Genomic DNA, 47,831 nt, shown 5'->3' with positions numbered 1-47,831 from the left:
TATTGCATTCTTCTACCACACTACCGATTTCTAAATTTGCAGAAAGAATCTCATTAATAGCATTAACAAGACTATCTCCAACCACATCTGGCACTGTAGTGCAAATTCCCGATGATACGACAAAATCAATATTAGAAAATAAAGGTATATTTATATTTATAGGAGTTTGATCTGCTATTACTCCTGCGTGATAAGTCCAATCGCACCTTTCCGTACTGGATAAAAAGTAACCCCAACTTTCGAGGGTATTTTTAACTGTGTTGTAATTTAGCCCTCTTAAATCTCCTAAGTACGAATAAAAATTATTTTGCAGGAATGGATAAGTGATACCTTCATTTAGCATCCATGTTGATGAAAAGTTCCATCCTGAGAATGTTGTTTCTGCCATCATTTCTGAAGTTGTTTTCCCTTCACCACCTTCAGATGTCTCTACTCCACTATATTCTTTATCCCAATAACTTGAATCAATAGTCCCTCCGTCGTTGGTGGAACAGAATCCGCCTGAAATCCCTTTATCTACTATTATCTTTGCTACAGCATAGGAATTTTGAACATATCCGCGGTTATAACCTACAAATCCGCCTACATTACCAAATCCAGAAACTTCTCCCCAGAAATAATTATCATGGTTGGTGTCCATAAATAATGTTGAACTAACTGACCCTATAAGTCCGCCGACAACATATGTTCCGATAACCTGTGCTACTCCGAACGATTCAAAGATAACACCGCTATTATCACCGACAAGGCCACCTGTAAAACTATCATTTCCTATGACTTTTCCATTGACACCACAATTGTGTATTTGTCCAAGGTTAACACCCGCTAAAATTCCAACCGCACCCCTTCCTGTCACATTAGCTCGTGATATATTCACATTATAAATTCTGCCTGTATTCTCAACAAAACCGAAGAAACCAACATAGTCTTCAGACGGTCGGTTAATGTATAAGTCAGAGATGATATAACCTCCACCTGCAAATATACCTTCAAAGTCCTGTATGGGTTCAAAACCGGCACCACTATTCCAATTTTTAGTATCTGATGCGTCAATGTTATTTGTCAAAACATAATATCCATCTCTTGGGAATGAAGGGTCCTTGCCAATTTGGGCAATTTGATTTATTGTGCTTATTAAAACCGGGGGGCAAAGTCCGTCTGATACATATAATATTACCGGATCAGTTGAAAATACTTTAACCCATTCTTGTGGATAGACTGATTGGGATACAATATAGCCTGGAGTGATAACATTATCACACACAGTTTGGAGATCACTCGATATTCCATAGAATGATAGCCAATCTATTGCGTTTACATAGTAGAAGTTTCGAAAATAGATGATTATCATTAAATCCTGTCGTAATAAAGGATAACTGTGGTCTTCTTCTATGCCCCAATAATTAGAAAAGTCCCAACCTGTATATGTTGCCATTTTTTTCATATTTTCTGTTGTTTCGGGGGTTCCACCGCTAAAGGAAATGGAAACACCAGATATAGATTCATCCCAGAAAGAATTATTTACTGTAACAGGTCCAGAACCATTCCCAATAAGCCCACCTGCAGAAGAAGGTGTTGAAAAAACAGATGCAGAATATGAATTATCGAGTTCTGTATTTACATCAGCAAAACCGATGAGCCCCCCAATATTTTGGCTTGATGGATTTGAATTTTGTATGGAGGCTTGAGCATAACAATTCAAAATAACCGGACTACTACCAATTGCTGAATCCATAGTAGTATATCCTGCAATACCTCCAAAATTTTTTCCCGTTTCTGAACGAACAGCACCGATAAATGATATTCTTATCAAATCGCAACCTAAAGCACGACCACAAACACCTCCAAAATAACCATAACTTATTTTGGGTGATAATTCTCTTGCATTTACATTGGCTCGGATAGAACAGTCATATACTGTTATTCCACCGTAAATAGCACCTGCCAAGCCACCTACAGAATTTATACCAAAGACCTCTCCACTTGTTGCTATATTTTGTAAAGTAGGGATGATTTCCGGAACGGAGGCCGTCTCTATTTCTCCAGCTAAAACTCCAACATATCCTATACCATAGATTTCAGCATTTTCTATGATTAAGTTTTGAACTCTTCCGAACTCTCCATTAGGTTTTTTTATGCTACGGAATAAACCGGTTGGGTAGCCTGAATCATCTAATATGTATAATCCCGATATTTTATACCCATTACCGTCAAGAACCCCTGAAAATGTTTCAATAGGAATAAAACCTGCTCCACCATTCCACTCCCTCGTAACGGAAGCATTAATGTCATTGGCCAATATATACATATTATCAGCAGGATAATTTGGGTCATTGCCAATAAGTTGCAATTGTTCTATTGTAGATATATAAATCGGAGGGAACGGCCCTTGAGAAGATTTAATTGTTACTTCGCCAGTGTAAGGGAAGTAGCAATGTTGTTCGGGATCAGTCTCAACCACATGTCCTATAGGAATAGTATTGTGATATACGGACACCACACCACCAAGCTCGAAACCATTTTCTAATAATTGTTTGGTAGCATCTGGGAGATTCAATCCGATTACATTCGGGATTAAATTGGATAAATCACAAAGGAAGGGATAGGTATATTCTTTATATTGAGACCATTGAGTGGAACAATTCGAACAAGGCTCAGTAGATATATCCCAACCCATATCTAAATATACTTCGGGGCTTTTCATTTCTCTGGTATTAAGGCCTTTTCCTCCTGAAGATTCTGTTTGTTTACTGGTTTCAACATCCCATACACTGGATTGCACATAATCAGGATTATCTGCAAATCCAATAAGCCCTCCTATATTAGATGTCCCCTCAGGAACTTCCCCGGTAGAATAACATTGTTCTATATATACTTTATTGGCTAATCTTCCTACCAAACCACCGACATAACTCATATCACTTATCGAAGTATAAATATTCATGTTGGAGAAAGATTTTGTTATACTTACAGAGTCGGAGAGACCATCAATAATTCCAACTAACCCTCCAAAATTATACTTTGCTGTAGGGTCAAAATCACGCCATATAAGTGCACCTCTTGTATAACACATGTCTACTCCCATGTCACCTGATAAAGGCTGGATGATACCTGCTATTCCCCCGCAATTTGAAGATGCCTGTATACGACCAGATACTATACAATTAAAAATCTTTCCACCTAATATCATCCCAGCTACGCCTCCGACTATGGATTTACCACTTATAGCCGCATAGTATAGTTTTAGGTTAGTTATTGAACCTTTTTCCACAAAACTAAACAAACCAACATAACTTTCCCCAGGCCTATCTATATAAAGTTCAGATATGACATGCCCATTTCCATCGAAAGAGCCCCTAAATCTCCCAAGAGGAGTGGAATCACCGATAGGGTCAAAGCCACCAGGCCAGGTTTCGGTATCAGATGCATCAATGTCATTGACTAAAATATAATCAGCATCTAACGGAGTTAATATCCCTATATTTTTTAAATCATTCAATGTCGAAATGGGAATAATAGGAGCAGAATGAGCAAGTAGCGGTGATAAGATGATTAACAATGCACAAACAAATGTGCAGTAAGAAAAAACATTATCATTTTTATTCATTTTGTTTTTCATTTCCCAACCCTTTCATGTTTAGTTGAATTGAACCACACACTATATTTTTTCCTTTTTATAAAGGTAACATATACTGATAAAATTTGGCTTATACAATTATTATACTACAAAACAATGGAAATTATGCTTTTTAACAAAAAATTTTTTTTATTTTTACTTCAGCGTTTTGATTAATTTATATATCTGTACATACACCTATCTATTTGATAAATTCTATTGGCAATGGTGTTAACATTACCCATGGGCTGTTGTATTATCAGGCACATTTTTTTGTTTGTTCTATGTTGTTAGTGATTAATGATGTCAATGAGATTTAATATCCTTTGTTCAGAGGTTCTATTTTTCTTTTGTAAAATGGTCTGAGCAAATTAAATTGTTATTAGTAAAGAAATAGGTTTGTCTTTTTCCATATTTGTGGTAAGAGAGAGAAATCCTTCGTAGTTGGTGTTGAATTGGGAAAAGTCTATTCCATTTAGATGTACTTTAAGTTGTTCTAATGAGGAATAAATAGATTGGTTTAGTTTAATACATAGAGTTATATGTTCAGAACATATGGGTAAATATTGTAACTTGATTTTTTCGGGTTGGTATGCATAAGAAATAAGAGATGTCTTCAGTTTGAATTCATTGAATGGTACTTTGGGATCAATAATTAGGGTGCCTTTTTTTGGAGAAAGTCCGAACATTTTTAATACCGCAAACAGGATACCAGCATGACAATTCATATTCATGATGGGGAACTGGGTCATAGGTGTAAAGTTTAGGCAGAAGGTTTCACCTGCTCGTGGATGTTCTGCCGAGTTATAAGCGTCTGGTCCGGACCAGATACCATACCAGATGTTAGGGTACGTTTCTGCATGGGTAAAAAGAGTATTTTTCAACAAGAAGTTCCATGCCTCTTGAGGATTGCATTCGGACCACGCCCATGCTAACCATGCATTGATGGCATACCATATACCGCCGTTTGTATCGGAACCTGGTTCTAAAAATCTACCTTTCATTGGTGGAACAAGGCAAGTAGCACCGAAGGGTTGTGTATCGACACAGTTCTCTTTTATGGTTTTGATTAATTTTTCTTTTTCCTTGTTGTCTAATAGGTCTGCGAGAATTGCGAAAGGTTGGACATCTAAAAACAAATTGTCATCCCCTAATTTTTTATCTCCTATGCCAGTATATCCTTTAGGGAACCACCTCCCATTCCATAAAGACCTGAGGTGTTGCCGTTGTGTTTGTGCAAAATCATTCATAGTTTTTGACAGGGCAGGATTATAAGGTTGTATCCATTGGGCTATTTCTGGCAAAACAAGCACAGACATGGCGGAATTGAAAACAGACTCACCTTTCATCATGGTAATTAAAGGACATGGAGAAAAGGCAAGAAACACATCATTCCAATCACCTGTTCCGCTTCGAATTAATCCATGTTTGCCCGTGGATACGCTATGAATTAGGTGATAAAATGCTTTTTCGATATGTGTTAATAACGTTGCTTCTTGTGAAGGACTTGTGTTTCTGAAGGGAACTTTTTCATGGAGGATTGTTGTATCAAAAGTTGCTCCCAGATATTCTGAAATAGCCCAAAGAAAGAATAAATCTAAATCTGAACTCCATGAATGTATACCAGCCCCTGTGGTTTTTCCATTTCCGACAAGTGCATAAGGCAGTTTCCCTGTCTTTTCATCCTGTAATTGACCCAATAAAAGTAGCATTTCACGTGCAAGGTCAGGACGCAGGTAAATAAGAGGAACAATAAAAAATGCCCAATCCCGTGGAGCACCAGATGCACCATGAATAAACCCATACGCAGAGCCCTGGTCAACAAAATAACGATTAAAATACTCTGTATACACACATCCTGCTTGGAGGTAATACGAATGCCATCTTAGTTCTCTGTCAAGAGGGACTTTTATTTTGGGTATATGAACAGCAATGGAGCGTTTATCTTTTGTTATGACTTTTGATACAGAATATTTTGATTTATACTCTTCAATTTTCTCAGTAGTTCCATAGCCGACTAAATATTTTACGTTGATTTCAGTTTCCGCACTTAATGTTCGTTCTTCCACAAAACTTAAAAGGTTGCAACAATTATCTGATGTTTTTCTTTTTTGAGAAAAACCTTTTTCTTCGCAAAGTGAACGGATAAATGTATCCAAGTGATTTTTATTTGTGAACAAGTGGTTTGGGTTTTGAGTATTTAATGAAGATATAAAGAAGGCATCAACAGGTAAGACTTTCCATGAACTTTTTCTTTTCCTTTGTTCTTTGTCAATGAATTGGAAAATAATTGTATCTTTATCTGTTATATATCTTGCGGAGTTTTGGATTTTTCTTCCTTTTCTTTTACGAAGCATATTCCAGAATGTATTATATGGAGGTGTCATAATAAGCCCTGGATTGATTGGGAACCAATTTGGTTCCCATATTGGAATCACAAGTAGGTCTTGAGTTTCTTTTGTAAGATTTTGTATTTTCACCTCGTGAATAAGTACGGAGTCTTTCCCCTGTGGAGCAGAGAGTGTTTCCTCAACACATAGGACAGAGTTTTTGACTATTTTTTGAACATATCCGCACCCCCATATTATTCTGAAGTCCGTATCGTGGTTGTTATCACTACGATAAGTACATAGTTTTGTATTTTTTGACAAAATCCAACAATACCCTCCTCCTTTCATATCGTATTCTGGGTCGTAATAATTAAGAATTTGTGGACCTCTATCCCATGCGTATATTTGAACGTAACCTTTTGCATGTGCGGTTGCTGTGATGTGGTCATTTCCGACCAGATGCCAAATATCCGTATCCATCATCTTTTCAATATTTATGTGATAGCAGGGCTCCCCGTGTTTATCTTTACCCCAATACCCGAAATGACCTGCTCCAATATTTGGAAATACTTCATACAAATCTTCAAAGGTTTCTGAATCTGGGGAAAAGTGCATGGTATTTTTTATTTCGATTCTTTCTCTTTTTTTGTGGCATCCACTAAAGATTTTACATATTTAACAAAATCATCTTTCCATTGAGAATTGTCTGTATGCTCTTTCAAATATCGGACAAAAGCGGAACCAACAATTACACCATCAGATACAGAAGCAACAAAGGAAGCATGTTGCGGTTTAGATATGCCAAATCCCACCAATACAGGCAAATCGGTGTATTTCTTTATTCGTTCTACAGAAGTAGAAAGGTCATTGGCAATGTTATCTTTTTCTCCAGTAACACCTAATCGCGATACGTAGTATACGAAGCCTGAACATTTTTGAACGATATGTTGTATTCGTTCTTCGGGGCTATTTGGAGCCACCAAAAAAACTGTTGATAGACGGTTCTTTTCTGCCTCTGTTTTATAGGTATCAGATTCTTCTATAGGTAAATCTACACAAAGTATTCCATCTACTCCAACTTGTGCCGACTTTTTCAAGAATGGAGGGATTCCCTGGACAAGAATTGGGTTGAAATAGGTAAAAAGTAGAATAGGGATTTCTGTTTTCTCCCGCACATTGGCAATCCATTCTAATACCTTTGTAGGAGTGGTTCCTTTTAATAAGGCATGATAAGACGCATCCTGGATGACTGGACCATCTCCGACTGGGTCTGAGAAAGGAACTCCTACTTCTACGATATCCACACCAGCTTCATCTAATGCAAGCATAATTGTTTCAAAATAATCTGGTGAAGGGTAACCTGCAGTTATATAGGCTACGAATGTTTTTTCCTTATTTTGTTTTAATGTTTTTAGTCTTTCTTCTATTCTGTTTCTGTTCATATCTCTACGTATCCAGTTTAATAAATTTTGATGCATGTTCAACGTCTTTATCACCCCGACCGGAGAGGTTTACGAGGATAATCTGGTTCTTAGGTCTACGTGGTGCTTCTTTTAACACGTACGCAATTGCATGGGAACTTTCCAATGCTGGAATTATTCCTTCTAATCGGGCACATAGCTGGAACGCCTCCAATGCTTCATTGTCCATTGCGTAGGTATATTTAACTCTACCAGACGAATAAAGCCACGCATGTTCAGGCCCGACACTGGCATAATCCAGACCTGCGGATATGCTATGGGTGCTACCAATTTGACCGAACTCATCCTGTAAAACATAGCTTTGAGCACCATGTAGCATTCCTCTGCTTCCACCTGCAAAACGTGCCGCATGCAACCCTGGGGTAATGGCTTTGCCACCTGCTTCGACACCGACCATTTCAATATCTTTATCATTTAAAAACTCGTAAAACAAACCAATGGCATTGCTACCACCACCTACGCATGCAACCAGCATATCGGGTAATTTACCTGCGTGCTCAAGGATTTGTTGTCGGGCTTCTATCCCAATAATCTTTTGAAATTCACGACATATCCATGGGAAAGGATGGGGTCCATGAACGGTACCTAAAACATAATGGGTATGCTTTACATTCAATGACCAATCTCTCAGGGCTTCATTGATAGCGTCCTTTAATGTTTTACTACCAGCATCGACGCCTATAACCTGAGCCCCTAATAGTCGCATGCGAAACACATTTAGTCGTTGTCGTTCCATATCTTCAGTGCCCATATAGATACAGCAGTCCAACCCTAACAAGGCAGATGCGGTAGCAGTTGCGACACCATGTTGTCCAGCCCCTGTTTCCGCAATCACACGAGTTTTCCCCATTCGTTTTGTCAATAAACACTGACCTAATGCATTGTTAATTTTATGGGCACCTGTATGTGCTAAATCTTCCCGTTTAAAATATATTTGAGCCCCTCCTAAATGTTCTGATAATCGTCGGGCAAAATATAGAGGAGTTGGTCTGCCGATATAATCACGGGCATAATTCTGGAATGTTTTTTGGAACTCTTTGTCTTCGCGAGCGGAACGGAACACCTGTTCCAGTTCTTCTAATGCAGTAAATAATGTTTCGGGGACAAACCGTCCTCCAAACTCTCCATATCTGCCTTTATGGTCAGGATAGGGCGTTTTTGGCTCTGTAAATAAATTCTCTGACAAGATATTCATCCTTCTTTCCTGGATATTCTTCGACCCCAGTGGATACATCAACCGCATAGGGACGAACTTCTTGAATGGCATTAACAACGTTATCTATGTTTAATCCGCCTGCAAGAATAATAGGTTTACCAGTTTCTACTGCTTCTCGTGCTTTCTCCCAATTGCAGGTTTTACCTGTGCCACCGTGGGCTTCACCTATCTTTGCGTCAAGTAAATAACCTCGAACTTTGTAAGATAGCATATTCGTTATTGTAAATTGTTCATCTACTGCGAAAGATTTGATAATAGATTGCCCGACTGGTATTTCTTCGGGTTTTTCTTCTCCACACATTTGTATGAGGTCAAAATAAGTTAAGTATTGAACCCATCTTTCCATAGGTTCGTTCACAATGACACCCACCGTAGTCACAAAAGGGGGGATTACTTCTAATATTTCAATGGCTTCTTCGAAAGGTACATAGCGGTGCCTTGCCTTTGCCTCTGGAGCCATGACAATTCCAATGGCATCTGCACCTGCATCGCATACCATTAATGCGTCATCTTTATTAGTTATGCCACAAATTTTAACCTTCATATTTGCCTTTTCCTAAAAGCCAGGGAATAAACTGTTCTGGTTTCTTACTCTGTAAAATGGATTCGCCAATAAGAAAGGCTTGTATTCCTAATTCAAAAAATTGCCGAATGGTTTCGGGGTGACTTATTCCGCTTTCGCTTACAACAATATAATCATTTGGAATTATTTTTTTCAAACGAGTGGTTGTCTCTATGTTCATTGTTAGCAAATCTAAATCACGATTATTTATCCCGATTATTTTGGCACCAGCACGGATTGCCTTTTCTACTTCACGTTCATTATGCACTTCTACTAATGGTTCCATTCCCAGTTGTCTGGATAGGGATAAAAAATCTTTTATTTGTTCATCGGATAGTATACGGACAATTAATAGGACTGTATCTGCATTAAAAACCCTTGTCTCATAGAGTTGATATTCGTCGATGACAAATTCCTTTCTAAGACACGGGATTGATACTGCATGATGTGCTAAATTTAAGTCTTCTAAGCTTCCGTGGAAAAAACGGTTATCAGTAAGAACAGAAATAGCGGAGACGCCTACCTTCTCATAGCATTTAGCTAATTCGGATGGCTCTAAATCTTCCCATATAGGTCCGCGTGAAGGTGAATACCGTTTAATTTCGGCAATTATTGATGGTTCAGGTTTGAGCAGAGCCTCAGCGAATGGTCGTGGCGGTTCTACCTGCTTTAATAAGTCAAGTAGTAAAGAAAGGGGTCTTTCTTTTTTTAGTTGTTCTATCTCTTCTTTTTTGTGAAATATTATTTTGTCCAAAACCATATTTTATTCTTTCTTTTGTTAAACAAGATGTAAATAGTATACCTTATTGGAATTCATTGAGGCATTTTGAGAATAGAGGAGTGTTAACAGGTATGTATCATTTGCCTAAAATAAGCCAAAATTGATAAACTTACATAAAATAAATTAACAATAATGATAAATTGTTTTTTTAGGAAGAGGTGTCTTTGAGTAAAAAATTAAAAAATACGTCGAGTTACTCTCCTGAATTTGAGCAGGAGGTTGTTAAATACATTGATTTGATTTATAGTGTTGCATATCAGTTGACACGGAATCGTGAAGATGCACAAGATTTAACTCAAAGTACTTTGGTTAAGGCATTTCGGTTCCATGAGCAATTTGAGAAAGGCACAAATATAAAGGCATGGCTTTTGACTATCCTGCGTAATACGTTTATTAATGATTACCGAAAACGTGCTAAGGAACCGACACGTGTTGAGTTGTTAGGGAATGAACCTGCAAAGAGTACTGCACCCGATGCGAGTATTCCTGGGGTTGCCAATAAGCCGTTGGAATATGAACATTTACTTGAGTTGTTAGATGAACCTGTTCGTAGGGCTCTGGATTCGTTGCCTATCGAGTTTAAGCTTGCGGTGATTATGTCTGACCTACAAGATTATTCATATAAAGAAATATCTGCATTTATGAATTGTCCAATCGGGACAGTGATGTCAAGGCTATTTCGTGGGCGTAGATTAATGAAAGAATTCCTTGAGCGTGAAAAGCAAGGCACCTTATCAGAATTATCTTCTCCTAATAAACGTAGGAAAAGACATAAATCCACAGCGTAAAAACTTCTCTTTTATTTTTAGGGATGGAGAAGGTATGTAGTGATAATAAATTAAGCTCTTCGGCTATAAGGTAATTTCCAGCCATTATGGTATTCACAACCTACCAAAGCATCAGCCTTTGGATTGTTTGTAACCTTTTCAGCCACAGGGTCCCAGTGTACTTCTGCCTGTGTTCGAAATGCGAGGTTACCGAGATGGGCAACTGTTGATACATGGTGTGCTAATTCGATATTTTCAATTGGTTGTTCACGACTTTTAACACAGTCAAGGAAATTACGGACATGGGCAGGTCTTGCATCCTTGCCAGGTTCGCCCACCATTTTTTCTAATGTTTTCTTCTTCGGTTCTGGAATAAGTTCCCAGCCGCTGTCGTCAATTACTAATGTTCCCTCAGAACCGCAGAAAAGCATTCCATGAGGTTTGCCGTTAGGACCGATACCGCCGAGCATTTGATGTTCAAAAACAAGGGTATAATTGGGAAACTCATACACGGCTACCTGAGTATCAGGTGTCTCTGTATTATCGTCAACAACTAATTTTCCACCCATAGAACTGACTCGCTTTGGAGTTTCCAATCCCATTCCCCATAAGCATATATTAAGGAGATGAACCCCCCAATCGGTCATTAGTCCACCAGCATAATCCCAGAACCAGCGGAAATTGAAGTGAAAACGATTTTTATTAAATGGGCGTTTTGGGGCAGGTCCTAACCACATATCGTAATCGACGCCTGCTGGCGGGTCGCTATCTGGGGGGTTACCAATACCACCGACCCAATCTAAGTATGCCCAAGCACGAACCAGTCGTATTTTCCCCAATTTGCCAGATTGCACAAAATCTATTGCTTCTTTATAGTGTGTACCACTTCGCCATTGAGTTCCCATTTGAATAATTCGATTGTTCTTCTTTGCACATTCGAGCATCGCCCTGCCTTCATCTATCGATTTTCCTAAGGGCTTTTCGCAATAAACATCCTTACCCGCTTCGCATGCGTAGATAGTAGGCAAGGCATGCCAATGGTCTGGAGTTGCCACCAGTATAACATCAACGTCCTTTCGTTCGACCACTTTGCGGAAATCTTTTTCCGTATCTGGTTTGTGTCCTCTTTGGGCTTCTACTAATTTAACAGTATCTGCTAACATGGCATCATCGATATCACAAATGACTCTGCAATCAACTTCTGGGTTCAGGAAAAAGGTGGACAGGTCAACTTTTCCAATACCGCCACAACCGATAAGTCCGACATAAATCTTTTCATTGGGCGAGATGTTTTTTGCTTCTTCTTTAGCCTTGTCTGCTTGTTGTGCAAACAATCTCTGTTGTAATAATGCGGTACTTATTCCGACTGAAGCAACTGAGTTCCACATAAATTCACGACGATTTTGCTTTTTCATATATGTTTTCCTTATCTAAAATTGTTTATTATTTTCAAACTATAGAATTCAATAGGTATACTATTATCATACACAAACTTCTATCATAATAATTAAGTAAAATGTTTATCAAATGGAGTAGAGGTAATTTGGTAAATAGAATTAGACACATTTTAAGACACCTTGCATGGCGATATAAAAATTATGGTTTGTACTCCATGTGGACAGCAAAGAAGGCGTACTTCCTTAACGCTGTTCGGAAACTTCAGAACCAATTTTTAAAATCACGAGTGAAATGCCCGTGTTGTGGTTGGGAAGGTTATGGCTTTCGGTATTTAGATTGTGGTTGGTTTATAGTCCCGCAGGTGGAGTGCCCATCCTGCCGTGCACACGAACGGCATCGGTTCTTTAAATTATATTTAGAAAGAACACCACCTCATTTTTTGTCTTCTTCTGAAAAAAGCATTAACATTCTACATTTCGCACCTGAACATCACTTTCGAAAAATATTGGAAAGTAAGAAGAATTTACTGCTCTTTTCAACTGATTATACATCGGAAGCACTGCAATCTGTTAGCCCACCACGATTTGTGGCGGATATTCATCACTTACCAATAAAAGATGAGCGTTTTATTGGAATTGTTTGTCTTCATGTGTTAGAACATGTAAAGGACGACAGAAAGGCACTTTTAGAACTTGCACGAATTTTATCGCCTCAAGGAGAATTGCTGTTGATGGTTCCCTTTATGATGGACCAAGAAGAAACTATTGAATATGGCGAGCCAAGGCCTGATATATTCGACCATGTACGGGGTTATTCTCCATGTGATTTTAAGGAAAGGTTAACAGCGTTTACTTTTGAAGAGATTAAGCCTAAAAATATTCTTTCTAAAGAGGAAATAAACTTATATAAGATTCCTGACAGCCAAGTTCTATATGTATGTCGAAAAAAATAAACGTAATTTGTTAAACCCAGAATCAACACATCGACCATTCACAGAGTCTATCGGAGATGAGAGGAGAGCATAAATTGGTTAAAAGAAGGAAATAATGGGCAGAATATTACTCTGACTACATTTTTTAATTGTCGAATTTCATGGAATGATTAAGATGTTTAACAACGTTTTACTAATTCACGGCGAAGTACCACGCCAGCTGGAGATTTTGGAAGTTTATCAATGATAGTGATATCTATTTTTTCAGATTGGCCATTTACTTGACTTTTCAAAAACTTCATTAACTCATCTGGATTTATGGTTGCCCCTTCTCTTAATACAACGAATACTTTCGCTTCTTTTTGCTTGGTTGGTTTTGGCACTGCAATAGTGCATACTTCTACAACATCTGGGTGTAATAAAAGTGTTCTTTCTATCTGAGTATATGGCATAAGGACAAACTCCTAAATCATCATAAACCTGTTAAATCTTGTATGATTAATTCATATTAAAATAATAATGATATAACAATATTTTTGTCAATAATTTATCGCCACGCTTTCATGCGTACTATATTATAATAAAAATATGAGCGTTTTGTCAAAAAAATTATGTGTTTGGGGAAGAAACTTTGATTTTTATAAAATAATTTAAGTGGGGAGAGATAGATAGGTTTTATTGGATGGAATTATCGTCTATAACGGAATCATCTTCTATTCTTATATTTCCCTCGCTGAGGTTGCGTGGTTTGATGTCCACGCCGGGGATAGGAATAATAGCACCTGCTTCAAGTAATGCTTTATATACAGAGCGATTGACCCTGTCTCCACTTGTCACTACATGCACAGCACCATTGACCATAACTGCGAATTGTTTAACTATTTTATTGCCCCTCGGCACATCCGTTCCTTTTAACATCATATCACGTTCTATTAAGAATGTCTCACTATCCGGTGTGGATAATGATTCTTTTATTTCCTGATTTTTTAGCAATTGTTTAAGCCAGGAAGGCCGTTTCTTGCGAAACAGCATATTTAAAGTTCTCCTTTCCTTTTTATATATTATACACCAAAAATAATGGTAATTTCTCTTCTGGTTTAATTTGAAGAATTTGAGGAGGATGTACTATGTTGTATTCGTGCATTGATGGCATCAATTGCACTCTGAGCCAATTCTCTTAATTCGCCTTCGGATTCTTTTTCAACAACTTTATTCAAAATGTCGATATCTTCTTCTTTGCCAAAACGTCCCAGATTTATAAGTGCTTCTCTCCTTACGGATTTTGTTATTTGTTCATCCTGGACTGCTAAACGAAAAATATGTATGAAGTTGGGAATTTGGTTTGGAGGTATACTAAGTAAGATATGTTCACGTTGTTCAGAATTGTCTTTGGCTAAATCCCAAAGTTCATTTATTTTATTATATCCTTCCGATTCCCCTCTTTTGGAGAGTGCTGTCAAAACTTCAAAACGTACTCTTGGTTCTTTATCATTAGCCAATGTTTTTAAGTGATTCGTAACGTCCGGGGTTAAGATGAGGCTTAATAGATTAATTGCACAGACGCGTGTATTTACTTCCTTCTCTGGTGTGGTTAGTGGGATTAATTTATTTGCCCAGTCTTCTTTTAGGTAGGGTGTTAAACTCATAACTGCAAGTACTTTTGCCATTGGTTTTTCTTGTTCATCTTCAATAACATGGAAAAGTCGGTTTATAGCGGTGTCTCCATAACGGGAAATCATCTCTTGTGATATTTGTAATGCTGTAAGATAATCAATATTTTCTTTTTGTAATGTTGAGATGGTGTACCATGATTGAAACAAATTATCAAGAGATGGGCCTGAGGTGTTTGGGCTCTCCTTTTTGAAACACGATATATTGAAAACACTCAATAATAAAGAAAGATGAATCAATAGTATAGAGGCAGTCAATACCTTTTTCTTATATGTACTTAAATATAATTGATGCATTTGAATAAACCTTCTGTAATTAAATTCATCATTAAGTATACATATAACGAAGCCTCATAGCCAACTTAATACAAAGTTATAAATAGTGGTTTTTGTCTGATTTTTGTCATTTTGACGAGTCGTGTGTAAAAAAATGGAAAAACTATATTTTGGACATAAATTATGGATTTTGTAAATTTATGTCATTCTATAAGTTATATATAGACGAAAGAGTTTTATGTTATGGCATGGATATTGCTTTACCCTATTTTGTCCTAAAATAAAAATCGCCGGAAACTATAAGGAGTATAGGTTATGAATATATTCAGCATCGCACAAAAACTATACAGCCCGCTGGACAAAGTTGCGTTGTCGAACCATCCTGTTCTATTTAACATCATGCTTACAACACTTTGTGAGGACCATGGTGTTAGCACTTCCAAAATCAGTCCGCTTCATCGAGCAGTTCGCTTAGGTTTGGAGGAAGCGGTAGAGAGTCTGCTACAGTTTGGTTCAGACCCTAATGAGAAAAACAGTTTGGGAGAAATTCCTTTGCATGTTGCGGTTCGTATGAATAGAATAGACCTTGTTCGTATTCTCCTGCCCTATTCACATATAAATGCTACAAGCCATTATGGATTGACGCCACTTCATTGGGCATGTCTCTTCGGATATACTCCTATTGTAGAGCTGTTACTTTTAAACGGTGCTGACCCGTATATACATGCAGTTGAAGCGGATGGGTTAACTCCGAGAGATTTTGCTATGTTAATGGGTCAAAAAGAGGTCATCAATCTTATTGAAAACTTCGCCCCCCTCAGGTAAATACCAGAGATATAATAGGTGATTTTTTCTATAACTTTCCCGTTGCCGTTTATCCTTGCTTTATTTGCGTAATTGTTTTGATTTTTTTTTGATATTAAGTTTGTAGATTTGTTATACTTATAACCTCTTTATTTTTAATTAACAAAAACACAGGAGCCTCTTGTCTCCATTTTGGGTGCTCATGAATGTATGAGTTCAAGTGGGCTCCGAGGAATTAACCCAAAGTAAAAGGAGTAAAGTATGTCTACTATTGTTACCCCCCGTGAACTATTGGAAGTAGGTGTTCACTTTGGTCATCAATCTCGTCGTTGGAATCCGAAAATGGCGAGGTATATCTATGGGGAAAAGAATGGGATTTATATCATTGACTTAAAGCACACGTTAAAACAACTTTACAAAGCGTATGCTCTTGTGCGTGATACGGTCTCTAAAGGGGGAACGGTGCTGTTTGTGGGAACGAAACGGCAGGCTCAGGAAGCTGTTAAGAGGGAGGCAGAACGTTGTGGCATGTTTTACGTGAATAGCCGATGGTTAGGTGGAACTTTAACGAATTTCAAAACTATTCGCAGTAGTATTGCTGAACTATTGCGTTTGAAATACCTTGAAGAGACAGGTAAAATTGACCAGTATGGGAAGAAAGAAGGGATACGGTTGAGAAAACGAATTGCAAAGTTGGAGAAGAATCTTTGTGGTATTGTTAATATGACTGAGGTTCCAGATATTGTGTTTGTAATTGACACAAAGCATGAGGAAATTGCGGTACGAGAAGCGGCAAGGCTTAATATCCCATGTATAGGGATTGTTGACACAAATGTGGACCCAGACGCAGTTTCTTTACCCATCCCGGGCAATGATGATGCTATTCGTGCGGTATCTTTGTATTGTCGGATTATTGCTGATGCTGTTCTTGAGGGTAAGAATATAAAGGAGAAAGGACCAGTATCTCAGGCAAAAGTACGACCGCTTTCGCGTAGAGTTAAAAAAGTAACCGATGAAGATGTTAAGGTTGTGATAGAGTCGACATCTCAGGAAGAAGGTTCTGAAAAGGAAGCCGATGCAGAGGAAGTTCCTGCGGAAGAGTCGAAGGTAACCGAGCAGGAAACCTCAGCAGTTGAATAAAATTTTAGTTATAAACATACGGAATAGATTTTAATTAATACAGGAGAAAAAAGATGACAATTAGTGCGAGTGATGTAAAACAACTTAGAGACCAAACAAATGCACCCATGATGGATTGCAAAAAAGCCCTTATCGAATGTAACGGCGATATGGAAAAGGCTGTAAAATGGTTGCGTGAGCGTGGAATAATGAAGGCTGCTTCACGGGCACATCGTGTAGCGGCGGAAGGTCTTATTGCTTCGTATGTTCACATGGGTGGCAAGATAGGTGTTTTGGTTGAAGTCAATTCGGAAACGGACTTTGTTGCTCGCGGTGCCGAATTTCAAACGTTTGTAAAAGATATATGCCTTCAGATTTGTTCATCCGCACCACGGTGGATTTCAAAAGAAGATATACCTGAGAATGTATTGAATGAAGAAAAACAACTTTATATTAAGCAAGCCTTAGAAACGGGTAAACCTCAGAATGTTTGCGAGAAAATTGCGGAAGGCAAATTAAATAAATGGTATGAAGAGGTATGTTTGTTAGAGCAAGTTTCCGTAAAACCTGAACATGAAGGCAAAAAGATAAAAGACCTTTTAGGTGAATTAACGGCCAAGTGTGGAGAGAAGATAGAGATTCGTCGGTTTGTCCGATGGGTTCTTGGTGAAGGTATTGAGAAGAAACAAAGTAATTTTGCAGAAGAGGTAGCGGCAGAATTAGCTAAAGCATCAGGAAAAGAGGCATAGAACATTGAGCACACCCATTTACAAGCGTGTTCTTTTGAAGTTAAGCGGTAATGCTTTATCTTCAGATGGTGAGACAATAGGTTCGAATGCATTGAACCATTTATGCGATGAAATTGTGTCCGCATATCAGGTGGGTGTACAAATGGGATTGGTCGTTGGTGGTGGAAATATTCTCCGTGGCAATCAATGGTCAAAGGCTTCTGGTGTAGACCGTGCCACAGCGGATTATATGGGTATGCTGGCTACGGTTATCAATGCCTTAGCCTTACAATCTGCTCTGGAAAAGCGAGGGATAGAAACTCGTGTTTTGAGTGCTATTGAGATGAGGCCTGTTGCTGAGCCATATATACGGAGACGAGCGTTGCGACATCTGGAAAAAGGTCGCATTGTTATCTTTGCCGCAGGGACAGGAAATCCCTTTTTAACTACAGACACAGCGGCGGCACTTCGTGCAAGTGAAATAGATGCGGATATTCTTATGAAAGCAACGCGTGTTGATGGAGTGTATTCGTCAGACCCTGAACAAGATTCATCGGCAAAGCGATTTGACCAGATGAATTATCAGGAGGTTTTGACACAAAATCTTAAAGTTATGGATGCGGCTGCAATCTCTATCTGTCGTGAAAAGAATATTCCGATTTTGGTATTCTCATTTCTTGAAAAGAATTGTATTTTAAATGCAGTTTACGGACACTCGATAGGAACCATAGTTAAGGGAGATTAACCTATGCCACACCCACTCATTAAAGAAGCTGAACAGAAGATGGATAAAAGTGTGGAAAGTTTTCAACAGGAACTTTCTGGTTTTCGCACAGGTAGAGCTAATCCAGCGTTGTTAGATGTAGTGCATGTTGATGCATATGGCAGTAAAATGAAGATTAACCAATTAGGAAATGTCACTGTACCCGATGCCCATCTTATTGTTATAGACCTTTGGGATAAGTCCATTATTGGTGCTGTTGAAAAAGCGATTATGGCATCACCTTTGGGAGTAACTCCGTCTAATGATGGTAGATTGATTCGCATCCCTATTCCGCCATTGAGTGAAGAACGACGTAAAGAGCTTATAAAAGTTGCTCATAAAATAGCAGAAGAGGCTCGCGTTGCAGTTCGAAATATCCGCCGAAGTATTATAGAGTCTTTGAAGAAGGAAGAGAAAGACGGAAAGATTACAGAAGATGATTTACATCGTTTTTCAGATGATGTACAAAAACTTACCGATAAACATATCGAAAAAATTGACCAGATATTAAAAGCCAAAGAGAAAGATATACTGGAAGGGTAAGTCTTTTTATTAGGATTCTGTGGATATTATATTACTGAGCTAAACATTTGAATCAGGTTTTAACCCATGCGAAAGATTCCTGCGGATTTAGACCCGAGAGTAGATTTGGAACGACTTCCTAAACATATTGCTGTTATTATGGATGGTAATGGTCGGTGGGCAAAACTTCACGGGAAAAAAACAACTGAAGGGCATGAAGCAGGTGCAGAGGGAGTTCGGGAAATATTAAAGGGGTGCAGAGAATTGGGGATTCCGTGTTTGTCTCTCTATGCTTTTTCAACCGAGAATTGGGCTCGACCTCAAGATGAGGTTGAATCCCTGTTCCGACTAATGAGTACGTATATTCGGAATGAGATTGATGAGATAAAAAAACATGGGATACGCGTTTTATTTATGGGTGAGTGGAAAGAATTACCTCCTAATGCGATACAAGACCTTGAATATTGTTTGCACAGAACCGAGAACAATACGGATATGACTGTTATTGTTGGGTTAAATTATGGAGGTAGACAGGAGATATTACGTGCGACGCGTTCCCTTGCTGAAAAAGTTCAAGCGGGAATGCTTAGCCCCCAACAAATAGATGAGGAGATTTTTGTAAAACATTTATATGTCCCTGAGTTTTCGGAAGTAGACCTTCTAATTCGTACCAGTGGCGAGCAACGAGTTAGTAATTTTATGCTCTGGCAAATTTCTTATGCGGAAATGGTTTTTTTACCTGTGCTATGGCCTGATTTTCGACGTCAACATCTTTGGGAAGCCATTGTTCAATATCAGCAGAGGGAAAGACGTTTCGGCTCACGTTTAGAATGTCTTTGAACACACCTAATATAGGGGAAGTTTTGTGATTCAACGAGTGATAACAGGAATTGTTTTAGTTTTATTAACAGCATTGCTGTTATGGATACCTCCATTATATTTATGTTTAGCCCTTTTTATTGCGGTATTAACAATGATAGCAGGTTGGGAGTATTTTCAGATTACGAATCCCGTAAACCAAAATGTGTTAAGTCTTACGTCGTTGATTCTGATACCCATCATTGTTTTTTCTGGAGTCGGAGGGACTCCTTTTTATATCCATTTATTTTTTGTTCTCTCTTTTGGTGTTATAAGCCTGTTATATATTTTTAACCAAACAGTGTCGCATACAAAATTGGTATATGCATGTTTCGCTTTATTTTATCTTGGCTGGGTTCCAGCACATTTGTTATTACTTCATACCCAACCCCGTGGACCTGGTTATATAACAATGTTCATCGTTGCAGTTGCTTTGTGTGATTCTGGTGCCTTTTGTGTTGGTAAACTTGTTGGGAAACATCAGTTAGCCCCAGAGATAAGTCCTAAAAAGACATGGGAAGGTAGTATAGGTGGGGTTGTTTTTAGTGTTATTGGGATGTTAGTTTTATGGTTATTACAACGGTTTGTTTTTGTTAACTTTCTCCCAGATCAAAGTGTCGTTTTCTATTTGAAATGGGGTATAATACTTTCCATCATTAGCCAGTTTGGAGACCTATTAGAATCACGATGGAAACGTGAAACGGGCGTCAAGGATTCTGGGACTATTTTCCCAGGTCATGGGGGTGTTCTTGACCGTTGTGATGGGATGCTTTTCGCATTTCCATTTTTCTTCTATTTATATAAGATTCTTTGACTGGAGTTTGATTAAAGGGAAGGTTTTCTAATTTTATGTATGAACTTGAAATACAAACTATAAATAACTTAAAGCAACGGCTAACAGAGTTGCGCTCCTGTCTGAATGTAGAAGGGGTACAAGAACAGATAGAATTGTTAGAACGGAGTATGGAAGCACCAGATTTTTGGAACGACCCTGAACGAGCCCAGAAAACGTTGCAAGAAATAAAAAGCCTGAAGAACGCTATAGAAGAACCGGAGTCTTTGAACAAAGAACTTGAAGAAGCAGAAGCCTTTATTCTCATGGCAATAGAGGAAGATGAGGGGACACTAAGTCAGGAGGTGAACCAGTTGATAAGCCGTTTACAGCAGGAAATTCATCAATTGGAAATTAAAAGCCTGTTCAGAGATCCGAGGGATACAAAACCTGCGATTGTAAGTTTTCATCCAGGTGCAGGAGGGACAGAATCCTGCGATTGGGCACAAATGTTATATCGAATGATTATGCGATATTGTGAGGAGAAAGGACTTGAAACAGAATTGGTAGACTATCAACCTGGTGAAGAGGCAGGATTGAAGAGTGCAACAATAAGGGTTACAGGATTGTATGCCTATGGCTTACTCAAATCTGAAAATGGGGTTCATCGTCTGGTGCGAATATCTCCTTTTGATGCGAACAAGAGACGGCACACCTCGTTTACCGCGATTGAAGTTTTATCTGAAGTAGATGAAGATATAAAGATAGAAATACGTGAGGAAGACTTAAAAATGGACACGTTCCGTTCCAGTGGGGCAGGTGGACAAAAAGTAAATAAAACCAGTTCTGCGGTGCGGTTAACTCATTTACCCACTGGGTTTGTTGTTAGTTGTCAGGTAGAACGTTCTCAACATCGTAATCGTGCGATGGCTCTACAAATGCTCAAAGCGAAGTTATATGATATGGAAATGCGGAAGAAAGAAATGGAACTTTACGCTCAACGGGAAGGTCAAACGGAGGTCGCATGGGGTAGCCAGATTCGGAGTTATATCCTTCAACCATATCAGCTGGTCAAAGACCACCGCACAGGTGCGGAGACCAGTAATGTGGATAGGGTCTTGGATGGTGATTTAGATTTGTTTGTTGAAGCATACTTAAAATGGAATTTAGAAAAGAAAAGTGTAGGAATTTAACTATGGAAGAACAATTCAAAGAACATTCAACTTTACAAGAATTGCGTGAAAATCGTATTCGTAAAATGAACCATTTCCGCGAACGTGGAGATAACCCTTATAAGTATATTTTCCACCGAAGTACTGCTATAGCAAAAATTCGAGAACAATTTGAGAAGATAGAGCAGGAACACGCGGAACAAGCACAGGAGGGAATCCCTGCTACATTGGCGGGTCGTATCACTGCACGACGTGAACAAGGGAAAAGTACCTTTATGGATCTCCGTGATGAAAGTGGTCGTATTCAGTTGTTTTTTGGAGAAAAACAGGTAGGGGAGGATAAATATGAGACCTTAAAAGATTTCGATTTGGGTGATTTTATTGGTGTTGTGGGTTCTGTTCGTAGAACAAAACGAGGCGAAATAACATTGTTTGTGAAAGAGTTTGAGATTCTGACAAAATCACTGCGGTCATTACCTGAAAAGTTTCACGGCTTGACTGACGTTGAGACGCGGTATCGCCAGCGGTATCTTGACCTCATAGCCAACCCCGAAGTGATGGAGGTCTTCCGTAAACGAACGCAAATGATTGATGAAATACGTTCTTATCTGAAAGAGCGTGGTTTTCTAGAAGTAGAGACGCCTATGCTTCATCCGATACCAGGTGGAGCCACAGCACGACCATTTGTCACGCATCATAATGCGTATGATACAGACCTTTATTTGCGAATAGCCCCTGAACTGTATTTAAAACGGCTTATTGTTGGTGGTTTCGAACGTGTGTTTGAGATAAACCGTTGTTTTCGTAATGAGGGTGTTGATACAAAACATAATCCAGAGTTTACTATTATGGAACTCTACGAAGCATATCAGGATTATTTGGGATTGATGGAGGAAACAGAGGACTTATTCTATACGATAATGACTAAGATTATAGGTGCTGAGAATTTTACTTATCAAGAGCAAGAGATTTCATTGGCACGCCCATGGAAGCGTATTCCTTTGCATGAGGCTATCCGTCAATTTGCGGGGATAGACCTTGAATCAACTCGTGACCGTGATGAAGCTAAGCGATTGGCAGAACAAATTGGAGTTGAAATTCCTCCTGAAATGGGCTATGGAAAAATAGTAGATGAAGTTATGTCTACAAAAGTCAAACCTCATCTTATACAGCCTACGTTCCTTTATGATTATCCTATCGAAATATCTCCGTTAGCAAAAAAGAAACGGGATAATCCTGTTTTGACGGAGCGATACCAATTATTTATTGGTGGTTTGGAAGTGTGTAACGCCTTTTCCGAATTGAATGACCCATTAGACCAGAGAGAGCGGTTTATGGAACAGGTTCGCCTGCGTGAAGCGGGTGATGATGAAGCCCAATACCTTGATGAAGATTTTCTTACCGCTTTGGAAGTAGGTATGCCACCGACTGCTGGATTGGGGATTGGAATTGACCGTCTTGCGATGCTTTGTACAAATTCGTCATCCATACGTGATGTAATATTATTTCCTTTACTTAGAAAACTATAAACAATATATAGGAGTTACCTTTGAAATTTGAAGCCTTTGTTGCGTTAAGGTACTTACGAAGCAAACGGCGGAATCGTTTTATCAGTTTGATTTCTATCATTTCGATTGCCGGCGTGAGTGTCGGGGTTATTACTCTTATTATTGTTATGAGTGTTATGACGGGTTTTGATATTGCACTTCGTGAAACAATAATAGGAAATCGTTCACATTTAACTATTTATGATAATGCTGGGAAGATACAGGACTATGAATCGGTTATTCGTGAGATAGAATCACTTTGTCCTGAAATTATTGCCAGTGGTCCCGTGATTCAGGTAGAAGCCTTATTTAAGCATGATGAGTATACTACTGGCGGACTTATTTTGGGTGTGGACCCAGAACGGGAGAGTAAAGTAACAGACCTTGCAAAAAATTTAACAAATGAAGGAGGACGTTTATTTGGTAAAGGGAAACTGCCCGGTGAAAAAGAGATTGTGTTGGGATACCGACTTGCGAATCGCATCGGGGCACGAATAGGCTCGCAATTGCAAATAGTCACCGCACGTTCTATTATCCGCCCTTTTATAGGTCGCCAGTTAGGCTCGCAGTTGTGGCTTTCTGTATCGGGCATTTCTCATGCACGAATGTCTGAATTTGACGAGATTTATGCCTTTGTTGACCTTCAAACTGCTTACATGCTCACTGGTGAGAAAGGAGTGGATGCTATTCATGTGAAGCTGACAAATCCTTTCCTCGCAAGTACAGTAGCATCTAAAATTCGGGAACATCTTCCATATCGCACTAAAACATGGTATGAAGACCAACAGGCGTTTTTTGATGCATTACGGCAGGAGAAACTGGCTATGTTTATCATATTGGCGTTTATTGTTCTTGTGGCTGCATTTAATATTACAAGTACCCTTATCATGATAGTTATGGAAAAACGTCGCGATATAGGTATACTACGGACATTAGGTGCAAGTACGGGCTCCATCTTATTAATATTTATTCTACAAGGTTTGTTTATCGGTGTTATTGGGACTGTTATTGGGCTTTGTGTGGGAATTGTCCTTGCTTGGAATATCAACCCGATTGCCCAGTTTATTGCACACTTGTTAGGTCTTGATTTGTTTAACAGCACAATATATTATTTTGAAGGAATCCCAGTTGCTATTATTCCGTTTGACGTGGCATGCATTGTTGTATCTGCGGTGATATTAACATTCTTGTCTACGTTGTATCCAGCGTATAGTGCGGCTCGGGTAAATCCTGTGGATGCGATTCGATATGAGTAATGTTATTATTTGTGAAAATATTCATAAAAAGTACTACGATGGGTCGCGGGTACTCCATATTTTACGAGGAGTAAATCTCGAAGTCCCAGAAGGGAAAATATTAGCCATTAGTGGTCCATCAGGCGTCGGAAAGAGTACCTTACTACATATTATAGGCACACTGGATTCGCCAACCGAAGGACGAATTGTTATAGGTGGAAGGGATGTGCAAAAGTTATCCCGAATGGAGATTAATCAATTGCGGAATAAAGACATCGGTTTCGTTTTTCAATTCTATCATTTACTGCCTGAATTTACAGCCCTTGAAAATGTGATGATGCCTGCATTATGTAAAGGGAAAAGAAAAGGAGAGTGTTCAGAACGTGCGGAAGAACTTTTATGCAAAGTAGGATTGAAAGAGCGGATGACGCATAAACCTGGCGAATTAAGTGGAGGCGAACAACAGAGGGTTGCCATAGCCCGAGCCTTGTTCAATGAACCGAGGGTTGTGCTTACCGATGAACCTACAGGAAATTTGGATGAAGAAACAAGTAGTGGTGTTATTGATTTACTCTGGAAGTTAAATGAGGATGAAAATATTACACTTGTTGTAGTAACTCATGATGATAGTTTAGCCCAAAAGGCACATCATTGGGTTCATCTACATGAGGGGCAAACATATATTAAGAAGTAAGTCTGGTAAGTCTGACTCACCCGACATATCTTACAATGCGATAAAGGAGTTTTTTCATGAAGGTTACACTTGATTGTCTTGTTTGTTTTATTCGTCAGGCGTATCGTTCTGCGAAAATAGCGACATCTGACCCAGAAATACAACGTCAAATCCTTATTTCTGTTGGTGCTGAACTGCAGAACATGGACATGTCATTATCACCAGCAGAACTATCTCAGTTTATATATGAAATAACTGCAAAACTGTCTGGTAAATCTGACCCATATTTAGAAGAAAAGAGACAGCAGAATGAATTGGCAATGAGTGTAGAAGAAGAATTGCGAGGTATTCGTGACCATAGCGAGAATCCTTTGTTAACTGCCCTACTTCTTTCCGCTGCTGGAAACATTATTGACTTGGGCATCTTAAAAACAGAGGATATTGATATTCATACAGCGATTGAACAAGCCCTAACATTACATTTTGCGGTAAATCATTTTGAGCAATTTCAGAAAGATTTGAGAACAGCAAAACAATTGCTGTTTTTCTTGGATAATGCTGGGGAAATTGTATTTGATAAGATCCTTATTGAAGAACTGCAAAAGTATGTCGAGGTAACGGCTGTGGTAAAGGGCACACCAATCATTAACGATGCCTGTATGGAAGACGCTATTACAGTAGGTTTAGACAAGGTATGTAATGTGATACCTATGGAACGGGGTTGGATTGGTGCTCCATGGCGACAACTTTCATCAGATTTGCGAAAACGAATGGAAGAAGCAGACATCATTATCGGCAAAGGGCAAGGGAATTATGAAACGCTTGACGACTATCCTGGCAATGTTTATTTATTGCTTAAAGCCAAATGTTCTGTAGTGGCAGAACACATGGGCGTTAAAGAAGGGGAAATTGGTTTTCTTTCACCGCGGAAACAACGTGCTAACCATCATTAAAAATTATTTGTTATGGTCAAAACAAACGTTTAATCTTTCTATGTGTAGAAATACATTTGAACAAACATAGGAAAGTTATAGAGAGATAGAATGTCTATGATTTTTTCTTTTGCTGGTCGAGTACTTTTCGGATACGTTGAGCAAGGTCACGGGCAACAATGGGTTTCATAACGATTTCATCAATACCTAACCGCTTTAATTCATCGGGAGAAAGTTCACCGCTAAAACCTGTAAATAAAATCACAGGTATTTCAGGTCGAAGTTCCTTAACCCATCGAGCCAGAACTTCACCAGACATTTTCGGCATGGCTTGGTCTGTAACAACAAGGTCAAATCGGTCTGGGGCTTGTGTAAAGATGGCTAAAGCAGATAAGGGATTCTGACATGCTTCGACTTCATAACCCCATTGAGTCAGGACACGCTTCCCTAATTTACATACCGATTCCTCATCATCGACAAAAAGTATTCGCTCATGCCCTTCGAGAGGTTCCTCATCTGACTTTTGTTCGGAAACAATTGGATGGTCAATTCTGGGGAAGTAGGTATAAAAAGTAGAGCCCATGCCCGGTTTGCTTTCCACAATAATAGCCCCTCCATGAGCAGAGACAATGCCATGAACAACTGCCAATCCCATGCCTGTTCCCTCGCCCGGTTTTTTTGTAGTAAAAAATGGGTCGAAGATGCGTTCTAAGATTTGGGGTTCCATACCATGACCATTGTCGCGAACTGTTAATTTAACATACGTGCCGGGCTTCAATTTGGGATGGATACTGGAGGCACTATTATCCAGCACCACATCTCGTATATCTACTTCCAGTTTGCCTCCTTTTGGCATGGCTTGAATTGCATTTGTGCAGTAATTCATCACAACTTGATGAATCTGTGCTGGATTTCCCATGATAGCACCCGAATGGACGTCAATATTATCAATGATTTCGATGCTTGGTGGAGTTGTTGCTCGTAATAGTTTCAGTGCTTCTCGGGCGATTACATGAAGGTATAACGGTGACCGTTCTTCACCTGTTTGACGGCTAAATGTTAAAATTTGTTTTACGAGGTCTTTGGCACGATGAGCCGCTTGTAATACTTCCTTTAAATCATCATGAAGGGGTGTCTTTTTAGGGACTTCATTTAGTGCCATATCGGTTAGTCCGATAATCACTGCAAGTAGGTTATTAAAGTCATGAGCAATCCCACCCGCCAGAACACCGAGGCTCTCCAATCGCTGGGAATGTTGAATCTGTTGTTCGGCACGACGTCGCTCTTCTTCTTCTTGTTTTTGGGCTGTAATATCCTTTATCGACCCTAAGATACGGTAAGCCTCACCATTTGCGTCTGGCAAAACTACTCCTTGATTTTCAATGTATCGATATTCACCACTTTTATGCATAAGCCGATACTCGATTCGGAACTTGCCTACTTCTTCCCGTGCAATTGCAATATGAGCCTGAACACGGGGTAAATCCTCTGGATGAATGTGGTCAACCCAACGTTGAAAATCTATCATGTCTAATTCACGTGGGAGGTAGCCTGTGACTTGTGTTACCGCACCACCCCACTTAATTTTGCCTGTCTGAAGGTTGCAATCATAAATCATCATCCCTGTTTGTGCAGCTAAAATGCGGTAACGAGAAATACTTTCGGAAAGTCGTTCAGAGGTAATACTCTGGGTATCTTCTAAAGGTTGGCCAATGGCAATAATGCAGGGCTGATTATCAGTATCAAAGACTCGCGCTTGCACATAAATCGGGATTTGACGACCATCCTTGGCTAATATCACCGTTTCGAATGAAACTTGTTGATGCTGGATGATACTTTCTATCCTACCCTGTACCCCTTCCATTCTGTTTTTGGGGATGATATCACGAAGACGGAGTTGTAGGAATTCGTCTTTGGTATATCCTGTCATTCTATACACTATCGAATTACCATTGAGAAAACGGCTATCCTCAATATTTTTGTTAAGTTCAAATATCAGGATAGGATTGCTACAGTTATCTAATAAGAAGCGATTTAATTCGTCGTAAACAAATAATGCACGAGAACGTTCCTCTGCTAAATTCATTAATTTGCGGCTTGTATCCCATAATACCACTTCGGTCTGTTTTATCTTTAGTAAGATACGAACACGAGTAATGAGTTCTGTAATATCGCAAGGGAAAACAAGAAAATCGTCCACACCAGCGGCTAAATATTCCCAACGTCGCTGGGTTGCAATATCATTATTGATGACAAGGAGAATGGGAGTTTTGCTTGTTTTAATCGTTGTTTTCCAATGTCGGCATAATGTTAGGCAGACTTCATTTCCGAGGGCGATATCAAGGATTATACAGTCTGGGACTAAAACCTTTACATAGTCCATTGCGTCTTTTAATGATGACGCACAGTCGATATGACATTCTGGAAGATGTTCCAATATTATTTGATATAGAGAGGAACTCACTCCTTTGTGTGGCTGAATAAGTAGTACACGGTAAAGTTTGGATATATCAGAAACAGTATCTAATTCTCTTTCAGATATCTCATCTGTGTCTTCACTATGGTTGTTGGAGTCGTTCTCAACTTTATCAACTGATTTCAACTTCTTTTTCATAATGTCTTGTAGCCATAATTAATTTAGTTATAATAATCTAAATGTATATTGTAAAAGGAACTCCTGTGAGAAAAAAAATCAGGCAAATTTTAAAATACACGATATTCTTCCTTGTCTTATGTATATTATTCATACTCTCCGTTTTCTCAGGAATATGGCTCGTCTTTCAAGTAAAAGAGTCTCTAACATTTAAGATTGGTTCAAATGTAACAATTAAATTAACAGGGCTTTCTATTCAGTCTGGAATTAGATTTAAGAATGTAGTGCTTGATAGTACTCCCTATCATTTCGGAATAGAACTTGATGATGTTCATATCCAGTTTTTCCAACGAGGTTTTTGGGACTACATTGTATCTATAGATAATTGCACAATTTCTGCTAAAATACAAATGGAGAAAGGTAATAGCATTAATACTAATCAGGGTAGTACCATCCGTGATTGGGAGAAGGATATTAATGAATATATAAAGATGTTTCCTATAAATCTCGGTGTAAAAAATATTGACATTTATATTTCCAAGAACGGGGATGAATTGGCATTAGAAGGACTGAGATTAGAAGCAGATAGGCAAAGAATGTCTGCGAGTCTTGTTGGGGAAACTTCTACTTTAGATATTACCTATAAGGGTAAAAAGGAGAAACGTTCAGGAAGGGTTAATATCGACTATCGATTATTACCAAAATGCCATGAATTAAACACATTAATACAGTTTGACCCACATATTTTAATATCCAGCCATATTAGTGCTGACGGTTTGGGCAAACAATTGAAGTTTAATAATGTTCAAATGTCTCTGGATGAGGAATCTTCCCTTTTTTTGTCCGTTTTAACCTTGCCTATTCTTGGAATGCCTCTATTTTGGGAAAAAGTAGACATCAAAAAACTTGAGGGGACATTTCGACACAGCGATTTTATGTGGTTTCCCGAAGAAGTAAATGGGGACGTATATATCAAGTCGTTAACAATTGGTGAGACAACAAAGCCATGGTTTAGATACAGCACTACGTTAAATATTCATTCCGAGAGCGTAGTGGATGGAAGTTCGACTATCGTTGAATTATCGACATATGAGGAACCAGAATGGAATATGCAATGGAAATACGAATATCTGTCACACCGTACTGAGTTTTCCTTCGCTACTAAAAAACCGATACGAAGCGCGTTTATTCAGGAAATATCCCCTTACTGGTATGATACTTTGATGCTTAAACAAATAGCACCATTTGAGATTAATGTTTCATCAGCATTGGCAGGAGATATGCTTAATCTTCAGGGAACAATGAATGGACAATGTTCCTTTTCAGGAGAACAAAAAATAACTTTAGATAGTCAGGTATTACTAAATTTTGCAGGCAAGCCTGAAATAAAATGGGAAGGCACAGCCTTTTATTTAAAGCATCCTATCCACTTTACCTATGAAGGGTTACCATATCAGGATTTTCATTCTTCTTTACAAACAGAAACCATTCCAATGAAATATTTTATTAAATTATTGCCAACGTTAATGGTGAAACCTTTGGAGAATGCAGTAGGTAATTGCATCATTAATATGAATGGCAATATATGGGAAGATGTAAAACTAAATATTAATGGGACTATCCAGCCACAGAAAGAGGATGAGGAATTTCCACCTATTGTTCCTTCTCAATATTCATTTGTTGGTGTGTTGAAAAATATGCAGGTAGCGGAAGGGAAGTTTAGTCTCATCTCTGAGAATTCGACAGATTTTAAACTTGATCCATGTAAACTACATCTGTTCCCTTTATCTTTGGAAGGGAAAATCAACACAAAGATATATCTTTCGACTATTTCGTCGGTATTTATGCCGATGGACGTTATGGGTAAAGTTAATTTTCAAGGGAATCTGTTCTGGGATGGTGGGATGCAAATACGGATGCAAGGAATAGGTGACGGAGAGGGTGTTGGGATTGCAGGATATGCCTTACCAGAAGGGGCTAACCTCTATGCAGACGGTGAGGTACTAATTGACTTTTCAAATTATGCTATAACTATTGAACAATTGAAAGCAGGTATTAACAATAATACAATTACCATTCTTGAGAAAAGTGTATTTAACTTCCCTCAAAACGAGAAGCCATTCTCTTTATCCCTTTCTCAATTTTCTATTGACGGGGATATTAGTAAATTATATGAATTGGGTATTGACCCTGAGAGCAAAGGGAAATGCACTTTTCACATAAGTGATTTAAGTTTTACTGACAATCATTTAACAAAGGGAAATGTAAGTTGGAATTTAAATATTGAGAAATACAATCAACCCTCATGGTTCATACAAGCCCAGAACATTATAACGCAAGGACAGGCAGAAAATATTGGAGAAATGTCTATTCCCATAAATATAACCCTTGACCAAGTTGGGATAAGTCGTCTATTGCTGAAACAAATTGAAAATGATATAAAGGTGCATGTTTATCCTCCTCAGATGGAATTAAATAAAGTAACTGGACATATCTGGGGAGGCACTTTTGAGGCAAAGGGGACGCTCAATATGAATGAAACAGGATTTATAGGAAAAATAAATGGGCATTTTAAGAATATTGATTTGGCTTTATTTACTGAAGAATTACAACCTCCATGGATTAAATTAACAGGGATAGCACATGGCACATTTGATTTAAATATGAATCTTACAAGTGGCGAATTAATAGACGGAAATATAAATATAATCTGTCCCCAAGGGTTAACGATAAATCGTGATGTGCTTATGCAATTAATTCTTTACTTGCAAAATGTAAGCATTGTTCAGAAACAACTGGAAAAGTTACTGGGACAAGAAGACCCAAAATCATTTAATAAAGGTGAGTTAAACATTGGATTTAAAGACAATCAGGCGACCATCTCTTTATTATTATCAACCCCAAATTTAGACCTTGCTCCTGTTTTTTATATTAATGCGGATTGGAAAATGCTGTGGTCATTACTTACAACACCCTCTAATGTCCAAATAGAAATAAAATAAATAAGGTCTCTTTTAAAATTAACTCAATTTTAAGAATTGAAGTAAAGTAGAATGTGCTTTTATTACGAAGATAGCATTCCTAAACCTATTAAGATTGCCTCAAAATTCATTATCGTAATAGTGAATTAAAATTTATTTTTTTACGTTTAATAAAGAGGAATATTTATAAAGGTTAAAACTTGATTAAATATATTCTCTGTGATTATTATTTAATAAGCAGTTTAGAATGTAATAACAATGAAAGGGTTGAAGGATATGAAAAAAGTTATCATCCTTATGTTAGTGATAGGCATTGCATTAAGTATTAACTGTGTGTTGCAAACAAAACATACCATAGAAGCCCATATAACACTTGATATACGACATGTTCAGGAACAAGCGGGTAGTTTGCTGGATTACGTTGAAAAGAAGAGGGATGAATTACCAGTCAAAGAAGATAATGGCGAGCAAAAGAAAACGAGCTGGTTAGGTTCCAGTTTCTGTATTTTCAAACCTGCATACGCGGAGTCTTTGGCAACTGTGTCTCCTCTCGCCAAAGAGATTGCAGACCGTATGCGGGAACGGTATGATGCCATAGAAGCCTTGAAAAATCAGGGGTGTGTCGCTGAAAATAATCGAGGCTATTTAGAGTTGAAGGATTGTGATGCTCAAAAAGAAGCGGAACGTAAAAATGAGATTCAACGACTGCTTTCCGAAGAGAATAAAGACCGAAAAGCACTCTATAAAGAGATCGCTAATTTAAACAAAAATATACCTGATATGTCTATATCAAAAGTTGAGACCATCTATGCCCTTGAACGAATCCAAAGAGCCAAATCTGGGCAAATTATCCAGCTTCCAGACAATAATGAAGACTTTATGAAAGTTAAAAATAGTGGATTAGGCCAAAAGTTGGGAGATAAATGTGTCCCAGGAGCATGGGTAACAGTTCCTTAATCAGATTGTATTCCGAAATATAACCTATTTTTCTCTACATATTTGAAATGAGGTTCATGAAATCGATACTTTTTTTCGCACCGAATTGGATTGGCGATGCGGTGATGGCTACGCCATTGCTACGTTCAATAAAAAAGTTTTATCCGTCTGCCTCTGTTCATATTGTTGCCAAAAAAGCAGTTTGCGAACTTCTTGATGGATTAAAATATATTAATGATTCTTTCTCTTTGCCGTCACATCCTTTACAGCAGTTAAAATTGGCGTATGAATTGAGAAAATACAAGTATTCATCTGCTTTTGTATTGCCTCATTCCTTTCGTTCTGCTCTTCTTGCTTTTATTACTGGTGCGTCATTAAGAATTGGTTATGATTGTAATTCACGAGGTTTTTTATTATCTCATCGAATTGCCTTCCCCCAAGATGGTTCTGGTAATCGCAAAATTCAATACATGGTTTACGAATACTTAAGATTAGCTGAACTGCTAAATATTCCATTTGATAATAAGGGTTTGGAATTAGCCGTATCTGAGGAGGAGCAATCTCTGTGGATAAAAGAGTTAGAAAAAGAACAATTAGGAGGCTTTCGTGTGGGTATTGCTCCAGGTGCGTCGTTTGGTTCGAGTAAACGTTGGGGTGTTCAAAGGTTTGCTACAGTTGCAGAGGTATTAACACAAAAATATGGATTAACGCCCATACTAATCACAGGACCTGGGGAAGAAGAGATTAAAAATGATTTTTCTAAATATTATAAAAAGAAGTTTATTGACCCTTTCATTAATGGGCATCATCTTTCCCGACTTAAGGCGGTTATTAAAAATTTAGACCTCCTTATTTGTAATGATAGTGGACCACGGCATATTGCTATTGCTTTCGATATCCCTGTGATTTGCCTAATGGGACCGACAAAACCTGAATATACCGAAAGTCCGTGGGAACGTGGTGAAGTGCTTCGTGTTCCTGTCGATTGTGGACCTTGCCAATTACCTGAGTGTCCCACAGACCACCGTTGTATGACGTTAATTACACCCGAAATGGTTCTTAACGCAATAGAAACATGGCTAAACAAAAGATAAAGAAGACAAAAAATTACCTTGGTAACTCAAATTGTATTATTGTTTTCTGATATGATAATTAGGTTAAGATGAGGAACATAACTATTAAAAAAAGGGAATGATGTGCAAGAACGAAGAACATTTATTCGTAGGCAGGTAGACCGAGATTTAATTCAACGGTACCATGCCCTAATTCAACGGATTCAACAGTTAGAGACCCGAGTTGGTGAGGAAGAAAGTCGTGAAGTGCGACATAAACGTCGTAGAATAATCCGCCATTTATGCCATGTTAATATCGGTTTACCTATTAGATACTGTTCTGATAAAGATGATGTCTGGACAGTAGAACAACTTCCACTTAAAGGTAGATTGCTTGACCTTAGTGCAGAAGGATGTGCGGTATTTACTCATCAAAGTTTTGATATTGGTCAAAATATTAATTTAGACATAGAGGTTTCTGGTGGCAAACATATTCGTGCAACTGGTGCTATTCGTTGGACGAAACACTTACCCGAAAAGGGTGGATTTGCATCTGGTGTTCAATTTTTAAAAGTTAATAAAGATGACACAAAAGTATTAACACAGTTTTTAGATGAATTAGATAGAACCATTGGCTTGTAAGGATTCTTTTTATGAGAACAGTCTATGTTGTTACAATGTGGTCAGGTGGAAGACCCGCTAAAAAATGGAAATCATTTGAATACCCCAAACTGCTTCCCCAAGGGATTGGAGTTGAATTTATATGCTGTGAGACAAAACTTAAAGTTCAGATTATTGGAAGTATATCTGTAGAAGAGTATGAATCAGGAAAAGAAGACCTTGAAATGGGGCTTTATCACGAATTGAATAATGAGAAATCAAGCACCAAAGAGAAAGAGACCAGTACCCCAAATAATATTGAGCGAATATTTTAATCTTTTTAGGTAAATCTTAATATTTTTGGTTTTATTTTCAATTGCGGTAGAATGTTATTAGTTTAGAGGAGGTAAAAATATGGTTCAGCTCAACATGGGTAATTGTGTTATTGAAGTGGTGCAAGGTGATATAACAAAAGAACAAACCGATGCTATTGTTAATGCGGCAAACAAATCTCTTCTTGGTGGAGGTGGTGTTGATGGAGCCATACATCGTGCTGGAGGACCAGCAATATTGGAAGAATGCAGAAAGTTAGGTGGCTGTGAAACAGGCGATGCTAAAATCACAACAGGTGGTCGGTTACCCGCTAAGTATGTAATTCATACTGTTGGACCTATCTACCGTGATGGGAAACATGGTGAACCAGATTTGTTAAAAAGCTGTTACGAACGTTCTTTAGAAGTAGCGGTGGAACACAAGGTAAAAACTATTGCTTTCCCAGCCATCAGCTGTGGTGTTTATGGTTACCCAATTCCAGAAGCTGCAAAAATTGCTGTTGGAACTGTGAAAGAATTTATAGAGAAGAACCCTTCTTGTGGGATAACCAATATTCGCTTTGTAATGTTCGGACATGATACGTATGGTCCTTTCTGTGATGCACTGAGGATGCTTGGTGGAATAGAACTATAATATCCTTAACTATTTTTCCGTAGTCTTTCTGCGGATTCGAGTATAACCGTTTCTGTTTCTTCCCAACCGAGGCATGGGTCTGTGATACTGACCCCATATTCAGGGACTGCTCCAGGAGGGGGAAAAGGTTGGTTTCCCGCTTTAATGTTACTTTCAAGCATAGCACCAAGAATAAATCGATTCCCTTCTATTCTTTGTTGAATTACATCACGAAGGACATGGGCTTGTAATACATATCTTTTGCCACAATTGGCATGACTACAATCAATAACAATTCGTGGAGGTAGTCCTACTTTTTGCATTTGCTCAACCGCTTCAATGACACTTACAGGGTCATAGTTTGGTCTTCCCCTACCGCCACGGAGAATAATATGAGATAACGAGTTGCCCGCTGTTTCAATAATGCAAGACCTGCCATCTTCATCAATACCTAAGAAGTGATGGTGTCCCCTTGCTGAAATCATAGCGTCAATGGCTACTTGTAGATTACCGTCAGTACTATTCTTGAAACCAATGGGCATAGAGAAACCACTTGCCATTTCTCGATGTGTTTGTGATTCTGTGGTTCGTGCACCAATAGAAGCCCAACATACTAAATCAGAAATGTATTGAGGAACTATTGGGTCTAACAATTCGGTTCCCGTAGGTAGTCCCATCTCAGCAATTTTAATTAGGATTTCTCTGGCTAAATTTAAACCTTTAGCGATGTTATGGGTACTATCTAAATCGGGGTCGTAGATTAGTCCTTTCCAACCTAAGGTTGTCCGTGGCTTCTCAAAATACGTCCGCATAATTATAAACATTACATCACTTACTTGCTTTTGCACATTTAATAATCTCTGGGCATAGTCTAAGGCAACTTCACGGCTATGAATAGAACAGGGACCCACAATAATCATGAAACGGTTATCTTCTCCACGCAGGATAGCACCAACAGTATTACGGAACTCTGCGATACTGCGGGACAAAGCATCTGTCATGGGATATGCCTTTTTTATCTCCCGTGGTGTAATAAGAGGAGTAAATGCAACAATATTTATGTTTTCAATAGCATGTAATTGTTGTTTTTCCATAGCCACACTCCATTGTAGGAAATTTCAATTATTAATATATTCTATCAAATAATCAACCTCTAACTTGTGGGAAGGTCGTCAAATAATTATCCTTGAATAGAAATTCCCTCAAGCTTTAGTAATTTGCGTTTCCATTCCAAGCCAGCGGAAAAACCTCCTATGTGCCCCTTCGCTGTTAGTACACGGTGACAGGGGATAATAATTGGTAATGGATTTTTATGAAGTGCTTGCCCAACTGCTCTGGCATGATTTTGCGATAAGTGTGCCATTTTTGCCAGTTCAGAGTAACTGCAGATGTTGCCCCACGGTACTTTTCTCAAAGCATAGAATATCTTTTTTTGAAATTCAGTCGCAGAGGATAAATCCAGTGGAAGCCCTTCAAACTGTTCTGGAATCCCCGAAAAGTATCTATCTAATAAAAACGATACGTGCCTACCAAGCAAAATATTTGGGGTTTCATGGAGAAGATAAGGTCGCGGATACGAAGAATGATAAAGATAAAGTTTTTGGAGACCTTTTGAAGAAATATATCCATAAATAACATCTGATGCCTTTTTAAAAATAAAATTTGCTACATCCATAACGTTCCCGACGTGGTATAACTTCCTTCCAGTTTTAGATACTATTGATTTATAATTATAGCACTGTTTTGGAGCATAACTCATGACGGATATTGTTTTATCAACAATTACAGCGAGATACTCTCATGCGTCGTTTGGACTTCGTTGGCTACGTGCAAATTCAGGTATATGGAGAGAGAAAATCGTCATTAAGGAATTTCATCTTAAGCAGGCTGTGCCAATTATCGCCGAGTCGATACTAAAGGAAAAACCAAAAATTATAGGGCTTGGGGTATACATTTGGAATCTAAACGAGATAACCGAATTGGTGCAAATTATAAAACAGGTAGCCCCTGAAATCATTATTATTATTGGTGGACCTGAAGTAAGTTACGAATACGAAGAACTCCCTGTCTTTCATTGGTCAGATTATCTTGTTCGTGGAGAAGGTGAACGTGCCTTTTCTGAATTGTTAGACAACCTATTAACAGACCGAAAACCACAACAGAAGATATGGGAAAAACCTATTTCGGATTTAAACATTTTGACGTTGCCTTATGACGAATACACATCAGAGGACATTGAACATAAAATTATCTATGTCGAAAGCACACGGGGTTGCCCGTTCCATTGTGAATTTTGCCTGTCTTCTGTAAATCCTGGAGTGCGATTTTTTGATAGGGGTACATTTTTAGAAAGCATGTATAAGTTAATAGAGCGTGGAGCAAAAAATTTTACTTTTGTAGATAGAACCTTTAACATTAATGAAACACATGCATTAGACATTATCGATTTTTTTCTAAGTCATATCAAACCAGATATGAGGATTCATTTTGAGATTGTTCCTGACAAATTAAGTATGAATATATTAGAACGATTTAAGGAATTTCCATCAGGAACTCTTCATTTAGAAACAGGGCTACAAACAACAAATCCAATTACACAAGACTTAATATCGCGCCGTCAGAATTTAGAAAAAACATTTGAAGTATTACGTTATTTACGTACAGAAACAGGAGCAAAAATTCATGCAGATTTAGTAGCAGGTATGCCTGCGGAAACATGGGATACGATGAGAGACAGTTTTAACAGATTAATTGAAGTGGATCCACAGGAAATACAATTGGGAATCTTGAAACGGTTAAGAGGTGCTCCTATTTCACGACATATCAAGACTTACAGCCTTGCGTTTGCTCCTTTTCCGCCGTATGAGATACTTCAGACCAGTACACTCTCTTTTGACGAGTTACAAAAACTAAAACGGATGGCACGGTATCTCGAACTATACTACAATCAGGGGAACTTCCAACAATCACTTAATCTATTATGGGCATCTGATACAACGCCTTTTGATGCTTTCTCAAAGTTTAGCGATTTTATATGGGAAAAAACAGGAAAAACTCATGAACTATCGCTTGCGACGCTTGCCAATCTTTTATTTTCATATCTTATGTCAACAGAAAAATACTCTAAGATAGAAATAGAATCTGCTCTTCGCAATGATTATTCAAAGAAACCAGGGAGAACCGAAAGACTCAATTTTCATAAAACAATTGAGTTTATGGATAAGGGCAAGAAATGAATTAAATGGAAATAGGTTATTTTGGATGTATACAATAGGGGATGGAATTGGAAAAGAAGGAAAGGAATAAATATGACAGATTCAAAAAAGACGCCATTAGTTAGTGTAATTATGGGAAGTGCTTCGGATTGGGATGTTATGTTGAATGTAGTAAAAATTCTCAAAGATTTTGATATCCCCTATGAAGCACGTGTTCTTTCTGCACATCGAACACCAGAAATGCTGAAAGAGTATGTAAAATTTGCTGAAGAACGAGGAATTGAATTGTTCATTGCTGGTGCAGGGATGGCCGCCGCACTGCCTGGAGTTATTGCATCTTGCACGGTTTTACCTGTACTGGGTGTCCCTATTCCCTCTGGAGCATTGAACGGACAGGACGCATTGTTTTCAATCGTTCAAATGCCACCAGGAATTCCTGTTGCCTGTTTTGCAATCGGCAAACCAGGAGCAACAAATTCTGCACTCATGGCAATTGCTATTTTGGCTCAGAAATATCCAGAATTAAAAACAAAACTTATCGCATATCGGGAACAGCAAGCGAAGAAGATTTTAGAAACCAATCTCCCAGATAATATTTAATAAAATATGCCTCCAGAAGTTTTTGTATTTCTCGCTTTTCTATGTGCAAGTTTTGTGCATGCCACAACGGGTTTTGGTTCTGCTTTAGTCGGTATGCCGATATTAGTGTTGGCTGTGGGACTCCAAATCTCTGCACCTTTGCTCGCCCTATTAAGTCAGATTGTTAATTTAGGTGTGCTGTTGCAAAACTGGAAATCTCTCAATTGGCGGAGTTCGTTAATATTGATCCTCCCTTCTATTTTTGGTGTTCCCATTGGTTTGCTGTTTCTCAAAGGTGGAAATGAGCAAATTTTAAATGCCGTTTTAGGGATAGTTTTAATAGGTTACGGCTTTTTTTCATTTTTTTATAAGGACAATACACATGAAAAGCATTTGGTCTCGTCACCAACCCCAAGCAAAACGTTTTATGGACTGCTTGCTGGTTTTGTTGCTGGAATTTTAGGTGGTGCTTATAATGCAAATGGTCCACCTGTAATTATTTACACCAGCATTGCAAATCCAGAAAAAGGGAGTTTTCGCTCTGTTTTACAAGCCTTCTTTCTCGTTAACGGTTTTATCATTATTTTTGGTCATCTTATTACGGGTTTAGTGACAAAACAGGTACTTTATTACTCACTGCCAGGCATTCCAGGCATGTTTCTTGGTATGCTCTTAGGTTTTTATGTAGACCGTTTTCTTACACCTCAGCGGTTCAGATGGGTCGTTATTATTGGTATCATTTTATTAGGTGCTGGCTTACTTATTCCTTCCACTTTATTTCTACTTCAACCACATCATTAATCCATGTGAAACACTTCTTTTATGGGAGTAAATAAAGGCTTATTTCCATCTGTTTCCATAAGTGGGTTCGTTTTTGACCACCATACTTTCATAATAGGCTCCTGAGCAATTCGAGTAAAGCAACCCTCAGGGTCTACTGATTCAAAATATGCAAAAAGTTCTAACCCATAACGAAAAATAGAATAGTTATGAAATCCTGCTCTGCGATGTGCCTCAATAACATCTTGCCCTATATCTTTGTGTAGCCGTTCATACTCTTCAATAACTAAATCGTTTTTTAATTTCATCATAAAAGCATATCTCTGCATATAGACAACTCCTTTTTAACAATAGTAGTTATTATTTATTTATATAGAATATAATCTTATATAAATACAATGAACTTATCAAAATGAATAGAAAGGGACGAAGATGCAATTATCTTTTTTGCTCCTTTTTACCATTACCTTTTCACAAACGGCTGATAATGAAATATTGACTCAAAATGCAACTTTGAATAATGAGTCTATGTTATTTTGTTGGAAAATTGTTCAAGGTTGGATGCAGTTTAGCGACCCAGAGGTATATTTATTTCCCCGCAACTTAAAATCGGATTTTTACTGGAATGCGAAGGATTGTTCCGCAGACAATTATCCATTTTTGACATTGACGGCATACCTTACTGACCGCTATTTATTTGAAACGAGGATGAAGAGTATCCTAAAAATGGAACAGAAATTATGCAATCGCATCGACCGCCTCCCAGATGATTGGGATTTAATACAAAGGAATTTCCGTACGCCAACACCTGAATTGCCATCCTTAATCTTTGGTTCGGCAGAATATATCAAAGATGGCTTACTACCGCTCACTGAATGGCTTGGTCCCTCGGAGTGGTCTCAACGAATGCTTGACTTGATGGATGATATTTGGAAAAACGCCAAGATTAAGACAGAAGTAGGACTTTTACCAGATACTTCCCACGAGGTTGCAGGAGATGTGCTCCAAGGGCTATCTCGTATGTACTGGCTAACTGGTAATGATAAATATAAAGAGCAGGCTCTCCAATTAGCTGATTATTTCTTTATACATCATTCTCCTGTAGAGACAGATTATTTTCAATTAGACGACCATGGGTGTGAGATTTTCGGTGGTCTTTCCGAGGCTTATTTAATATCTAAATACAAAGCACCCGAAAAACATGAGCAATGGAAAGAACCTATGCATAACATTATCCGTAAGATATTAGAGATAGGACGGAATGACTATGGTTTGTTCTATGAAGCGATAAATCCTAAAGAAAAAAAGGTGCTACGTCAAACTTTGACCGATAACTGGGGCTATAACTATAACGCAATCGCTACCGTTGCTAAGATTGACGATATGCCAGATTATATACGAGAGATACAAAGGACACTTGATAACCTGTGGGAAGCACGAGATTATCCGTGGGAAAATGATATTGCCGATGGATTGGCAGACTCATTAGAAGGGGCAATTAACCTGATAAATCGCTTTCCATCATCACAGGCAGAGCGATGGGCAGACTATACTGCACAGAGATTACTGAAAAAGCAAAAGCCCTCAGGAATAATTGAAGGTTGGCACGGAGATGGAAACAGTGCCCGAACAATGCTGATGTATGCCTTCTGGAAATCACAAGGGTGTTATGTTGAGCCGTGGCATGCGGATATCGGTGTCGGAGCTATACGTCAAGCACATAACCAAATAAAGGTCGTTGTAAAAACAGAATGGCGATACTTAGGCAAATTAAAATGCGACCTACCGAGACATAAAGAATATTTTCATTTGCCGATAGATTATCCGCGATTAAACCAGTTCCCAGAGTGGTTTACCGTAGAAAAGGAACGAAAATATCAAGTGATTGTCAACGACAAAGAACCCATAGAAATGGATGGAACAGAACTAAGAGAAGGAATCGCTCTCGACCTGCCAGCCAATGGCGTTGCGGTTATAACTATCACAGTTTTATAACAAACTGGTTGTCGTTCCTTTCTTTTGATATTTACGGACAAGATGAGCGATTAGAACAAGTATTAAGAAGATGACAACAATACCGATTCCTTTTGTGCCAATTTTTGAGGTAATAGACCATAAACTACCTACTACTGATAAAGTGAATGAGATACCTAATAAAACATTCCAAAGCCACCATTTTATACCTTGAGGTGTATTCTCCTTAAGAAGTTTTTTCTGATTCAAGAGTAGCCAGAAGGAAAGGTATGCCAAGGGTAACAATGTCATGCAAAAAACAGAGGTTGGAATAGCAAGCCACATTTGAGCATCTTTCCAAAAAAGCACACCTATAAGGCTTATAGAAACCATCAATCCACCGAAAAATTGTGTCCAACCACGGAAAGGTCTATTCAGAAGTTCGCAAAAACATAGGCTATTTATTACCATCAACATTGTGGACACACCCAACCCCATACCTAAAACACCAATACCAAAAATGTAGCGTGCCACAGTGGAACCTGTTAAGGGTTTTAAGGCATCGGAGAGATTAAATGCATCCCGACGAACCAACATAGCTGACAACTTACGGTCTACCTCAGGTAACTGGCTTAACCGATATTCCTTTTCTTGTTGGGATAAGTTATCCCATGTGTTTTTACCTATTTCAAAACTAATGCGGTCTTCTAATAATCTGTTAAAACTGCCTACTAAATTTGGAGCAGGTTGAATGATATTCCCTTTTTCATCTCGTTCACCCAAAAAGCCAGGGGCTGGTTTTGCATGGAATTGAACTGCGGAGGCTATCACCACACAGCTGGTAGCAAGCACGAATGGAACAAATAGTCCAGTCGATAAATCAAATATTGCTAACCCTCGAAACTCATGGTCCCAACCTTTACGCAACATGGAATATGGCAACATAAAGGTCATATTAATTCCTACTGCAGTTGCCGCAGCACTAATGATAACATCACGTTGTTGAGACACGATAAGATTGGTCCAGTAAGAACGTGCAGTATCAGAAACTTCGTTTATGTATGGCATTAGATGTTTTGAAGGTTGGAATAATAGTGAAAAGTCAGGAATGAACCCAGCCAAATATTCCTGCCATCGAACCTGTCCTTTTACGGTTAAAACTGCAACTACCCCAAAAAAACAAATAACCACAGAACCAACCATTATTTTTACAACTATCTCAAAAACTTTTACACCTCTGCCTCCAAGTGTGTACATTGTTAGAAAGGTTATATTAATTGTAAGTATGAGCAGTCCAGCAAGTACTTTCCCTGTAAACAGGTCCACTGTAGGTGGTCCGAATACCTGTGGTAGCAGGTTTTGCTGAAATGATGCAATGGCTAACGAGTACTGAGGCATTGACCAGACAAAATTCGCTAACATTGCACCAACAAGCCAGCTCCACCCTAACACGGGGTTAACATGCTCGTTAATGGTACGAAGAGGTCTCTGTCCTGTGGAGAGGGTAACATAAGAAATCGCACTGAGCATAATAATTCCCGCCAGCATTGCTAACGGCTGTAACCATAACAAACCAAATCCTACCAATACCCCTAAATACATGCTGGATGACAACGACCCACCACCAAGGGTAATAGCACTTTGTAGCCAGCCAGGTCCTGAAAGGCGAACAAATGTTTTAAGAATGGCTCCTTTGCCTTGTTCTCGGGACTTAATAATTAGTTCCTGTTCTTTTTGGATATTGGGAGATATGGTCTTCATCTGTTCAAGGATAGGGTCAGGGTGATTGGACATAAGGCATACCTTTTCTCAGTTCATTTTACTTTGATATTACCAAAATATCGGGATGAATTTTAAGTTCATCCCGATATATGTTTAACATTTACATCGGTTGATTTCTTTCCTTAGCGGATATATTCATTTAAGATATTTTCGAGGAGTTCTTGTCGACCACTTTGCAGTTTTGGTTCGCCATGAGCCTCTGCATATTTAGCAAGTTCAACAAAGGAGAGTTTTTTATTCTCTATCTTTTTGCCAAAATCCTTGTTCCAGCCTGCATATCTTTGGGCTATCGCTTTTTCGAAGACTTTGTCTTTTATCAATTTTCCTGCAATTTTTAATCCACGTGCAAATGCATCCATAGCACCAATGTGAGCATAGAACAAGTCTATCGGGTCTATGGATTGACGACGCACATGTGCATCGAAGTTTAATCCACCTGTGGTAAATCCCCCTGCTTTGATAATTATATACATTGCCAATGTTGTGTCATATAAGTCTGTCGGGAATTGGTCTGTATCCCAACCTAATAATAAGTCACCACGATTAGCATCAACAGAACCTAATAACCCATTTACTGCGGCAAATGCCAATTCATGGTGGAATGTATGCCCTGCTAATGTTGCATGATTTGCTTCAATATTTAATTTGAAATGCTCTGTCAACTTGTAATGTTGTAAAAAGGCATAGCAACTTGCAGAATCAAAGTCATACTGATGTTTTGTTGGCTCCTTTGGTTTCGGCTCAATGTAGAACTGTCCCTTAAATCCAATTTTCTTTTTGTAATCTACTGCCATCTGCAGAAACAGGGCTAAATGGTCTAATTCTCTCTTCATATCCGTATTAAGCAATGTGTCATATCCTTCACGACCACCCCAAAAAACATAGCCAGCACCATTTAGTTCATGTGTTATCTCAAGGGCTTTTTTCACTTTTGCACCGGCAAAGGCAAAAACATCAGGCGATGGATTAGTCCCAGCACCTGCCATAAAGCGTGGATGGGAGAAAAGGTTACATGTTCCCCATAACAATTTTACTCCAGTATCTTTTTGAAGTTTCTTGGCTAATTTTACAATATGGTCTAACCGTTTATTCGTTTCTGAGAGAGTATCCGCTTCTGGTGCAATATCTGCGTCATGAAAACACCAAAAACCTACACCTAACTTGGTGAAAAACTCAAATGCAGCAACAAGTGTTTTTTCTGCCGCCTCCATTTCGTCTTTTGCTTGCCTGAAATTTCGGAATAATGTTGGAGCACCAAACATATCTGCCCCAGAACCACGAAATGTATGCCAATAACAAACCGCAAAACGGAGATGTTGCTCCATCGTCTTACCTAATACTTTTTCCTTCGGATTATAATGCTTAAACGCAAGTGGATTTTTTGAATCGGGACCTTCATAAGCAATTGGTTTCTGAACTTCGGGAAAATATTCTGCCATAATTTTTACCTCCTATAATATGTTTTAATTTAATGTAAGAATTATACGTTGATAAACTTTAATAATACATTTTTATATTCTTTTTTAGGCGTAATATACAAATCGTAATATTTGCAATCACTACATCTTAGATGGTTGTAATACTAAAATAGCCCGTGGAAAATCATCCTCGCCGGAGCCTGCGTCCGGTGTAAATTCGAGCCAATGTCGCTTCGGATTATCACCAGATTTGTCTAAATCATTTGCAATCAGAGAAAATGTAATTTTTTGGTACGCTTCTAATAATAGGGGAGTTAATTCTGATGGTGGAAAATAGGCTTCGTAATATGTATAAGGTTCGTTACGAACTACTGCAAGTTGGACAACTGTATTCACGGTTTCCTCTTCTCTACCAGGACCCTCATAAAGAAAGACCTCCGGTCCGTGCTCCGTTAATGTTAAACTCCATTCCCAAACACCTAAAAATAATTCCAGATTGTCAGCACACCAGACTATATCCCCTGCATACGGTTGAACAAATTCATTATCGTATACTGTAACCGCCATATATAGTCCTTTTTCATTCCAACTACATTGCCATGAGGCTTGCAAGTCTTGAGTATTTTGGGAAGGCTCAAAACGGACAGGATAAAGTAATGGATAGGAAGGGATGGTTTCCCATTCATACAAATTACCATCTATTGTTGGTGAAATATCAGTATATGGAATCCCAATTGACGGAACTATCGGAAACGGTATATTTAATGAATAATTACCCTCCGTTAGTGGGATAACAATATTTGCTGTTGGCACAGGATATAACTTTGGTGACGGCTCATTTCGACTCATACTTATCCGCACTGTTGCAGTATTGTTAGTATTGTCAAATCCCAAGGGAATTTTGCTGTTTGACGGTGTTACTGTCCAAGAGGGTGGACTATCCCACTGTATTTCAATTGTTGTAGCATCAGACGACGGATTTGTTATTTTCATTGGAACATCAATATGAATAGGATTACCCCAATCCCATTCTATTGTTGGTATTTGAAATGCATCTCTCCATTGATTCCATAATTCTATTTTCTCTTTTGTCACGATATCTGATGATTCAACAAAGCCAGGTTTTATAACACTCCATGACACTTCTTCATTTTCTACACGTACAAGGAGATAATGGTGGAAACCACCTTCTTCTGGAGGTTTACGAATCGGGCCACCACCTCCACCTGTAATCACATACTGAATATTGTCTCGTTTTCCTACATTTAGATATCGATGGTCATGACCTGCAAAAACATAGACACTCTTGAACGGCTTTAACATCTGGGCAATCTCATTCCAGCCCTGATGTTCAGGATTGACAAAATATGGTTTGTGTAGAAATACAAAGATATGCTTTTCAGTTACTTTGGCAAGTTCTTTTTGTAGCCACACTTTTTGAATTTCAGAGAAAGAATCCACTTGCCCTGGCTCCTCCGAATTTAACACAATAAACCTCGCATTCCCATAAGAAAAGGCATAGCATGTAGGTCCTATTTCAGACTTATAAATATCTTCGGAGTTTTTATCGGATATATCATGGTTTCCTGGTGCTGGAAAAAAAGGGATATGATTAAGACCCAAACGAATAGCATTTGTAAAGTCCGCCCATTGTTTAGGAAGTCCTTCCGCTGAACCGCCTAATATAAGGTCTCCAACACTCATAACAAAAGCAGGTTTTACACAATTCCATTCCTCCATCATTCTAAAAAATACTGGCGGTAATTCCCCAGGTTCTGTAGGTTGACTATCGCCTACAACTGCAAAAGTAAATTGCTCCGGGCACACACGTGGTGTTTGACGAAGCGTTTCAAAGGAACGTTCTACGACCGTTTCAGAATAAGCAGAAAAAGAAGAAACGAGTAACATAGAGGAAATAATAAGAATGTGTCTGTGATACATTTGTTACTCCTTAAATATGAGTGTAAAAATAATATTTAAACATATTTCATCATTAGTTTCCTAATTCTAATGTCTCTCGAATCTGCTTCATCATATTAGGTGAATATATTGTTTTATTGTATTTGGTAACATCCAATCCTTTTTGCAAACCTAATAAAATTTCTTGCATCTGTTCTGGACTAAATCGTGGGTCAGAAAATAAGTGAACATTTACTCCAGTTTCAATGCCTTTTACTAATATCATTTTTTGTTCCACACCATACAAATTAGAGTCTAACCCATGCGACCTCAGTTTATCATTTAATGTATTCTCATTCGCCTCTATTTCATTTTCATTAGCATGTATTTTTTCCTTCTGAGTAGTGCCAATATTATTGTGTGATATGCTCGGTGTGTTAGGCATAGGAAGCTCTTTTTTCTCAAGGTTATTCTGTTTAAGGTTTTTTGACAAAGAATTAGAAGGCCCTCCAAAGAATGACAGCAACGTAAAAGAAATCAAAAGAAGAATACCTACCAAAGGGATAATAAGGATGTTAAGTTCTTTTTTGGTAACGATAACAAGTTCATTTTTACACTGCGGACAAAGAGGTATCGGTTTCTTTTTCAATATTAATTTATAACATAAAGCGGTGAAAAATAATCCTATGGCTAATGGGGAAAAAAGTAAAAGAAAGAAAATCCCCAATGTGAACAAGAAACAACCTACATTGTCCTTCTTTATCTTGTTAGTCTCACCTATGTACCCACAATTAGGACACTGTATCGTATACCTGAACATTTAATACCCCTAAACTAAATATTGAATATGATTACTTACATTAAAAAAATTATACCCCTTTTACCTTATCAAAGTCATTGTCAACTTAGATTAAAGAAACCTTCCTATTCCTCATCCCAGTCCAA

General features: G+C 38.4%; 42 protein-coding genes. 24 read left to right on the top strand and 18 right to left on the bottom strand.

All coding sequences use genetic code 11. From position 1 onward, the window contains the following. From PLJ10_09305 to trpC, 6 genes are all read right to left on the bottom strand, one after another. A partial coding sequence (locus PLJ10_09305) for a hypothetical protein (GenBank protein ID HOK09845.1) occupies positions 1 to 3,619 on the bottom strand: 3,619 nt, incomplete at its 3' end. A gap of 368 nt (positions 3,620 to 3,987) precedes the next feature. Further along, complete coding sequence (locus PLJ10_09300) at positions 3,988 to 6,561, bottom strand: hypothetical protein (GenBank protein ID HOK09844.1); 2,574 nt, start codon at positions 6,559 to 6,561, stop codon at positions 3,988 to 3,990. A gap of 8 nt (positions 6,562 to 6,569) precedes the next feature. Continuing rightward, the gene (trpA, locus tag PLJ10_09295; GenBank protein HOK09843.1) at positions 6,570 to 7,424 is read right to left on the bottom strand and encodes a tryptophan synthase subunit alpha; all 855 of its coding nucleotides are present in this window, start codon (positions 7,422 to 7,424) and stop codon (positions 6,570 to 6,572) included. Beyond that, positions 7,393 to 8,622 (bottom strand): tryptophan synthase subunit beta, encoded by a 1,230-nt coding sequence (gene trpB, locus PLJ10_09290; GenBank protein ID HOK09842.1) that lies wholly within the window; start codon positions 8,620 to 8,622, stop codon positions 7,393 to 7,395. The genes trpA and trpB overlap by 32 nt, the downstream gene beginning before the upstream one ends. Further along, on the bottom strand, positions 8,570 to 9,187 hold the full coding sequence (locus PLJ10_09285; protein HOK09841.1) for a phosphoribosylanthranilate isomerase: 618 nt from the start codon (positions 9,185 to 9,187) through the stop codon (positions 8,570 to 8,572). The genes trpB and PLJ10_09285 overlap by 53 nt, the downstream gene beginning before the upstream one ends. After that, positions 9,177 to 9,965 (bottom strand): indole-3-glycerol phosphate synthase TrpC, encoded by a 789-nt coding sequence (gene trpC / locus PLJ10_09280; GenBank protein HOK09840.1) that lies wholly within the window; start codon positions 9,963 to 9,965, stop codon positions 9,177 to 9,179. The genes PLJ10_09285 and trpC overlap by 11 nt, the downstream gene beginning before the upstream one ends. A 185-nt stretch (positions 9,966 to 10,150) precedes the next feature. Here trpC and PLJ10_09275 point away from each other — a divergent pair, with 185 nt between their 5' ends. After that, positions 10,151 to 10,774, top strand: a complete 624-nt coding sequence (locus tag PLJ10_09275) for a sigma-70 family RNA polymerase sigma factor (protein ID HOK09839.1) — start codon at positions 10,151 to 10,153, stop codon at positions 10,772 to 10,774. Between the two features lie 50 nt (positions 10,775 to 10,824). On the opposite strand, the gene PLJ10_09270 is transcribed toward PLJ10_09275, so the two are convergent. Beyond that, positions 10,825 to 12,168, bottom strand: a complete 1,344-nt coding sequence (locus PLJ10_09270) for a Gfo/Idh/MocA family oxidoreductase (protein HOK09838.1) — start codon at positions 12,166 to 12,168, stop codon at positions 10,825 to 10,827. A 128-nt stretch (positions 12,169 to 12,296) separates the two neighbouring features. Here PLJ10_09270 and PLJ10_09265 point away from each other — a divergent pair, with 128 nt between their 5' ends. Further along, complete coding sequence (locus PLJ10_09265) at positions 12,297 to 13,103, top strand: methyltransferase domain-containing protein (protein HOK09837.1); 807 nt, start codon at positions 12,297 to 12,299, stop codon at positions 13,101 to 13,103. A 158-nt stretch (positions 13,104 to 13,261) separates the two neighbouring features. Here PLJ10_09265 and PLJ10_09260 read toward each other — a convergent pair whose 3' ends face one another. From PLJ10_09260 to PLJ10_09250, 3 genes are all read right to left on the bottom strand, one after another. Then, on the bottom strand, positions 13,262 to 13,534 hold the full coding sequence (locus PLJ10_09260) for a hypothetical protein (protein HOK09836.1): 273 nt from the start codon (positions 13,532 to 13,534) through the stop codon (positions 13,262 to 13,264). A 223-nt stretch (positions 13,535 to 13,757) separates the two neighbouring features. Next, positions 13,758 to 14,114, bottom strand: a complete 357-nt coding sequence (locus tag PLJ10_09255) for a hypothetical protein (GenBank protein HOK09835.1) — start codon at positions 14,112 to 14,114, stop codon at positions 13,758 to 13,760. 65 nt (positions 14,115 to 14,179) lie between these two features. After that, positions 14,180 to 15,049, bottom strand: a complete 870-nt coding sequence (locus PLJ10_09250; GenBank protein HOK09834.1) for a HEAT repeat domain-containing protein — start codon at positions 15,047 to 15,049, stop codon at positions 14,180 to 14,182. 294 nt (positions 15,050 to 15,343) lie between these two features. Here PLJ10_09250 and PLJ10_09245 point away from each other — a divergent pair, with 294 nt between their 5' ends. The 12 genes from PLJ10_09245 (at position 15,344) to PLJ10_09190 (ending at position 26,174) form a co-directional block, all read left to right on the top strand. Next, on the top strand, positions 15,344 to 15,853 hold the full coding sequence (locus PLJ10_09245) for an ankyrin repeat domain-containing protein (GenBank protein HOK09833.1): 510 nt from the start codon (positions 15,344 to 15,346) through the stop codon (positions 15,851 to 15,853). 240 nt (positions 15,854 to 16,093) lie between these two features. Next, complete coding sequence (gene rpsB / locus PLJ10_09240) at positions 16,094 to 16,972, top strand: 30S ribosomal protein S2 (GenBank protein HOK09832.1); 879 nt, start codon at positions 16,094 to 16,096, stop codon at positions 16,970 to 16,972. Positions 16,973 to 17,025: 53 nt separating this feature from the next. Further along, positions 17,026 to 17,700, top strand: coding sequence for a translation elongation factor Ts (tsf, locus tag PLJ10_09235; protein ID HOK09831.1), 675 nt, complete (start codon positions 17,026 to 17,028; stop codon positions 17,698 to 17,700). Positions 17,701 to 17,704: 4 nt separating this feature from the next. After that, complete coding sequence (pyrH, locus tag PLJ10_09230; GenBank protein ID HOK09830.1) at positions 17,705 to 18,424, top strand: UMP kinase; 720 nt, start codon at positions 17,705 to 17,707, stop codon at positions 18,422 to 18,424. Positions 18,425 to 18,427: 3 nt separating this feature from the next. After that, the gene (frr, locus tag PLJ10_09225; GenBank protein HOK09829.1) at positions 18,428 to 18,985 is read left to right on the top strand and encodes a ribosome recycling factor; all 558 of its coding nucleotides are present in this window, start codon (positions 18,428 to 18,430) and stop codon (positions 18,983 to 18,985) included. Between the two features lie 66 nt (positions 18,986 to 19,051). Beyond that, positions 19,052 to 19,804 carry a polyprenyl diphosphate synthase gene (uppS, locus tag PLJ10_09220; protein HOK09828.1) on the top strand — a complete coding sequence of 251 codons (753 nt, stop codon included), beginning with the start codon at positions 19,052 to 19,054 and terminating at the stop codon, positions 19,802 to 19,804. A 25-nt stretch (positions 19,805 to 19,829) separates the two neighbouring features. Next, a complete protein-coding gene (locus PLJ10_09215; GenBank protein ID HOK09827.1) occupies positions 19,830 to 20,636 on the top strand; it encodes a phosphatidate cytidylyltransferase in 807 nt (268 codons plus the stop codon). 35 nt (positions 20,637 to 20,671) lie between these two features. Then, positions 20,672 to 21,787 carry a peptide chain release factor 2 gene (prfB, locus tag PLJ10_09210; GenBank protein HOK09826.1) on the top strand — a complete coding sequence of 372 codons (1,116 nt, stop codon included), beginning with the start codon at positions 20,672 to 20,674 and terminating at the stop codon, positions 21,785 to 21,787. A 2-nt stretch (positions 21,788 to 21,789) separates the two neighbouring features. Further along, positions 21,790 to 23,295 carry a lysine--tRNA ligase gene (gene lysS / locus PLJ10_09205; GenBank protein ID HOK09825.1) on the top strand — a complete coding sequence of 502 codons (1,506 nt, stop codon included), beginning with the start codon at positions 21,790 to 21,792 and terminating at the stop codon, positions 23,293 to 23,295. 20 nt (positions 23,296 to 23,315) lie between these two features. Then, positions 23,316 to 24,569, top strand: coding sequence for a lipoprotein-releasing ABC transporter permease subunit (locus PLJ10_09200; GenBank protein HOK09824.1), 1,254 nt, complete (start codon positions 23,316 to 23,318; stop codon positions 24,567 to 24,569). Then, positions 24,562 to 25,242 (top strand): ABC transporter ATP-binding protein, encoded by a 681-nt coding sequence (locus PLJ10_09195; GenBank protein HOK09823.1) that lies wholly within the window; start codon positions 24,562 to 24,564, stop codon positions 25,240 to 25,242. Before PLJ10_09200 ends, PLJ10_09195 begins: the two co-directional genes overlap by 8 nt. A 56-nt stretch (positions 25,243 to 25,298) precedes the next feature. Further along, positions 25,299 to 26,174, top strand: a complete 876-nt coding sequence (locus PLJ10_09190; GenBank protein ID HOK09822.1) for an ARMT1-like domain-containing protein — start codon at positions 25,299 to 25,301, stop codon at positions 26,172 to 26,174. A 94-nt stretch (positions 26,175 to 26,268) separates the two neighbouring features. Here the strand turns inward: PLJ10_09190 and PLJ10_09185 are convergent, their stop codons facing one another. Beyond that, on the bottom strand, positions 26,269 to 28,767 hold the full coding sequence (locus PLJ10_09185) for a response regulator (protein HOK09821.1): 2,499 nt from the start codon (positions 28,765 to 28,767) through the stop codon (positions 26,269 to 26,271). A gap of 65 nt (positions 28,768 to 28,832) precedes the next feature. Between PLJ10_09185 and PLJ10_09180 the strand changes: the two genes are divergently transcribed. The 6 genes from PLJ10_09180 (at position 28,833) to PLJ10_09155 (ending at position 35,281) form a co-directional block, all read left to right on the top strand. Continuing rightward, positions 28,833 to 31,748, top strand: a complete 2,916-nt coding sequence (locus PLJ10_09180; GenBank protein ID HOK09820.1) for a hypothetical protein — start codon at positions 28,833 to 28,835, stop codon at positions 31,746 to 31,748. 255 nt (positions 31,749 to 32,003) lie between these two features. Continuing rightward, entirely contained in the window at positions 32,004 to 32,684 is a 681-nt protein-coding gene (locus PLJ10_09175; GenBank protein ID HOK09819.1) for a DUF1318 domain-containing protein, read from the top strand. A 56-nt stretch (positions 32,685 to 32,740) separates the two neighbouring features. Next, complete coding sequence (gene waaF, locus PLJ10_09170; GenBank protein HOK09818.1) at positions 32,741 to 33,757, top strand: lipopolysaccharide heptosyltransferase II; 1,017 nt, start codon at positions 32,741 to 32,743, stop codon at positions 33,755 to 33,757. Between the two features lie 102 nt (positions 33,758 to 33,859). Next, a complete protein-coding gene (locus tag PLJ10_09165) occupies positions 33,860 to 34,357 on the top strand; it encodes a PilZ domain-containing protein (protein ID HOK09817.1) in 498 nt (165 codons plus the stop codon). 11 nt (positions 34,358 to 34,368) lie between these two features. Continuing rightward, on the top strand, positions 34,369 to 34,650 hold the full coding sequence (locus PLJ10_09160; protein ID HOK09816.1) for a hypothetical protein: 282 nt from the start codon (positions 34,369 to 34,371) through the stop codon (positions 34,648 to 34,650). 79 nt (positions 34,651 to 34,729) lie between these two features. Next, positions 34,730 to 35,281, top strand: coding sequence for an O-acetyl-ADP-ribose deacetylase (locus PLJ10_09155; protein HOK09815.1), 552 nt, complete (start codon positions 34,730 to 34,732; stop codon positions 35,279 to 35,281). A 5-nt stretch (positions 35,282 to 35,286) separates the two neighbouring features. Here the strand turns inward: PLJ10_09155 and PLJ10_09150 are convergent, their stop codons facing one another. Further along, positions 35,287 to 36,354 (bottom strand): 3-deoxy-7-phosphoheptulonate synthase, encoded by a 1,068-nt coding sequence (locus PLJ10_09150; protein ID HOK09814.1) that lies wholly within the window; start codon positions 36,352 to 36,354, stop codon positions 35,287 to 35,289. A gap of 86 nt (positions 36,355 to 36,440) precedes the next feature. After that, positions 36,441 to 36,935, bottom strand: coding sequence for a methylated-DNA--[protein]-cysteine S-methyltransferase (locus tag PLJ10_09145; GenBank protein HOK09813.1), 495 nt, complete (start codon positions 36,933 to 36,935; stop codon positions 36,441 to 36,443). Positions 36,936 to 37,017: 82 nt separating this feature from the next. Between PLJ10_09145 and PLJ10_09140 the strand changes: the two genes are divergently transcribed. The 3 genes from PLJ10_09140 to PLJ10_09130 all read left to right on the top strand — a co-directional run bounded on the left by PLJ10_09140 (position 37,018) and on the right by PLJ10_09130 (position 39,855). Next, a complete protein-coding gene (locus PLJ10_09140; GenBank protein HOK09812.1) occupies positions 37,018 to 38,496 on the top strand; it encodes a DUF4080 domain-containing protein in 1,479 nt (492 codons plus the stop codon). Between the two features lie 72 nt (positions 38,497 to 38,568). Then, positions 38,569 to 39,075 (top strand): 5-(carboxyamino)imidazole ribonucleotide mutase, encoded by a 507-nt coding sequence (gene purE, locus PLJ10_09135; protein HOK09811.1) that lies wholly within the window; start codon positions 38,569 to 38,571, stop codon positions 39,073 to 39,075. A 6-nt stretch (positions 39,076 to 39,081) separates the two neighbouring features. Beyond that, the gene (locus tag PLJ10_09130; protein ID HOK09810.1) at positions 39,082 to 39,855 is read left to right on the top strand and encodes a sulfite exporter TauE/SafE family protein; all 774 of its coding nucleotides are present in this window, start codon (positions 39,082 to 39,084) and stop codon (positions 39,853 to 39,855) included. On the opposite strand, the gene PLJ10_09125 is transcribed toward PLJ10_09130, so the two are convergent. Continuing rightward, positions 39,852 to 40,163 (bottom strand): L-rhamnose mutarotase, encoded by a 312-nt coding sequence (locus PLJ10_09125; protein HOK09809.1) that lies wholly within the window; start codon positions 40,161 to 40,163, stop codon positions 39,852 to 39,854. The genes PLJ10_09130 and PLJ10_09125 overlap by 4 nt on opposite strands. Positions 40,164 to 40,266: 103 nt before the next feature. Here PLJ10_09125 and PLJ10_09120 point away from each other — a divergent pair, with 103 nt between their 5' ends. Next, complete coding sequence (locus tag PLJ10_09120) at positions 40,267 to 41,829, top strand: hypothetical protein (protein ID HOK09808.1); 1,563 nt, start codon at positions 40,267 to 40,269, stop codon at positions 41,827 to 41,829. On the opposite strand, the gene PLJ10_09115 is transcribed toward PLJ10_09120, so the two are convergent. The 4 genes from PLJ10_09115 to PLJ10_09100 all read right to left on the bottom strand — a co-directional run bounded on the left by PLJ10_09115 (position 41,824) and on the right by PLJ10_09100 (position 47,706). Next, positions 41,824 to 43,581, bottom strand: coding sequence for a divalent metal cation transporter (locus tag PLJ10_09115; protein HOK09807.1), 1,758 nt, complete (start codon positions 43,579 to 43,581; stop codon positions 41,824 to 41,826). The two genes, PLJ10_09120 and PLJ10_09115, sit on opposite strands and share 6 nt — an antisense overlap. A gap of 110 nt (positions 43,582 to 43,691) precedes the next feature. Next, a complete protein-coding gene (gene xylA / locus PLJ10_09110; protein HOK09806.1) occupies positions 43,692 to 45,008 on the bottom strand; it encodes a xylose isomerase in 1,317 nt (438 codons plus the stop codon). 120 nt (positions 45,009 to 45,128) lie between these two features. After that, on the bottom strand, positions 45,129 to 46,928 hold the full coding sequence (locus PLJ10_09105; protein HOK09805.1) for a metallophosphoesterase: 1,800 nt from the start codon (positions 46,926 to 46,928) through the stop codon (positions 45,129 to 45,131). A 52-nt stretch (positions 46,929 to 46,980) separates the two neighbouring features. Continuing rightward, entirely contained in the window at positions 46,981 to 47,706 is a 726-nt protein-coding gene (locus PLJ10_09100; GenBank protein ID HOK09804.1) for a hypothetical protein, read from the bottom strand. Between the last annotated feature and the right edge of the window lie 125 nt (positions 47,707 to 47,831).

The organism is Candidatus Hydrogenedens sp., from assembly GCA_035361075.1.
Classification (GTDB): Bacteria; Hydrogenedentota; Hydrogenedentia; order Hydrogenedentales; family Hydrogenedentaceae; genus Hydrogenedens.
This window is presented reverse-complemented; position numbering and strand designations above follow the sequence as displayed.

Bases quoted from the DNA above. Each gene is read 5' to 3' on its own strand.
- PLJ10_09300 (HOK09844.1), bottom strand. From the start codon at position 6,561: ATGCACTTTTCCCCAGATTCAGAAACCTTTGAAGATTTGTATGAAGTA.
- trpA (HOK09843.1), bottom strand. From the start codon at position 7,424: ATGCATCAAAATTTATTAAACTGGATACGTAGAGATATGAACAGAAAC.
- trpB (HOK09842.1), bottom strand. From the start codon at position 8,622: ATGAATATCTTGTCAGAGAATTTATTTACAGAGCCAAAAACGCCCTAT.
- PLJ10_09285 (HOK09841.1), bottom strand. From the start codon at position 9,187: ATGAAGGTTAAAATTTGTGGCATAACTAATAAAGATGACGCATTAATG.
- trpC (HOK09840.1), bottom strand. From the start codon at position 9,965: ATGGTTTTGGACAAAATAATATTTCACAAAAAAGAAGAGATAGAACAA.
- PLJ10_09270 (HOK09838.1), bottom strand. From the start codon at position 12,168: ATGAAAAAGCAAAATCGTCGTGAATTTATGTGGAACTCAGTTGCTTCA.
- PLJ10_09260 (HOK09836.1), bottom strand. From the start codon at position 13,534: ATGCCATATACTCAGATAGAAAGAACACTTTTATTACACCCAGATGTT.
- PLJ10_09255 (HOK09835.1), bottom strand. From the start codon at position 14,114: ATGCTGTTTCGCAAGAAACGGCCTTCCTGGCTTAAACAATTGCTAAAA.
- PLJ10_09250 (HOK09834.1), bottom strand. From the start codon at position 15,049: ATGCATCAATTATATTTAAGTACATATAAGAAAAAGGTATTGACTGCC.
- PLJ10_09245 (HOK09833.1), top strand. From the start codon at position 15,344: ATGAATATATTCAGCATCGCACAAAAACTATACAGCCCGCTGGACAAA.
- rpsB (HOK09832.1), top strand. From the start codon at position 16,094: ATGTCTACTATTGTTACCCCCCGTGAACTATTGGAAGTAGGTGTTCAC.
- tsf (HOK09831.1), top strand. From the start codon at position 17,026: ATGACAATTAGTGCGAGTGATGTAAAACAACTTAGAGACCAAACAAAT.
- frr (HOK09829.1), top strand. From the start codon at position 18,428: ATGCCACACCCACTCATTAAAGAAGCTGAACAGAAGATGGATAAAAGT.
- uppS (HOK09828.1), top strand. From the start codon at position 19,052: ATGCGAAAGATTCCTGCGGATTTAGACCCGAGAGTAGATTTGGAACGA.
- prfB (HOK09826.1), top strand. From the start codon at position 20,672: ATGTATGAACTTGAAATACAAACTATAAATAACTTAAAGCAACGGCTA.
- lysS (HOK09825.1), top strand. From the start codon at position 21,790: ATGGAAGAACAATTCAAAGAACATTCAACTTTACAAGAATTGCGTGAA.
- PLJ10_09195 (HOK09823.1), top strand. From the start codon at position 24,562: ATGAGTAATGTTATTATTTGTGAAAATATTCATAAAAAGTACTACGAT.
- PLJ10_09190 (HOK09822.1), top strand. From the start codon at position 25,299: ATGAAGGTTACACTTGATTGTCTTGTTTGTTTTATTCGTCAGGCGTAT.
- PLJ10_09185 (HOK09821.1), bottom strand. From the start codon at position 28,767: ATGAAAAAGAAGTTGAAATCAGTTGATAAAGTTGAGAACGACTCCAAC.
- PLJ10_09175 (HOK09819.1), top strand. From the start codon at position 32,004: ATGAAAAAAGTTATCATCCTTATGTTAGTGATAGGCATTGCATTAAGT.
- waaF (HOK09818.1), top strand. From the start codon at position 32,741: ATGAAATCGATACTTTTTTTCGCACCGAATTGGATTGGCGATGCGGTG.
- PLJ10_09160 (HOK09816.1), top strand. From the start codon at position 34,369: ATGAGAACAGTCTATGTTGTTACAATGTGGTCAGGTGGAAGACCCGCT.
- PLJ10_09155 (HOK09815.1), top strand. From the start codon at position 34,730: ATGGTTCAGCTCAACATGGGTAATTGTGTTATTGAAGTGGTGCAAGGT.
- PLJ10_09150 (HOK09814.1), bottom strand. From the start codon at position 36,354: ATGGAAAAACAACAATTACATGCTATTGAAAACATAAATATTGTTGCA.
- PLJ10_09145 (HOK09813.1), bottom strand. From the start codon at position 36,935: ATGGATGTAGCAAATTTTATTTTTAAAAAGGCATCAGATGTTATTTAT.
- PLJ10_09140 (HOK09812.1), top strand. From the start codon at position 37,018: ATGACGGATATTGTTTTATCAACAATTACAGCGAGATACTCTCATGCG.
- purE (HOK09811.1), top strand. From the start codon at position 38,569: ATGACAGATTCAAAAAAGACGCCATTAGTTAGTGTAATTATGGGAAGT.
- PLJ10_09130 (HOK09810.1), top strand. From the start codon at position 39,082: ATGCCTCCAGAAGTTTTTGTATTTCTCGCTTTTCTATGTGCAAGTTTT.
- PLJ10_09125 (HOK09809.1), bottom strand. From the start codon at position 40,163: ATGCAGAGATATGCTTTTATGATGAAATTAAAAAACGATTTAGTTATT.
- PLJ10_09120 (HOK09808.1), top strand. From the start codon at position 40,267: ATGCAATTATCTTTTTTGCTCCTTTTTACCATTACCTTTTCACAAACG.
- PLJ10_09115 (HOK09807.1), bottom strand. From the start codon at position 43,581: ATGTCCAATCACCCTGACCCTATCCTTGAACAGATGAAGACCATATCT.
- xylA (HOK09806.1), bottom strand. From the start codon at position 45,008: ATGGCAGAATATTTTCCCGAAGTTCAGAAACCAATTGCTTATGAAGGT.
- PLJ10_09105 (HOK09805.1), bottom strand. From the start codon at position 46,928: ATGTATCACAGACACATTCTTATTATTTCCTCTATGTTACTCGTTTCT.
- PLJ10_09100 (HOK09804.1), bottom strand. From the start codon at position 47,706: ATGTTCAGGTATACGATACAGTGTCCTAATTGTGGGTACATAGGTGAG.